This is a genomic window from Hymenobacter sp. H14-R3, from assembly GCF_030063445.1.
GTDB lineage: Bacteria > Bacteroidota > Bacteroidia > Cytophagales > Hymenobacteraceae > Hymenobacter.
On the sequence record NZ_JASITD010000016.1, the window covers coordinates 56,303 to 112,115 of the forward strand.

The 55,813-nt window shown below is 64.1% G+C and carries 52 protein-coding genes and 2 pseudogenes (2 of these 54 cut by a window edge); 29 read left to right on the forward strand and 25 right to left on the reverse strand.

Annotation, left to right across the window (positions count from 1 at the left end; all coding sequences use genetic code 11):
• From QMK33_RS15185 to QMK33_RS15240, 12 genes are all read left to right on the forward strand, one after another.
• Positions 1-25: the 3' portion of a hypothetical protein gene (locus QMK33_RS15185; protein ID WP_283565456.1), read on the forward strand. Its footprint begins 119 nt before the window's first position; 25 of the gene's 144 nt are visible here — the last part of the coding sequence; its start codon lies off the left edge, out of view; its stop codon occupies positions 23-25.
• On the forward strand, positions 22-327 hold the full coding sequence (locus QMK33_RS15190; RefSeq protein WP_283565457.1) for a cation transporting ATPase C-terminal domain-containing protein: 306 nt from the start codon (positions 22-24) through the stop codon (positions 325-327). Before QMK33_RS15185 ends, QMK33_RS15190 begins: the two co-directional genes overlap by 4 nt.
• Before the next feature lie 103 nt (positions 328-430).
• Complete coding sequence (nhaA, locus tag QMK33_RS15195) at positions 431-1,801, forward strand: Na+/H+ antiporter NhaA (protein ID WP_283565458.1); 1,371 nt, start codon at positions 431-433, stop codon at positions 1,799-1,801.
• 652 nt (positions 1,802-2,453) lie between these two features.
• On the forward strand, positions 2,454-3,857 hold the full coding sequence (locus QMK33_RS15200; protein ID WP_283565459.1) for an MBL fold metallo-hydrolase RNA specificity domain-containing protein: 1,404 nt from the start codon (positions 2,454-2,456) through the stop codon (positions 3,855-3,857).
• 859 nt (positions 3,858-4,716) lie between these two features.
• Positions 4,717-5,031, forward strand: a complete 315-nt coding sequence (locus QMK33_RS15205) for a thioredoxin (protein WP_283565460.1) — start codon at positions 4,717-4,719, stop codon at positions 5,029-5,031.
• 189 nt (positions 5,032-5,220) lie between these two features.
• Positions 5,221-5,670, forward strand: a complete 450-nt coding sequence (locus QMK33_RS15210) for a BLUF domain-containing protein (protein ID WP_283565461.1) — start codon at positions 5,221-5,223, stop codon at positions 5,668-5,670.
• A 171-nt stretch (positions 5,671-5,841) separates the two neighbouring features.
• Positions 5,842-7,308, forward strand: coding sequence for a L,D-transpeptidase family protein (locus QMK33_RS15215; protein WP_283565462.1), 1,467 nt, complete (start codon positions 5,842-5,844; stop codon positions 7,306-7,308).
• Positions 7,309-7,585: 277 nt separating this feature from the next.
• Positions 7,586-7,888, forward strand: a complete 303-nt coding sequence (locus tag QMK33_RS15220; RefSeq protein ID WP_283565463.1) for a four-helix bundle copper-binding protein — start codon at positions 7,586-7,588, stop codon at positions 7,886-7,888.
• Between the two features lie 56 nt (positions 7,889-7,944).
• Entirely contained in the window at positions 7,945-8,721 is a 777-nt protein-coding gene (locus QMK33_RS15225) for a BON domain-containing protein (protein WP_283565464.1), read from the forward strand.
• Complete coding sequence (locus QMK33_RS15230) at positions 8,708-8,911, forward strand: hypothetical protein (protein WP_283565465.1); 204 nt, start codon at positions 8,708-8,710, stop codon at positions 8,909-8,911. The genes QMK33_RS15225 and QMK33_RS15230 overlap by 14 nt, the downstream gene beginning before the upstream one ends.
• 97 nt (positions 8,912-9,008) lie before the next feature.
• Positions 9,009-9,827: a universal stress protein gene (locus QMK33_RS15235; protein WP_283565466.1), complete on the forward strand. Its 819-nt coding sequence runs from the start codon at positions 9,009-9,011 to the stop codon at positions 9,825-9,827.
• 42 nt (positions 9,828-9,869) lie between these two features.
• Complete coding sequence (locus tag QMK33_RS15240; RefSeq protein ID WP_283565467.1) at positions 9,870-10,733, forward strand: universal stress protein; 864 nt, start codon at positions 9,870-9,872, stop codon at positions 10,731-10,733.
• 140 nt (positions 10,734-10,873) lie between these two features.
• Here the strand turns inward: QMK33_RS15240 and QMK33_RS15245 are convergent, their stop codons facing one another.
• Positions 10,874-11,059, reverse strand: coding sequence for a hypothetical protein (locus QMK33_RS15245; protein ID WP_283565468.1), 186 nt, complete (start codon positions 11,057-11,059; stop codon positions 10,874-10,876).
• A 16-nt stretch (positions 11,060-11,075) separates the two neighbouring features.
• Here QMK33_RS15245 and QMK33_RS15250 point away from each other — a divergent pair, with 16 nt between their 5' ends.
• From QMK33_RS15250 to QMK33_RS15270, 5 genes are all read left to right on the forward strand, one after another.
• On the forward strand, positions 11,076-11,918 hold the full coding sequence (locus QMK33_RS15250) for a universal stress protein (protein ID WP_283565469.1): 843 nt from the start codon (positions 11,076-11,078) through the stop codon (positions 11,916-11,918).
• A gap of 66 nt (positions 11,919-11,984) precedes the next feature.
• On the forward strand, positions 11,985-12,908 hold the full coding sequence (locus QMK33_RS15255) for a universal stress protein (protein ID WP_283565470.1): 924 nt from the start codon (positions 11,985-11,987) through the stop codon (positions 12,906-12,908).
• A 349-nt stretch (positions 12,909-13,257) separates the two neighbouring features.
• Positions 13,258-14,394: an efflux RND transporter periplasmic adaptor subunit gene (locus QMK33_RS15260; protein WP_283565471.1), complete on the forward strand. Its 1,137-nt coding sequence runs from the start codon at positions 13,258-13,260 to the stop codon at positions 14,392-14,394.
• On the forward strand, positions 14,391-15,662 hold the full coding sequence (locus QMK33_RS15265) for an ABC transporter permease (protein WP_283565472.1): 1,272 nt from the start codon (positions 14,391-14,393) through the stop codon (positions 15,660-15,662). The genes QMK33_RS15260 and QMK33_RS15265 overlap by 4 nt, the downstream gene beginning before the upstream one ends.
• Before the next feature lies 1 nt (position 15,663).
• Positions 15,664-16,350 (forward strand): ABC transporter ATP-binding protein, encoded by a 687-nt coding sequence (locus QMK33_RS15270; protein WP_283565473.1) that lies wholly within the window; start codon positions 15,664-15,666, stop codon positions 16,348-16,350.
• Between the two features lie 92 nt (positions 16,351-16,442).
• On the opposite strand, the gene QMK33_RS15275 is transcribed toward QMK33_RS15270, so the two are convergent.
• The 5 genes and pseudogenes from QMK33_RS15275 to QMK33_RS15295 form a co-directional block, all read right to left on the reverse strand.
• The gene (locus tag QMK33_RS15275) at positions 16,443-16,787 is read right to left on the reverse strand and encodes a hypothetical protein (RefSeq protein ID WP_283565474.1); all 345 of its coding nucleotides are present in this window, start codon (positions 16,785-16,787) and stop codon (positions 16,443-16,445) included.
• 174 nt (positions 16,788-16,961) lie between these two features.
• Complete coding sequence (locus QMK33_RS15280) at positions 16,962-17,405, reverse strand: F0F1 ATP synthase subunit gamma (RefSeq protein ID WP_349361758.1); 444 nt, start codon at positions 17,403-17,405, stop codon at positions 16,962-16,964.
• Between the two features lie 91 nt (positions 17,406-17,496).
• Positions 17,497-17,910: pseudogene (locus tag QMK33_RS15285) on the reverse strand (F0F1 ATP synthase subunit gamma); the annotation flags it as partial.
• Positions 17,911-18,060: 150 nt separating this feature from the next.
• Entirely contained in the window at positions 18,061-18,444 is a 384-nt protein-coding gene (locus tag QMK33_RS15290; protein ID WP_283565475.1) for a hypothetical protein, read from the reverse strand.
• Complete coding sequence (locus tag QMK33_RS15295; RefSeq protein ID WP_283565476.1) at positions 18,392-19,180, reverse strand: hypothetical protein; 789 nt, start codon at positions 19,178-19,180, stop codon at positions 18,392-18,394. The genes QMK33_RS15290 and QMK33_RS15295 overlap by 53 nt, the downstream gene beginning before the upstream one ends.
• A 360-nt stretch (positions 19,181-19,540) precedes the next feature.
• On the opposite strand from QMK33_RS15295, the gene QMK33_RS15300 reads away from it, so the two are divergent.
• The 3 genes from QMK33_RS15300 (at position 19,541) to QMK33_RS15310 (ending at position 24,246) form a co-directional block, all read left to right on the forward strand.
• The gene (locus QMK33_RS15300) at positions 19,541-21,820 is read left to right on the forward strand and encodes a glycosyltransferase family 4 protein (RefSeq protein ID WP_283565477.1); all 2,280 of its coding nucleotides are present in this window, start codon (positions 19,541-19,543) and stop codon (positions 21,818-21,820) included.
• The gene (locus tag QMK33_RS15305) at positions 21,817-22,818 is read left to right on the forward strand and encodes a glycosyltransferase family 4 protein (protein ID WP_283565478.1); all 1,002 of its coding nucleotides are present in this window, start codon (positions 21,817-21,819) and stop codon (positions 22,816-22,818) included. Before QMK33_RS15300 ends, QMK33_RS15305 begins: the two co-directional genes overlap by 4 nt.
• Before the next feature lie 249 nt (positions 22,819-23,067).
• Complete coding sequence (locus tag QMK33_RS15310) at positions 23,068-24,246, forward strand: PAS domain-containing sensor histidine kinase (RefSeq protein WP_283565479.1); 1,179 nt, start codon at positions 23,068-23,070, stop codon at positions 24,244-24,246.
• Between the two features lie 46 nt (positions 24,247-24,292).
• On the opposite strand, the gene QMK33_RS15315 is transcribed toward QMK33_RS15310, so the two are convergent.
• From QMK33_RS15315 to QMK33_RS15325, 3 genes are all read right to left on the reverse strand, one after another.
• On the reverse strand, positions 24,293-25,765 hold the full coding sequence (locus QMK33_RS15315) for a glycoside hydrolase family 130 protein (protein WP_283565480.1): 1,473 nt from the start codon (positions 25,763-25,765) through the stop codon (positions 24,293-24,295).
• 85 nt (positions 25,766-25,850) lie between these two features.
• On the reverse strand, positions 25,851-26,201 hold the full coding sequence (locus QMK33_RS15320) for a YbbN family protein (RefSeq protein ID WP_283565481.1): 351 nt from the start codon (positions 26,199-26,201) through the stop codon (positions 25,851-25,853).
• Between the two features lie 875 nt (positions 26,202-27,076).
• Entirely contained in the window at positions 27,077-28,270 is a 1,194-nt protein-coding gene (locus tag QMK33_RS15325) for a replication initiation protein (RefSeq protein WP_283565482.1), read from the reverse strand.
• Positions 28,271-29,843: 1,573 nt separating this feature from the next.
• On the opposite strand from QMK33_RS15325, the gene QMK33_RS15330 reads away from it, so the two are divergent.
• From QMK33_RS15330 to QMK33_RS15345, 4 genes are all read left to right on the forward strand, one after another.
• Positions 29,844-30,608: a ParA family protein gene (locus QMK33_RS15330; protein WP_283565483.1), complete on the forward strand. Its 765-nt coding sequence runs from the start codon at positions 29,844-29,846 to the stop codon at positions 30,606-30,608.
• Positions 30,605-30,994, forward strand: coding sequence for a hypothetical protein (locus QMK33_RS15335; RefSeq protein WP_283565484.1), 390 nt, complete (start codon positions 30,605-30,607; stop codon positions 30,992-30,994). The genes QMK33_RS15330 and QMK33_RS15335 overlap by 4 nt, the downstream gene beginning before the upstream one ends.
• Positions 30,995-31,079: 85 nt before the next feature.
• Positions 31,080-31,403 carry a hypothetical protein gene (locus tag QMK33_RS15340; RefSeq protein ID WP_283565485.1) on the forward strand — a complete coding sequence of 108 codons (324 nt, stop codon included), beginning with the start codon at positions 31,080-31,082 and terminating at the stop codon, positions 31,401-31,403.
• A 663-nt stretch (positions 31,404-32,066) separates the two neighbouring features.
• Positions 32,067-32,912 carry a S41 family peptidase gene (locus QMK33_RS15345; RefSeq protein ID WP_283565486.1) on the forward strand — a complete coding sequence of 282 codons (846 nt, stop codon included), beginning with the start codon at positions 32,067-32,069 and terminating at the stop codon, positions 32,910-32,912.
• Here QMK33_RS15345 and QMK33_RS15350 read toward each other — a convergent pair.
• The 5 genes from QMK33_RS15350 to QMK33_RS15370 all read right to left on the reverse strand — a co-directional run bounded on the left by QMK33_RS15350 (position 32,831) and on the right by QMK33_RS15370 (position 39,725).
• Positions 32,831-35,353 carry a TonB-dependent receptor domain-containing protein gene (locus tag QMK33_RS15350; protein ID WP_283565487.1) on the reverse strand — a complete coding sequence of 841 codons (2,523 nt, stop codon included), beginning with the start codon at positions 35,351-35,353 and terminating at the stop codon, positions 32,831-32,833. The two genes, QMK33_RS15345 and QMK33_RS15350, sit on opposite strands and share 82 nt — an antisense overlap.
• A 121-nt stretch (positions 35,354-35,474) precedes the next feature.
• The gene (locus QMK33_RS15355) at positions 35,475-37,094 is read right to left on the reverse strand and encodes a M56 family metallopeptidase (RefSeq protein WP_283565488.1); all 1,620 of its coding nucleotides are present in this window, start codon (positions 37,092-37,094) and stop codon (positions 35,475-35,477) included.
• Positions 37,081-37,491 (reverse strand): BlaI/MecI/CopY family transcriptional regulator, encoded by a 411-nt coding sequence (locus QMK33_RS15360; RefSeq protein ID WP_283565489.1) that lies wholly within the window; start codon positions 37,489-37,491, stop codon positions 37,081-37,083. Before QMK33_RS15360 ends, QMK33_RS15355 begins: the two co-directional genes overlap by 14 nt.
• Before the next feature lie 494 nt (positions 37,492-37,985).
• Complete coding sequence (locus QMK33_RS15365) at positions 37,986-38,210, reverse strand: hypothetical protein (RefSeq protein WP_283565490.1); 225 nt, start codon at positions 38,208-38,210, stop codon at positions 37,986-37,988.
• Between the two features lie 273 nt (positions 38,211-38,483).
• Complete coding sequence (locus QMK33_RS15370) at positions 38,484-39,725, reverse strand: hypothetical protein (protein ID WP_283565491.1); 1,242 nt, start codon at positions 39,723-39,725, stop codon at positions 38,484-38,486.
• Positions 39,726-39,880: 155 nt separating this feature from the next.
• Between QMK33_RS15370 and QMK33_RS15375 the strand changes: the two genes are divergently transcribed.
• On the forward strand, positions 39,881-41,344 hold the full coding sequence (locus QMK33_RS15375) for a S41 family peptidase (RefSeq protein ID WP_283565492.1): 1,464 nt from the start codon (positions 39,881-39,883) through the stop codon (positions 41,342-41,344).
• 25 nt (positions 41,345-41,369) lie between these two features.
• On the opposite strand, the gene QMK33_RS15380 is transcribed toward QMK33_RS15375, so the two are convergent.
• The 6 genes and pseudogenes from QMK33_RS15380 to QMK33_RS15405 all read right to left on the reverse strand — a co-directional run bounded on the left by QMK33_RS15380 (position 41,370) and on the right by QMK33_RS15405 (position 47,933).
• Positions 41,370-42,482 carry a serine hydrolase domain-containing protein gene (locus tag QMK33_RS15380; RefSeq protein WP_283565493.1) on the reverse strand — a complete coding sequence of 371 codons (1,113 nt, stop codon included), beginning with the start codon at positions 42,480-42,482 and terminating at the stop codon, positions 41,370-41,372.
• 99 nt (positions 42,483-42,581) lie between these two features.
• Complete coding sequence (locus QMK33_RS15385) at positions 42,582-43,382, reverse strand: GIN domain-containing protein (protein ID WP_283565494.1); 801 nt, start codon at positions 43,380-43,382, stop codon at positions 42,582-42,584.
• Positions 43,383-43,589: 207 nt separating this feature from the next.
• Entirely contained in the window at positions 43,590-44,285 is a 696-nt protein-coding gene (locus tag QMK33_RS15390) for an outer membrane beta-barrel protein (protein WP_283565495.1), read from the reverse strand.
• 31 nt (positions 44,286-44,316) lie between these two features.
• Positions 44,317-45,077, reverse strand: a pseudogene (locus QMK33_RS15395) (TonB-dependent receptor domain-containing protein); the annotation flags it as partial.
• A gap of 325 nt (positions 45,078-45,402) precedes the next feature.
• Entirely contained in the window at positions 45,403-46,170 is a 768-nt protein-coding gene (locus QMK33_RS15400; protein ID WP_283565497.1) for an SDR family NAD(P)-dependent oxidoreductase, read from the reverse strand.
• A 278-nt stretch (positions 46,171-46,448) separates the two neighbouring features.
• Entirely contained in the window at positions 46,449-47,933 is a 1,485-nt protein-coding gene (locus tag QMK33_RS15405; protein ID WP_283565498.1) for an aldehyde dehydrogenase family protein, read from the reverse strand.
• A gap of 289 nt (positions 47,934-48,222) precedes the next feature.
• On the opposite strand from QMK33_RS15405, the gene QMK33_RS15410 reads away from it, so the two are divergent.
• The gene (locus QMK33_RS15410; protein ID WP_283565499.1) at positions 48,223-49,155 is read left to right on the forward strand and encodes a helix-turn-helix domain-containing protein; all 933 of its coding nucleotides are present in this window, start codon (positions 48,223-48,225) and stop codon (positions 49,153-49,155) included.
• 20 nt (positions 49,156-49,175) lie between these two features.
• Here the strand turns inward: QMK33_RS15410 and QMK33_RS15415 are convergent, their stop codons facing one another.
• From QMK33_RS15415 to QMK33_RS15435, 5 genes are all read right to left on the reverse strand, one after another.
• Complete coding sequence (locus tag QMK33_RS15415) at positions 49,176-49,568, reverse strand: RidA family protein (protein WP_283565500.1); 393 nt, start codon at positions 49,566-49,568, stop codon at positions 49,176-49,178.
• A 123-nt stretch (positions 49,569-49,691) separates the two neighbouring features.
• The gene (locus tag QMK33_RS15420) at positions 49,692-50,630 is read right to left on the reverse strand and encodes a quinone oxidoreductase family protein (protein WP_283565501.1); all 939 of its coding nucleotides are present in this window, start codon (positions 50,628-50,630) and stop codon (positions 49,692-49,694) included.
• 143 nt (positions 50,631-50,773) lie between these two features.
• Positions 50,774-51,739, reverse strand: a complete 966-nt coding sequence (locus tag QMK33_RS15425; protein WP_283565502.1) for an alpha/beta hydrolase family protein — start codon at positions 51,737-51,739, stop codon at positions 50,774-50,776.
• A 24-nt stretch (positions 51,740-51,763) separates the two neighbouring features.
• Positions 51,764-52,501, reverse strand: a complete 738-nt coding sequence (locus QMK33_RS15430) for an SDR family NAD(P)-dependent oxidoreductase (RefSeq protein ID WP_283565503.1) — start codon at positions 52,499-52,501, stop codon at positions 51,764-51,766.
• A gap of 51 nt (positions 52,502-52,552) precedes the next feature.
• Positions 52,553-53,446 (reverse strand): helix-turn-helix domain-containing protein, encoded by an 894-nt coding sequence (locus QMK33_RS15435; RefSeq protein ID WP_283565504.1) that lies wholly within the window; start codon positions 53,444-53,446, stop codon positions 52,553-52,555.
• A gap of 200 nt (positions 53,447-53,646) precedes the next feature.
• On the opposite strand from QMK33_RS15435, the gene QMK33_RS15440 reads away from it, so the two are divergent.
• The 3 genes from QMK33_RS15440 to QMK33_RS15450 form a co-directional block, all read left to right on the forward strand.
• The gene (locus tag QMK33_RS15440) at positions 53,647-54,594 is read left to right on the forward strand and encodes a helix-turn-helix domain-containing protein (RefSeq protein ID WP_283565505.1); all 948 of its coding nucleotides are present in this window, start codon (positions 53,647-53,649) and stop codon (positions 54,592-54,594) included.
• Between the two features lie 178 nt (positions 54,595-54,772).
• Positions 54,773-55,225: a VOC family protein gene (locus tag QMK33_RS15445; RefSeq protein WP_283565506.1), complete on the forward strand. Its 453-nt coding sequence runs from the start codon at positions 54,773-54,775 to the stop codon at positions 55,223-55,225.
• Positions 55,226-55,450: 225 nt separating this feature from the next.
• A protein-coding gene (locus tag QMK33_RS15450) for a cupin domain-containing protein (RefSeq protein WP_283565507.1) crosses the window boundary here: on the forward strand, positions 55,451-55,813 show its beginning. It continues 594 nt past the right edge of the window; 363 of the gene's 957 nt are visible here — the first part of the coding sequence; the start codon lies at positions 55,451-55,453; its stop codon lies off the right edge, out of view.

Here is a 55,813-nt window from a genome sequence, read left to right on the forward strand (position 1 = left end):
GCAGAAAACCAGCTGGCCGAGGTGATAAATCTGGTGCTGCTGGCCATCCGCCCGGGCCGCGAGTCCATTTTCTGCTCCGGCCTGCTTTCCAACAAGCCGATGCTGGGGGCCGTGGCCCTGACGCTGCACCTGCTCATTCCCTACGTGCCCTTCTGCAACGAGCTGTTCAGCACCCAGCCGCTCACCGCGGTCGAGCTGGGCGGGGCCGTGGCCAGCGTGGTGTTCTGGGTAGTCGAAATCCAGAAGCTCCTTGCCTGGCGGCGCGGGGTGGCCGTGGGGCATTGCCGCTGGCACCAACGCAGTTCGCAAATCAGCAGACTGCTTTAGCATTAATTAAGAATTAAAAACGATAAATTAAAGACTTAATTGTAAATATTTTAATTTATCATTCTTAATCCCTAATCCCAACGCTGTATTTTACCCCAATCCCATGGCCGCTACCCGACTCTTACGCCCGCTGGTGCGGCCTCTCACGCAGTTCTTTCGCCACGAGGCGGCGGGCGGCCTGTTGCTGCTGGCCAGCACGATGCTGGCCCTGGTGCTGGCCAACATCAGCTGGGGCCCGGCCCGCCACTTCCCGGCCATCTGGAACGACTATGTCGTTATTAGTGTGCACCACTTCGTGCTCAAGCTCACGCTGCTGCACTGGATAAACGATGGGCTGATGACCCTGTTTTTTCTGATGGTGGGCCTGGAAATCAAGCGCGAGGTGCTGGGGGGCGAGCTGACTTCGCTGCGCCAGGCGGCGCTGCCCATTGTCGGGGCTTTGGGCGGCATGCTGGTACCGGCGCTGCTCTTCGCCCTCTTCAACCGCGGCACGCCCACGGCCGGCGGCTGGGGCATTCCGATGGCCACCGACATTGCTTTTGCGCTGGCCGTGCTGCAGCTGCTGGGGCCGCGCGTGCCGCTGGGCCTCAAGGTCTTTCTCACGGCCCTGGCCATTATTGATGACCTGGGGGCCGTGGTCGTGATTGCCGGCTTCTACACCAAAGCCCTGCACCTGAGCTATGTATACCTGGCCCTGGGCACCTGGGCCGTGCTGCTGGCCTTCAACTACCTGCACCTGCGCAGCCTGTGGGCCTACCTGCCGCTGGGCCTGCTGCTGACGTACTTCATGCTCCGGTCGGGCATTCATACCACGGTGGCGGGGGTGCTGCTGGCGGTGGCCATTCCCTTCGGGTCGGCCGCCCCGCGCCCCGCCATGCTGCGCTGGCTGCACCAGCAGCTGGGCCGGCTGCGCCGCGAAACGCGGCGGGAGGCCGCCGATTCGCACGCCATCAGCGCGGCAATGGAGGCCGTCGGCCGCCGCGGCAGCTCCCCGGCCCAGCGCCTGGAAAGCCAGCTGCACACGGTGGTGGCCTTCGGGGTCATTCCCCTGTTTGCCTTCGCCAACAGCAGCCTGGTAATTGCCCCGGCGGCCGTGCGGGGGCTGCTTTCGCCGCTGGGCCTGGGCATTCTGGCGGGGCTGGTGGTGGGCAAGCCCCTGGGCATCGGGGCCCTGAGCTGGCTCACGGTGCGCCTGGGCTGGGCCACGCTGCCGCCCGGCGTGAGCTGGCGGCAGGTGTGGGGCGCGGGTATCCTGGCCGGCATCGGGTTCACCATGTCCATCTTCGTCACGCTGCTGGCCCTGGGCACCGACTCGCCCGCCACGGCCACGGCCAAGCTGGCGGTGCTGGTGGCCTCGGCCTGCGCCAGCGGGCTGGGCTACGCGCTGCTGCGGAGCACGCTGGCCGCGCCAGCGCAGGATAGCGTAAAGCTCGCCGCCGCCCAGCCCGCCCCGGCTATCGGGGAGGCGAGGTAGCTTCCGGCCGGCGCCCGTCGGCGCAATGGAGCAGCCGAAGCTGATTACGCGGGTGGCTGGCTCACTGGATAAGCATATAACTAATTGATAATCAGTTATTTATGATATAGAGTTTGATTAGTCTATAAATCGTCGGCGCAGCTTGTGGCTCGCGTTGCGTGGGCGAGCCGCCCACGAGGAACCGGTTCCTTCCGCGAACAAGTTCTTACCGGGAATGCCCAGCCGCCAGCCAACCGTTTTCAGGTTGGCTGGGTTGCCGCCCTCCCTGCGCAGGTAGATGTCGGCGGCGATATCGCCCCGAGAGCGCACTACGCGGCGTAGTGCGCTTGCTACTTGGCTTGGTAGCGCAGGCGTTTCGGCAAACCCCACTGTTTGCAGGTCTGTCCTGATTGAATCGACGGTATAGTTTATGGGTAGCGGCTGGGCCGGCATTCACTCCGGGCAGTAGTGACGGGGGTGGCGCGGGCCGTCTTTTAGCTTTCGCTGCGAAGAGGGCTGAGGGCGCGCGGCGGATTGGCCCGCGCTCAGGCATAGATGCCGGCCCTGGTACTGGTGAGCAGGTGGGCAGGGCCAGGAGAAAACCGCGCCGGGTGGCTGGCATTGGTATACCCTTGCAGTGGGCTTTACCTGGGCCAGCTCTTCGGCTAATTCTATGGATGTTACCCTGCAATTTTTAGGGGCCGCGCATTGCGTCACCGGCTCCAAATACCTGCTTACCCTCGATGACCACACCCCGCCACCCCGCCGGGTGCTGGTGGACTGCGGCCTGTTTCAGGGGCTGAAGGAGCTGCGCCTGCGCAACCGCGAGCCGCTGCCGCTGCCCGCCGCCGACGTGGAGCTGGTCATCCTCACCCACGCCCACATCGACCACAGCGGCTACCTGCCCAAGCTGGTGCGCGACGGCTTCCGGGGCCGCGTCCTGTGCACCGAGGCCACGGCCGACCTGCTCAGCATCATGCTCCTCGACTCGGCCAAGCTCCAGGAAGAAGAAGCCGCCTACGCCAACCAAAAAGGCTACTCCCGGCACCACCCGGCCGAGCCGCTCTACACCCAGGCCGACGTGGAGCACCTGCTGCCGCTGGTAGAAACCGTGGCCTACGATGCCCCCGTTACCCTGCTCGACGGCCTGCTCACGCTCACCTTCCGCGATGCCGGCCACATCCTGGGCTCGGCCATTGTGGAACTGGCCGTGCAGGGCGCGCAGCAGCGCAAGCAGCTGGTGTTTTCCGGCGACCTGGGCCGCTACGACAACCCGGTGCTGTTCGACCCCACGCCCATTGCCACGGCCGACGTGCTGCTGGTCGAGTCTACCTACGGCGACCGGGATGCCCGCATCGAGGACCCCGAAGCCGAGCTGGTTAAGGTGGTGACCGGGGCATTGGCCCGGGGCGGCGTGCTGCTCATCGCCGCCTTTTCGGTGGGCCGCACCCAAACCCTGCTCTACTACCTCAAGAAGCTCATGGCCGCCGGCCGCGTGCCCAGGGTGCCGGTGTATGTGGACAGCCCAATGGGCATCCGCGTGTCGGACCTGTACCCGCGCCACCCGGCCGCCCACCGCCTCGGCGACGGCAATATGTTTGACTTTCCGGGTATGCGCTTCGTCACCGAAGCGCGGGAATCGAAGGGGCTGAACGCGAAAACCGGGCCGGCCATCATCATCTCCTCCAGCGGCATGTGCACCGGTGGGCGCATCGTGCACCACCTCTTCAACCGCCTGCCCCGGCCCCAGGACACGCTGCTGCTCGTGGGCTACCAGGCGGAGGGCACCCGGGGCCGCAGCTTACAAAACGGCGAAAAGGAAATCAAAATATTTGGCGAGCTGGTGCCCGTGCGCTGCCAGGTGAAGCAGCTCGACGGCTTCTCGGCCCACGCCGACCGCTCGGAGCTGCTACGCTGGCTCGGCCAGTTTCAGGCCCCGCCCAAACGCACCTTTATCGTGCATGGCGAGCCCGCGCCCGCCGAGGCCCTGGCCAAAACCCTGCGCGAAGGCCAGGGCTGGCCCAACGTGGAAGTGCCCGACTACCTGGAAAGGAAAGTGCTGTTTACCGGCATTTAGCGTAGTTTTCGGGCCGCTGCACCTGAATGGAGGCGGGGTAGGGCTGGTAGTCGCACCTGGTAGGGCTTGCCCCAACCAAGTCATTAACTAATTGCTGTTAAAGTAATTGCGCTAGCAAGCAACCAGGCTGCTATCGGCGGCCGAAGGAAATGCGAAGTTTCTGAACCGTAGCCACCCCCCTAAAATACGACTGATTTTCCCCTCTTCGGGTAGCCTCTAAGCACGGCCAGCGCTCCTGCCGCCGCGCCATCGGTGAGCACAACGAAGTTGGGGGCTGTGGCAAGGCTGCGCAAGGGGGGCGCAGCCCAGTGAACAGCAACTCATTTTTGCGGCAGCCATAGACTAGTAACACCGCCGCCCAGCCAGCAGGCGTGGGCAGCGGCACTACCAGCGGTTTGTGTATTCATAGCAGCCAGCTTGTTCAGCTGGCTACCGGCAAGTGGGGGACTCCTGCCGGCTTTAGTTATGGAGTGGTGCTGCAAGGTGGGCAGGCAACTCAACCAGCCACATGACAAACGTCAGCTAATTACTTGACAATCTTCCTGGTACCGACCCGGGCGGCCCGATAGTTTTGCGACACCTGGTAGTCAAAATTCAACTCTTCTTTCGCCTCGCTACCACCTTACCTGGTGGGGCCAGCGCCACGTGGCACAAGGCCTGGCAACCCGCCTCTCGCGTAGGCTAGCGGCTAGTGCGGCTGGCCCGGCGGCTGGCCTGGCCTTTTGCCTAAACTACTATGATACCTAGCCATTACTTACGCGCGCGCGCTGCTTTTGGTGGGCGCGCAAAGGCACTGCATTCGCCTGCATTCGCCTTTTCTGCTGCCCGCCAGCTGCTTGCCACGGCCAATGCTGCCCCTTTGCCAACCGCTGCCCTGGCCGCCAATGCGGCGGTGCTGCTGGTGCTGCTGCCGCAGGCAGGCACGGCCCGGCCGGTGCGGGCGGCCACGCTGGCGGCCCTGCAGGCCTTGCAGCAGCGGCTGGGGAGCCTTATCCGGGTGCTTGCGGTGGGCGATGACAGCCACCCGGCGGTGGTGTGCAGCTTTCAGCCGGCCGACTTGCCGGCTTTTGTGCTGGTGCACCAGGGGGTGGAGCTGTGGCGGCAGCAGGGCCTACCCGAGGGCGAGTTTATTGTGCCCCAGCTGCTGGCCCGGCTTGCCGAGGCCAGCAATTAGGCCCTCGCCCTGGCTAGGGCGGCGGGCTTCGCTACGGGTTGCCTCCCAGTAGCTTCGCTGGGGCCTATTGGCTGGAATAGCAGCGCGTTATGACTTGCTTGCCCGTGCTTGTGCGCGGCTTCCCTGCCCGTAAGCGCTGCTTTTGGCCGGGGAGGGCGACTGGTGCGTCCTTATTTACTTGCTGCTGCTATGGGCTTGTATCACCTCCTTTACCAAAGCCAGGCGCGAGCGCCCTTCGACACGCCGGCGCTGACGGCCCTGCTGCACCAGGCCCGCGCCTTCAACCGCACGCACCACCTCTCGGGCCTGCTGCTGCACACGCCCGACGGGCGGTTTTTGCAGATTCTGGAGGGTGAGGAAGCCGTAGTGCGGGCGCTCTACTACGACCATATTGTGCCCGACCCGCGCCACCACCGCTGCCGGGTGCTGGGGGCCGGGGCCTGCGCCAGGCGCAACTTTGCCGACTGGAATATGGGCTTTCGGATAGCGACTGCCGAGGAATTGCACGCGCTGCTGGGGGCCGCCACGCCCTACGCGCAGGTGCTGTTTGCGCCACTGCCCCGCGTGCGCCCCGAGCTCACGCAGCTGCTCCTGGATTTTGTGGCGAATCAGGCGCCTGAGTCCGGCAGCTATTTGTAAGCCAATGGGTTACCGCTCGTGGCGGAAGGCTGAAATTTGTCACCGGAGGGGCTGATTTTCATCATGAGGCCGGCCTTGCGGGCAGCTAACCTTTGCCGTTGCCGCGCTTTTGAGCCGGTCGGGCTGCGTGCGTGGGCCTGTTTGCCCTCACTTCTTGCCAGCCAGCCCCCATTGCTCCGATTTCCGGCCGTTTGCTTTCTTCTCTGTGCCGGCAGTCTGCTGCTGGCGGTGCCGCAGTGCGGTTGCGTGCCCGCGCACGAGGCCCCGGCTGTGCCCGCCGTGGTGCAGGAGCCGGGGCCCGTGGCACCTTTCATCCGGCAGCTGCTGGCTTCGGCCCTTCCGGCTGGTGAGGCAGCGGGCGCACCCCCCGACGGGGAGCTGCGCGCTTTTTATGGGCCTGCGTGTGCCCCGGCCTGGGCCGACTCGGCCGGGCACCTGCGGGCCGATGCCCTAACCACCCTGGCGCTGCTGGCCCGCGCCGCCGAGCACGGCCTGCGCCCGGCCAACTACGGCGTGGCCTACTTGCAGGCGCTGCGCGATTCGCTGGCCCAGCCGGCGCTTCCACTCCGGCGGGGCTGGCAGCTGGCCCGGCTAGACGTGGCCCTGAGCCGGGCGGCGCTTCGCTTCGGCAGCGACCTGGGGCGCGGCCGGCTGCATCCGTACACCCCAACGGCGAAGGAAACGGCGGCCGGTGCCGCCGGGCAGCCGGCCGCCGGGCTGCGCGCGGCCCTGCACCGCCACGCGGTGCCGGCCGCGCTGCTGGCCAATGCCCCCGCCAACCGCGAATACCGCCAGCTGCAACGGGCCCTGGCCCAGTGGCTGGCCCGCCCGGTGGCCCCGGACTCGGCAGTGCTGCGGCAGCACCAGTACGAAAAGGTGGCCGTGAACCTGGAGCGCTGGCGCTGGGAGCCGCTGGCCGATTCGGGCTACGTGCTGATAAACGTGCCGGCCTACGAGCTGGTGGTGGTGGCCCCCGACTCGGTGGTGCGCCGCCACCGGGTAGTGGTGGGCGCGCCGCGCACCCCCACCCCCACGCTCAGCAGCCGCCTCACGCACTTTACGCTGGCCCCCGACTGGCACGTGCCCCGCTCCATTGCCACGCAGGAAATGCTGCCCCGCATCAAGCAAAACGTGGGCTACCTGGCGAGCCACAACTACGCCCTTTACGATGGCCGGGGGCGGCTGGTGAACCCGGCCCGCGTGAGCTGGGCCACCGTCACGGCCCGAAACTTTGCCTACACCATCCGGCAGTCGGCGGGCTGCGATAACTCGCTGGGCAACATTGTGTTTCGTTTTGCCAACCCGTATGCGGTGTATGTGCACGACACGCCGCAGCGCCAGTATTTTGCCCGCCCGGCGCGCGCCCTCAGCCACGGCTGCGTGCGGCTGCAAAACCCCATGCAGCTGGCCGAGTACCTGCTGCGCCGGGAGGGCAATACCGCGCCGCTGCCCTCCGACGAAGCGTGCGCCCGGCAGCCCCGCCCGCACGAGGTGCACCTGCGCCAGCCCATCGCCCTCTACATCCGCTACGCCACCTGCACCGCCGAAAACGGCCGCTTGCGCTTCCTGCCCGATATATATGGCCGCGATGCGGCCATCCGCCGTGGGCTGTTTGGGCCAGTCGCGGTAGCAAAATGAGCGGAAGCACGCTCCCCTTTCCGCTTAGTGCGCCACCTCCCTGCGCACTCCTTGCTCGCCCGGCCATCCGCTCTGCGGCTGGGGCCGTGTTGCTTCCCGAGGGCGGGCGGCCCGCGCTGCCGATGGCCGGGCCGCTGGTGCGGGATGAGCCGGAGAAATTTCTTCATTATTTCTTCACTTGACGAATGTCATGCGATGCGGCAATTCTTGTCATGGGGCCGGCCGCCGCCCTGGCAGACTTTTGTATCAATTTAATTTCTACCTGATTCTCAGCGCTATGCAAGCCCACACCCAAAGCCAGCTCGATGCCCTCCATGCCGCCGTGACGGCTTGCGAGCACTGCGCTACTGCCTGCCTGCAAGAAGCCGACGTGCGGACCCTGACCCGTTGCATCGCCCTCACCCGCGACTGCGCCGACGTGTGCGCCCTGGCCCTGCGCCTCGTGGCCCGCGACTCGGCGCACGCCGCGCCCCTGCTCGCGGCGGGTGCCGCCATCTGCGCCGCCTGCGCCGATGCGTGCAGCCAGCACGCGCACCTGCACTGCCAGCAGTGCGCGGAGGCCTGCCGCCGCTGTGCCTAGGGACCGCATCATATTAGTTAAAACGCTGATTTATAATTACTTATATTCAATTTGCCATGGCTACGCCCTACCTCCTCATTGCCCGCGCCAGCACCCTGGTGGAGGTGCACACCCACGAGCAGGTGGTGCGCCTGAGTGGCACCCTGGGCACGGCCACGGAAAAGAGCCCCGTTGTGGCCCTGGCCTACCAGACCGGGGCCTCCCACGGGGCTGCCCATGACTTGCAAGTGGCTCACTGGGCGCTGGGCGGCGCCTTGCGGCGCGAGAAGTTTGCGCCCCGCGCCGACGCGGCCATCGTCGGGGCCGTGCGCGCAGCCCTGCACCACAACCCGCGCGTGCGCTGCGCCGAAGCGCTGGTGCAGGCCCGGCAGGGCGTCGTGACGCTGGCCGGCACGGTGAGCAGCCTGCGCGCGCGCCAGGAAGCCGAGCGCGACGCCCGCCTCGTGGTGGGCGTGCACGATGTGCATAACCTGCTGAAAATAAGGTTTAAGCGCCCGGTGGCGGATACCGATATTCGCCAGGCCATTCTGGCCGCGCTGGTCCGCGACCCCTACCTGGGGCCCTTCTATTTTACCGTGCGCGTGCGCCACGGCCAGGCTACCTTGCACGGGCAGGTGGGCAGCGCCTTTGCGCGCGAGCGGGCCGGCGAGGTGGCCGCCGAAACCAGCGGCGTGCTGGCCGTGGCCAATCTGGTGCAGCAACCGGAGGCCACCCGCACCGACGAGTTTCCGGCCAGCCGGCCGGGAGCGGCGGAGCCCCGGCCGGCTGGCCCCGCCCCCCACGAGCCGCCGGCCGCCGCACGCGTTAAGCTCCTCGCCGATGCGTACCGCTAGCCGCCCCGCCGGGCGCGGCCAGCTGGGGGGCCGCCCAAATTCTTTCCCGCCCCCGGACCCGGCCAGCCGGCAGCTGGCGCGCGACGCCGACGCGACCATGATGGTAGCGGAAGGACACGAGTGCACCGGGTTGGTGGCGGACTCAGCCCGCTGGGCCGCGCGCCGCGAAGAAAACCGCCTACCCCAGTAGCGCACCAGCCTACGCATAACCCCGGCTGAGCAGGGCCAGCTGCTGGGCTGGCAGCCCGCTGGCTTTGCCATTCACCCACCCTTTTTTCTTTACCCCTATGGCTTCCCCCCTTGTCGTGCTGACCGATTTTTACGCCGTTACCAACCGGGCGCTGTCCTACGCGGCCGGGCTGGCGGTGCCCCTGCAGGCCGAGCTGGTGCTGCTGCACGCCCGCCACGACGTGCTGCTGGCCCCAGTTGGCCACAACTCCCACTCGCCCCTCAGCGACCACACTACCGACAAGGCCCTGCAAACGCTGGCCGCCGAGCAGCCCGTACCCACCCAGGTGGAGGTGTCGGACCGGGAGCTGCCCGAGGCCGTGCGCGCCGCCGTGCGCCACCACCACCCCCTGCTGCTGGTGCTGGGCCGGCCCGGCGGGGCCGATACGCCCGTGGAAATCATGACCGGCACGGCCATGGACCTGCTCACCACCGTGCCCTACCCGCTGCTGGTGGTGCCGGCCCCGGGCTGGGATGACTTCCCACCCCGCCGCCTGCTGCTGGCCGTTGACGGCGAGCCGTTTACGCTGCTTCAGCACCAGGACGTGCTGCGGCAATTGCTGCACGTGGCGGCCGGTACGCTGGCCGTGGTGCGGGTGGCCGATGACAGCCACGCCCGCCTGGGGGCCGAAGCCATCCTGCGCACCGTGGCCGCCAACAACCTGACCGATGAGCTGCCCCCCAGCCAGCTGCACGAAGTGCACAACCACTCGGTAGTGGGCGGCGTGCTGGCCGAAGCCGCCCGGCAGGATGCCGACCTGCTGGTGGTGGTGGCCCGCCGCCACAGCCTGCTGGGCAGCCTGTTCCACCGCAGCGTTACGGCCCAGCTGCTGGAGCGCAGCGCTATTCCGGTGCTGGTGCTGCCCGCCGAAGATTAGCCCAGCTATTCTACACAACTTCTTGTTTGTCAAATACTTATTATGGCTCCTTCCTTTGTTGTCTTGGTCAACCTCTCGGTGGCGGCCGGGCAGGCGGCCCGCTACGCCGCCGTGCTGGGGGCACCGCTGCGCGTGCGCCTGGAGCTGCTTACGATAGACCAGTACGCCGTGCTTCCCCCCGAGCTGTCGTATGCCCCGGGGGCGGCCCGCCCCCGGTCGCAGACCACCACGGAAGCCGCTTTGCGGACGCTGGCCCACCGCCTGCCCGCGCCTGCCGAAGCAACCGTGCTCACGGCCCCGCTGCCCGATGCGCTGCAACAAGCCATTGCCCGCCACCACCCGCTGCTGCTGGCCCTGGGCCTGAGCCCCGAGCAGGGCTTGGTCGACTACCTGCTGCGCAACCACGTGCTGCCCGTGCTGCGCGCTACCCACCAGCCGCTGCTGCTGGTGCCCGAAGCCAGCCCGCCCCCCAGCCTGCCGCGCCGCGTGCTGGTAGCCATTGATGACGACTACTTCGCCCTCAGTGCCACCGCCCTGGCCCTGGCCCCGCTGCTGGCGAGCTGGCCGGCGGCTTTTTCGGTGATGCACGTGCGGCCCGTTGCGGCCGGGGCCGAGCGGCCCGGCCGCTATGAGCTGCTGGGCGAACCGCTGCGCGCGCTGCTGCCGGTGGCCGCACCGGTGGCGCTGTGCGCCAGTGCCGGCCACGGCGCGGCCGCCGGCATCCTGCACGCCGTGGCCGTGGCGCAGGCCGATTTGCTGGTGCTCATTGCCCGGCCCCGCAGCTTTCTGGGCCGGTTGTTTCACCGCAGCGTCACGGCGCAGGTGCTGCGCGGCTGCCCCGTGCCGGTGCTGCTGCTGCCCGCCGAGGCCCCAGACCAGCCCGACTACATGCCCCGCATGAGCTGACCAGCGGCACCGCCTCCACTGGTCGTTTTTCCTCCCTTCTGGCTGTTACAAGCCCCTTATTTTCAGTTGTATGCTGCTGCCCGCTTTTCTGTTTTCGGCCCTGCTCATTGGCACGCTGGTCGCGGTGCGCCTGCACTACCTCACCACGCAGTAGCAGCCTGGCCCAGGTGCTCGCCCGCGCCCAGCGCCAGCCCACTGCCTTTTGCCCCGCGCTGGAAAACCACCGGCTGCGCGGCGTTATCGGCCAGGGCAGCCTCACCGGGTTTCGGGCCATCCGGGCCGCCCTCCGCCACCAGCTGCCCCGGCGGTCGGCCTTCTCTTTCCATTCCATTTCACTTCGCTATGAAACCTACCCTGCTCGTTCTCACCGATTCTTCGCCCGCCGCCGCGCGGGCCCGGGCCTACGCCGCCGTGCTGGCCGCCCCGCTGGGGGCCGAGGTGCACCTGCTGCACGTGTACCCCACGCCGCCCATGACCACGCGAGTAGGTGTGCTGATGGAGGCCACCAACGCCCGCTACGTGCAGCGCGAGCGCCGCGCCCTGGAAGCCGTGGCCGCCGCTATGCCCGTGCCCACCACCGCCACCACCGTGGCCAGCCTCTGGGAAGAGGCCGTGCAGCAAGCCCTGGCGCGGCATCAGCCGCTGCTGCTCATCGCCGGCCTCACAGCCACCGACAGCCGGCTGGACGAGTGGCTCAGCAACCGCGCCCTGCCGCTGGCCCACGAAACGGGCTACCCCCTGCTGCTGGTGCCCGAGCACTTGCCCACCGCCGCCCTGCGCCCACCCGGCTGCCTGGCCCTGGCCGTGCGCGACCAGTTCTTCACCCTCACGCCCCAGGCCCTGGCCCTGCGCCCGCTGCTGGCGGCCCTGGCTGCGGCCGTAGTGCCCGTAACCGTAGCCCGGCCCGATGAGCCTACCGCGGGCCAGCAAGGCCTCGCCGCAGCCCAGGAATGCGGCCTGACCCCAGCGCTGGCCGGCAGCACCCTGTACCGGGTGGTAGCCGAAGCGCCGGCCGCTGGCCTGCGGCAAGCCGTGACAGAGCTGGCGGCCGATGTGCTGGTGCTGCTCGACCCCGGCCACGGCTGGGTGGCCAAGCTATTCGGCACCAACGTCATTGGGGAGGTGCTGCGGCACACGCCGGTGCCGGTGCTGCTGCTGGCTACCCAGGAAAACGGGGTGGCGTAAGCGACCCGTTTGCGCCGTCCGGGCGATACCCTCACCTACTAGTTCACTTCCACCCCCCAGCTGCTCATGGCTCTTTCCCTCCTTGTCTTCGCGGGTTTTTACCCGCCCGCCCGCCGCGCCATTCAGTATGCCGACATTCTGGCCCAGGCCGTGGAGGGCCGGCTGGTGCTGCTGCACGTCAACCGCGCCTCCATGCTGGACCCCAACAACTTGGTGGCCCAGGGCTACCGTCAGCAGGAGCTGGCGCGCCAGACCGATACGGCCGCCATTCTCTACCAGCAGGCTGAAGGCCTGCAAACCACGGCCACCGTGGAAGTGGCCACCGACCTGCTGCCGGCCGTGGCCCAGGACCTGGCCCACCGCTACCAGCCGGCGCTGTTTGTGCTCAGCCAGGCCGATGAGGACCGCCCCGCCGCCGCCGACCTGCTCACCTCGTGCGTGGACATTCTGCGGGCCGGCAGCTACCCGCTGCTGGTAGTGTCGCCCACCGCCCCGGCCGAGCACCCACCCCGCCGCATCCTCATCGCCGCCGACCGCGAACCGTTTGCGCTGGCGGCGGAAGCCGACGCCATGCGCCAGCTGCTGGCCCTGCCCGGCGTCGAGGTCATGGTGGCCCACGTGTCGAGCGGCGTGGAGGACGACGAAGGCTGTGCCCTGGCCCTGCGGGCAGTAGAGGCCAGTGGCCTGGTAGAGGGGCTGCCTACGCCAGAGCTGCGGGGCTACCAGTACAAGGAGTATGCGCAAGGGGTGCTGGCCGCCGCCCGCGATTGCCACGCCGACCTCGTAGTGGTGCTGGCCCGCCAGCGCAGCTACCTCGGCGACTTGTTTCACCGCAGCGTCACGGCCCAGCTGCTGGAAACCTGCCCGGTACCCGTGCTGGTGCTGCCCACCGCGGCGGCAGTCCCCACCACCGAAGCGCCCAGCTACGCCACCGCCACCGCCGCCGGCTACGCCAACACCGTACTCACGGGCCTGCTGCCGGCCGCCTGACGCAAGCCCCCTGCCGGGGCCAGTGCTGCTGCCCGGCGCTCAGCCAGCTGGCTGGCCCCGGCTGGTTTGCGGCAGGCCAGCGCTGCCGCTTCGAGGGCCCCAGTGACCCGGCCGATGAAGCCGATTACCTTGTCCGCGCCACTCGGGGGCAAACCACCCCGCCGGCTCGCCGCCCGCGCCGACTTCGGCCTTGCGGGCTTGTTGCCGGCCACGGGTAGCCAGGCTCGGGCGAGTGGGCCGCCGCTTGACAAACGTCAGCTGCCAAGCTAATTATCGTCAGGAATTTACCTGCGGGCGTGGTCGAATTTTGCCTCCGCATTCCTGCCGTTCATTTTCCCTTATTTTGTGCATGCCCCTGATTGCCAGCCGGTACCGAACTATCCTCCTGCTCGTTGGGCCGCCTGGGCGCTGGCTGCTGCCCATGCTGGCAACGCTGGGATTGCTGGCCGGCTGCCGGGACAAGGCCGAGCGGGTGAGACCGGTCTGGTCGGCTATCTCGGAGTCGGTGTACGCGGCCGGCACCGTCAAGAGCGGGCGGCAGTACCAGGCATTTGCCAGCGCCGGCGGCGTTATCCAGGCGGTGCTGGTGCGCGAGGGCGACTCGGTGCGGGTGGGCACCCCGCTGCTCTCCATTACCAGCGACGTGCAGCAGCTGAACCAGGAAAACGCCGCCCTGGCCGCCCGCTACGGGGCCGTGGCCGCCAACCAAAGCCAGCTGGAGGCTGCCCGCCAGCGCATCGCGCTGCAACGCCGCACCATGCAGAACGACCTGTTGCAGCGCACCCGGCAGCGGCAGCTCTGGCAGCAAACCATCGGCACGCAGCTGGCGCTGGAGCAAAAGGAGCTGGCCTACGCCGGCTCTCGCACCGCCTACGAGTCGGCCGTGCTCAGCTACCAGACGCTCCAAAAGCAGCTCGATTTCGCCGCCGCGCAGGCCCGCAAAAACCTTCAGATTGCCCAAAAGCAGGCCAGCGATTTTGTGCTGCGCAGCAAAGTCAACGGCATCGTGTACCAGCTCTACCGCGAAAAGGGCGAGGCCGTGACGCCCCAAACGCCGCTGGCCCTGCTGGGCGACGCCCGCCACTTTGTGCTCGAAATGCAGGTGGACGAGTCCGACATCGTAAAAATCCGCCCCGGCCAGCTGGTTTTAGTAACCCTGGACAGCTACAAGGGGCAGGTATTCACGGCCCGCGTCAGCACCATTTCGCCGATGATGAATTCCACCAGCCGCACGTTTGAGGTAGCTGCGGCCTTCGTGCGCCAGCCGCCGGTGCTGTACCCGTTCGTGAGCTTCGAGGCCAACATCGTGCTGCAAACCAAGGCTAAAGCCCTGCTCATTCCGCGCCGTTTGCTGGTGAACGACTCCACCGTTTTGAAGAGCAACGGGCAGCTGGCGCGGGTGAAAACCGGCCTGCGCGACTACCAGATGGTGGAAATTCTGGCGGGCCTCACGCCCGCCGACGAACTCACGGCCCCCGCGCAATGAAGCTGCCCCTACTCTACGACGTGGCCCTGGCGCTGCTGCTGGCCCGCGGGCGGCAGTCGCTGGTGGCGGCCATCGGGGTCACGTTCAGCATCACCATGTTTATTGCGCTGCTCGGCTTCATGTCGGGCCTCAACCAGCTGCTCGACGGGCTGGTGCTCAACCGCACGCCCCACATCCGCCTCTACAACGAGGTGCAGCCGGCCCCGCAGCAGCCCATCGACCGCTACACCGGCCTTGACGTTGGCCCCGCGCGGCCGCACAATTTCATCCGCTCCATCAAGCCCAGCAACGAGCTGCCGCGCATTCACAACGCCGGGGCCATCATTGCGGCCCTGCGCCACGACCCGCGCGTGCGCGGCGTGGCCCCCAAAACCCAGGCCCAGGTGTTCTACAACGTGGGCACCATCAACCTCACCGGCACCATCAGCGGCATTGAGGTGGCGCAGGAAGACCAGCTCTTTGCCTTCGGCGACTACGTGACGGCCGGCAACCCGCTCAGCCTCAACACCGTGGCCAACAGTATTATCCTCGGCAAAGGGGCCGCCGATATCATGCTGGTGGGCGTGGGCGACATGGTACAAATCACCACCGTGAAGGGCAGCCGCGTGCAGCTCAAGGTGGTCGGCCTGTTCCAGTCGGGCCTGCTCGAAGTGGATAAAGTGCAGAGCTACACCTCCCTCACCACCGCCCAGAAGCTGCTCGGCGAAGCCAACAACTACGTCACCGACATTCAGGTGAAGCTCTGCGATTTCACCCTGGCCCCGCCCCTGGCCCAGGAATACGCGCAGCACTACGAGGTGCAGGCCCTGGACATTCAAACCGCCAATTCGCAGTTCGAAACCGGCACCTTCATCCGCAACCTCATTTCGTACGCCGTGGGCATCACGCTGCTCATTGTGGCGGGCTTCGGGATTTATAACATCCTGAACATGATGATTTACGAGAAGATGGACACCATTGCCATCCTCAAGGCCATGGGGTTTGCGGGGGCCGATGTGCAGCGGCTGTTCGTGGTGGTGGCGCTGGCCATCGGGCTGTCGGGCGGGGCGGCGGGGCTGCTGTTCGGGTTCGGGCTTACGGTCGCGATTTCCCACGTGCCGTTTCATCCGGCCTCGCTGCCCACGGTGCATTTTTACCCGGTCAGTTTCAACCCGGTTTTCTACGGCATCGCGGCGGTGTTCGCGCTCATTACCACCTATTTGGCGGGCTATTTTCCGGCCCGCAAGGCCAGCCGGGTCGACCCGGTCGACATCATCCGAGGCAAGTAACATGGAAACGCCCGCGCTCGAAGCCCGCCAGGTTATCAAGTATTTCGACGACCCCGTGCGGGTGCAGGTGCTGCACGACGTGTCGTTTGCGCTGGGCCGGGGCGAGTTTGCGGCCGTGGTGGGCAAGTCGGGCTGCGGCAAATCGACGCTGCTCTACATCCTCTCCACCATGGACACGGCCTACGAGGGCGAGCTGCTGATTGATGGCGTGCCCATGCGGGGCAAAAAAGAAGCCGCCCTGGCCCGCGTGCGCAACGCGCAAATCGGCTTCGTATTCCAGTTTCACTACCTGCTCAACGAGTTTTCGGTGCTGCGCAACGTGATGCTGCCCGCCGAAAAGCTGGGCAAATTATCGGGCCCGGAAATCGAGCACCGGGCCTACGAAAAGCTGCGCATCCTGGGCATTGAAAGCGAGGCGCGCAAGAAGCCCAACCAGCTTTCGGGCGGCCAGAAGCAGCGCGTCGCCATTGCGAGGGCCCTGATAAACGACCCGCTCATTATCCTCGGCGACGAGCCCACCGGTAACCTCGACCAGAAAAACGCCGAAATCGTGTTCGATATTTTCAAGGAGCTGGCCGAAACCTACCACCAGGCCCTGCTCATTGTGACGCACGACAACGACTTTGCCGCCAAAACCCATCGCATTATTGAGATGGAAGATGGGCGCATCATCCCGCAGCGGCCGTAGTTCGGGAGCGGGCGGGCCCGCCGCCAATAACGCCTGGCGCACTTCATAAGCCAGCAATCGAAGCGCGCTCCGGGTCATGGCCAGGGATTGGATTAGCGGCCCAGCACCAGCCGGCAGGCCAGTAGCAAGAGCGCAAACCCATAAATCGAGGTGAAAATCAATTGATTGTACCGCGCCAGCCAGTTAGGCAGGAAGATGTCGAAGTTGTCCTGGGTGGAGGCCGAATAGCGCCGGGCCAGCAGCGTGAGCGGGCAGTGGCGCTGGCCGAGCAGCAGCACCACACCCTCCCCCACCACCAGCGCGCTGGCCACCCACGTGCGCCAGGTTATCCGGTTGGCCAGGCCGCAATACAGCACGTAGCCGATAACGACCACGAAGAACCCCCACACTACCGTATGTATTATTTTGATTATCAATAGTTTAACTTCGTTTTTCATGCGCTGCGTGTCCCCGGTAGTTTACTCCTAAAGCACTTGCCAGGGCCGGGCGAGCGGTGCCTGCGCCTACCCGCTGGCCTGCGGTTGTGAGCCCCCACCTGCGAGGCCCCGGCCGCCGTCTTGCTCACGCCTGCTTTTCTTTGGCATGGTCGGCATTAAGGGCTTCGAAGCCGGCTACGACGTCGAACAGCTCTTCGTCGATGGCGCTTTGGCGCCTGCGGTGGTACTGGTGGCCCAGCTCGTCGAGTAGCTCGTCGATGCTTTTTCGGCCCGTTGCATGGCCCTGAGGCGGCTGGCGTTTTCGCTGGCCAGCGACTCGGCGCAGGCCCGCAACAGGGACACAAACAGAAACTTCCCGATGAGGGCCAGCAGCGCGGGGCGCCGCGCGCCGGCCACCTCGGGCCGCGTGCTGGTGGGCCAGTGAAAGGCTACCAGCGCCTGCTTCCATTGCGCATCCGGCGGCAGCAGGCGCTGGCACACCGGCGCGTATCCCGTGGCCGCCTGGGGCCGGTTGTGGAAGATGTGGCACCCGGTGAGGGTACCGTTGGCGAGGGCTTCCTGGGCTTTGAGCAGCAGCTGCGCCACCAGCGGGGTAATGGCCGTGATGGCCGTGGGCACCAGAAACTGCGTGGTTACGGGCAGGCCCGTGGGCCAGCAGGTGCTGCACCCGCTCGCCCACGGGCCAGAGCTGCTTGCGGCCCGGCAGGGGGCCCAGGGTGTGGGCCACAAACTCGGCCAGGGTGCTGTTGAACGAGCCAACCAGCCCCTGGTCAGACCCAAAAACCACGGCCCCTATCACGGGCTCAGTGCCTTTGTGCGGCGCTCTTGCCGCGGGCGGGCGGGGGGCAGGTGGCTCCGACTGAAAGTAGGCCACGAGGCCCAGCGCCACGGTTTCGTAGTAGTCGCCGAGCGAGCCAACCGCCAGCTCGTACTGCCCGATGGTGGCCGCCGCCATGGCTTTCATGGTCCGCACCACGGACTTGATGGCCTTGGCACCCTCCATTTTTCGGCTCAGGCTTTCTAGCGTATCCATGTGTTTGGGGGGGGGGGGCTGAATTTGCGCAGGGTTGAGGGCGCGGGATGCCGGTAAGCGGCAGGCCGAGCGTGCCGTGGTAGTCGGCATCGGCTACTTTCCTTCCGTAGTGGGCTGTGGCTGCTCCTGAAAGGGCGCCAGCACTACCTGGGCGCAGGGCGGCCTGGTCGGCCGGGGTTAGGGGGTGCTGCGCGCCCAGGCGTTGCAGCAGGTCGGCGGGCAGGGCGAGGCTGCTTTGGGTTAGCAGGGCTGCGGCTGCGGGCATTTTTTCGACGGGCACGCTATCGAAATAGCCGCTGGTGAGGGCCAGATAAGCTCGGGCGCGGTGGTGAAGGTGCAGGCGACTTCGGTGCCAACGAGCGCCGGTAGCGCGGCGGCCGGGTCGGTGAGGTCGTTGGCCGGCACGTACACGGCCTGAATGGAGGTGATGGCCCCGGCCTCGGTGTTGGCAATGCGCTCTTCGAGCTTGGAGAGCTCGGTGGCCAGCGTGGGCTGGTAGCCCAGGCGCGAGGGCATTTGCCCCAGCAGGCCCGACACCTCCATGCCGGCCTGAATGAAGCGGAAGATGTTGTCAATCAGCAGCAATACGTTGCGCTGCTCGTCGTCGCGGAAGTATTCGGCCATGGTGAGGGCGGCGTGGCCCACCCGAAAGCGCGCGCCGGGCGGCTCGTTGCATCTGGCCAAAGAGCATGACCATGTTGGGCAGCACCCCGGCCGCCTGCATTTCGTGGTACAGCTCGTGGCCCTCGCGGCAGCGCTCGCCAATGCCGCAAAACAGGCTCACCCCGTTGGTGTGGCCCACCAGGTTGTGAATCATCTCGGTCAGCAGCACGGTTTTGCCCACGCCCGCGCCGCCAAACAGCCCGGCCTTGCCGCCCCGCTCCAGCGGAATCAGCACATCGGTGGCCTTGATGCCGGTGCGGAAGATTTCGGACTTGGTGGAGCGTTGCAGCAGGGGCGGGGGCAGCGGGTGAATGCTGCGCTGCGCGAGCCCGACCAGCGGCGGCCCGTGGTCGATGGTGTGGCCAAACACATCGAACATGCGGCCCACAATGCCGTGGGCCACGGGCACCGTAAGCTGTTTTCCGGCGGTTTCAATCCGCATGCCGCGGGTGAGGCCCTGGGTGGGGTTGAGGGCAATGCCGCGCACGCGGTGGTCGTCGAGCTGGGTTAGCACCTCGATAATCACCGCTGGCGCGGCCCCGGCATACAACACGGAGTAGATGGCGGGCAGGCCGTGGTCGAACCACACGTCTACCACGCTGCCCCGCACCGAGATGATGCGCCCGGCGCCGGCTGGCGCCGGGGTAGTAGAGCAGGGGCGCGCGCCTGGTTCCGGCACGTGCGCTTCAGGGTTCATAGGCATTCACGGTTGGCGGTGGGGCAAAGGTGGCCGCTGGCCCCCGCCCCCGCCGTGACAATAATCTGCGCCGGCCATGACGTTTGTCAAGCCGGCCAGAGGCCTTGCGCGCCGCGCGGGCCGGCGGCGGCGCGCGCGGCGCGCAAGGCCCACTACCAGGGAGCAACCGGCCGCTGCCCGCCCCACCCGCGGGCACCTGACAAACGTCATGGCCGGCGCATGACATTGGGCAGGCGCGCTGCCGGCGGCACGCCGGTTCTTTGCACGAAGCCCGACTGCACATTTTAGCAACTACTTATTGCGTAGTAAGTTGCCCCGGCAGCCAGGCAAGCGCCCCCACGCCCCTCCTCCTCCCAGCCCATGAAAATCGCGTACATCTCCACCTACCTGCCCCGCGAGTGCGGCCTGGCCACCTTCAACCAGAACGTGGTGCGCGCCATTGCCCTCAACCTCGCCCGGCAGGGCCAGAGCGGACCGGAAAGCGGCTTCGGCGTGGCCATGAACGACTCCGACGATGCGGACGAGTACGCCTATGGCGACGAGGTAAAAGTCGTTATCCGGCAGGATGACCAGAAGGACTACATCGAGGCCGCCACCTACCTCAACACCAGCGACGCCGACGTGTGCCTGCTGGAGCACGAGTTCGGCATTTTTGGCGGCGAGAGCGGTATTTACCTGCTGCCGCTGCTGCACCGGCTCGAAAAGCCGCTCGTGACGGTGCTGCACACCATTCTGCGCGAGCCCTCGCACACCCAGAAAATCATCATCCAGGAAATTGCCCGGCGCTCGGCCCGGCTGGTGGTAATGAGCCGCCGGGGCATCGATTTTCTGACCGCCATCTACGACATCGCGCCGGAGAAAATCCAGCTCATCGAGCACGGCGTGCCCGATTTGGAGGCGCTCAAGCTTAACCCGCTGCGCACCCAGGCGCCGTTCCGCAACCGCCGGGTGCTGTTCAGCTTCGGGCTGCTGAGCCGCAACAAGGGCCTGGAAACCGTAATTCGGGCCCTGCCGGCCATCGTGGCCCGCCACCCCGACGTGGTGTACGTGGTGCTCGGCAACACCCACCCCGGCGTGGTGCGGCGCTCGGGCGAGGAGTACCGCGAGCAGCTCAAGCGGCTGGCCATTGAGCTGCAAGTAGCTAACCATCTAGTGTTTATCAACAAGTTTGTGGAGGAGGCGGAGCTGATGAACTACCTCACGGCCGCCACCCTCTACCTCACGCCCTACACCAACGAGGCCCAGATTACCAGTGGCACGCTCTCGTATGCCGTGGGCGCGGGCGCGGCCGTGGTGTCTACCCCCTACTGGCACGCCCAGGAGCTGCTGGCCGAAGACCGGGGCCGCCTGTTTCCCTTCAAGGATGCCGACGCGCTGGCCGCCACCGTGAACGAGCTGCTCACCAACCCCGGGCAGCTGGCCGCCCTCCAGCACAACGCCTACCAGTACGGCCTGCGCCTGCGCTGGCCCCAAATCGGGGCCCAGTACCTGGCCGTGCTGGCAGCGGCCTGCGCCCAGCCCGAAACGGGGGCTGCGCCGCCGCTGCGCCCCCTGGTAGACCCCGAAATCATGCCCGAGTTCAGCCTGGCCCACGTGCGCCGCCTCACCGACGACACGGGCATTGTGCAGCACGCCAAGTACGGCATCCCCAACCTCAAGGAAGGCTACTGCCTCGACGACAATTCCCGGGCCCTCATCATGGCCCTGATGGCCTACCAGCAGCACAACAGCCCCGAGGCGCTGGAGCTGCTGCCCATCTACCTGAGCTACCTGCACTACGTGCAGCGCGACGACGGTAATTTTCGCAACTTCCTGAGCTTCAGAAGGGAATACCTGGACGAAATCGGCTCCGAAGACTCGTTTGGGCGCACGGTGTGGGCCCTGGGCTACCTCATTCACCGGGCCCCCAATAACTCGTACCGCGAGTTTGCCGGCGAGCTGCTGGCGCGCTCGGTGCCCCACTTTCAGCAGCTGCACCACCTGCGCGGCATGGCCAATACCCTGATTGGCGTGGCCTACTACCTCAAAGCCCACCCCGACGACGAGGCCCTGGTGGAAGAGCTCACCCGGCTCATGGCGCGGCTGCTGGCCGCCTACGCCCACCACCGCACCGCCAACTGGCACTGGTTTGAGGAAAAGCTGACCTACGACAACGCCATTCTGCCGCTGGCCCTGCTGCACGCCCACGAAATAACGGGCCACGCGCCGGCCCGCGACGTGGCGCTGGAGGCGCTGGCCTTCCTGGATGAGGTGAGCTTTCGCAACGGCTTCCTAAACCCCGTGGGCAACCAGGGCTGGTACCACCAGGGCGGCGAAGTACCGCTGTTTGACCAGCAGGCCATCGAAACGATGGCGATGGTACTGGTGTATTTGCAGGCCTACCGCACCACCCACGAGCCCGATTTTATCCGGCGCATGTTTGCTAGCTACCAGTGGTTTTTGGGCGAAAACCTGCTGCGCGTGCCCCTCTACGACCAGGAAACCAAGGGCTGCTGCGACGGCTTGCAGCAAGCCGGCCTCAACCGCAACCAGGGCGCGGAAAGCACCCTGGCCTACCTCATTTCCCACCTCACGGTGCTCAAGGCCCTGGAGCTGGAGCACGAGTACGACCAGTCGGCGCAAGTGGCCGCCGCCGTATGAAAGTAGCCGTGCTTGCCCCCGTGGCCTGGCGCACGCCGCCCCGCCACTATGGCCCCTGGGAGCAGGTGGCGTCCAACGTGGCCGAGGGCCTGGTGGCGCTGGGCGTAGACGTGACCCTGTTTGCCACCGCCGACTCGGCCACGGCGGGCACGCTGGCGGCCGTGGTGCCGCAGGGCTATGAGGAAAACCGCACCCAGGACGCCAAGGTGGCCGAGGGCCTGCACATCAGCCACCTGATGGAGCGGGCCGGGGAGTTTGACCTGATTCACAACCACTTCGACTTCCTGCCCCTCACCTACTCGCGGCTCATCGGCACGCCGCTGGTAACCACCATTCACGGCTTTTCGTCGGCAAAGATTCTGGCCGTGTACGAGAAATACGCCGCCACCACGGCCTACGTATCCATCAGCCATGCCGACCGCAGCCCGCGCCTGCCCTACACCGCCACCGTTTACAACGGCCTGCGGGTGAGCGACTTCACCTTCACGGCGCAGCAGGAAGGCTACCTGCTGTTTTTCGGCCGCATTCACCCCGATAAGGGCACGGCCGAGGCCATTGAGATAGCCCGGCGCAGCGGCAAGCGCCTGCTGCTGGCGGGCATTGTGCAAGACGCGGCCTACTTCCGCGAGCGCGTAGAGCCGCTCCTCAGCGACACCATCGTGTTTCTGGGGGCCGCCGGCCCTGCGCAGCGCAACAAGCTACTAGGCAATGCGTTAGGCTTGTTGCACCCTATCAATTTCGACGAGCCGTTTGGCCTGAGCGTGGCCGAAGCCATGCTGTGCGGCACCCCGGTTATCGCCTTCAACCGAGGGGCCATGCCCGAGCTGATTCAGCACGGGCAAACTGGCTTTCTGGTGCGCAGCGTGGGCGAGGCCGTGGAGGCCGTGCAGCAGCTGGGTGCCCTCAGCCGCGCTGCCTGCCGGGCCTGGGCCAGTGCCAATTTTTCGCAGGAGAAAATGGCCGCCGATTACCTGGCGGTGTATAAAAAGCTGGTGTAGAGGCGCAAACGCCGCTGGCAAAACCCTACCCCGGTCCGCGGGCTGCGCCGGCCAACCGGTTGTCGTGGGCGCCGCCTGGCCCGCCGCGCCTTCCCCGCTCTCACCACACCAGCCGAACGGCGCAGCCCGCGAACCAACGCACGCCAAGTAGCTGAAAACAAGCATCGTGCGCAGCCACGCCTATGGCGGCAGTCGCAACCATCAATAGCTAATATCTTGTAAATCAATTACTTATTTTAGCAAGCTACCATGTCCTCTCCCACCATATCCCGTTCGCTAAAGGCTGAAAACCAGCTCCTGCGCGCGCAAATTCAGCAGCTGCAGACCGACCGGGCGGCCGGGGCGGAAGCGAAGGAGCGCGCCGATGCGGATGCGCAAAGCCAGGTGCGCTTTCGCACCCTGTTCGAACATTCGCCCCTGGGCCAGAAAATCATTAATCCCGACCTGACCATCCGGCAGGCCAACGCGGCGCTGGTGGCCATGCTGGGCTGCACCCGCCGCGAGCAGGTGGAGGGCCGGCGCATCCTCGACTTTGCCCACCCGCACTACCGCGCCGACTGGCACGACTTGCAGGAGCGCCTTTGGAAGCACCACATCCCGGTCTTTTCCTTCGACACCTGCCTCGTGCGCACCGACGGCACTTCGTTCTGGTGCCAGGTTCATTCCATGCTGTTTTGCGACGAGGGCGAAGAGCTGGGCTACACCACCCTCATCGACACCACCGAGCACCGGGAGCTGGAAGCGTCCCTCAAGCGCCTCTACGACGCCCAGGAAACCATTTTGCACCTGGTGGCCCACGACCTGAAAACCCCGATTGCCCATATCCAGATGCTGACCGAGCTGCTGCGGCGCGACGTGGGCAACCCCGAACCCGAAACCCCCAAGCTGCTGGCCCTGATTGAGCAGGCCTGCGCCGAGGCCAATGCGCTCGTGAAGGACGTGCTCTACCTCGGCGCCCTGGACGCGACCCAGCTAAAAAAGGAGTCCACCAACCTCAACGCTTTTCTGGAGGCGCAGCTAACCGTGCATCACCTCACTGCGCAGGCCAAAGGGCTTGCCCTGGCGCTGGAGCTGCCGCCGCAGATGATAACTGCCCACCTAGACCCTAACAAATTCAGCCGGGTGGTGGCCAATCTGCTCAGCAACGCCCTGAAATTTACCCCCCGCGGGGGCCGGGTGGTGGTGCGGCTGGAAGCCCACGCCGGCCGGGCGCGCCTCACGGTGCAGGATACGGGCGTGGGCATCGCGGCCGAGTTGCAGACGCACATTTTCGACAAGTTCAGCGCCGCCGCCCGCGCGGGCCTCCACGGGGAAGCCACCACGGGCCTGGGCCTGTTTATCACCCAGCAAATAGTGCGGCTGCACGGCGGCACCATCGGGCTCACAAGCCGCGAGCACGAGGGCACCACCTTTGTTATCAACCTCTAACCAAGGGCTATTTTACGGCAAGGCGCGCCTTCACCCCTTCTTCTGCCTACACCGCCGAGCACTTATCCAGCAGCTTTTCCAGGAGCGAAGCCAGGTCCACCGTCACAAACGAGGAGCAGTAGTCGGACAGGCCGTAGGGGATAACCAGCTTGCCCTGGTGGATGATGGAGCCGCACGAATACAGCACGTTGGGCACGTAGCCCTCGCGCTCCTCCTTGTTGGGAATGAGCAGCGGCTCGCTGAGCCGCCCAATTTCGATGGCCGGGTCGTCGAGGTCCAACAAGCTCACGCCCAGGCAGTAGCGCCGCATGGGGCCCACGCCGTGGGTAATGAGGAGCCAGCCGTGCGCGGTTTCGATGGGCGAGCCGCAGTTGCCAATCTGGATGAATTCCCAGGGGCTCAGGGGCTCCTGCATCTGCACGGGGGCCTGCCAGATGTTGAGGTTGTCGGAGTACATGAGGTAGTTGCTCCAGCCGTCGATGCGCGACATCATGGCGAAGCGCCCCCCAATTTTGCGCGGAAACAGCGCCAGGTTCTTGTTGTGGGCCCCGGCCCCGTGCAGCGGCATCACCCGGAAGCTGATAAAGTCCTCGGTGCGCAGCAGCTTGGGCGCGATGGTCACCCCGTCGTAGGCCGTGTAAGTGGCGTAGTACACCACCTGGCCGTCGTCGGCCACGAAGCGCACAAACCGGGCATCCTCGATGCCCCGGCGCTCAAAATCGGACACCGGAAATATCACCCGGTCCGAAATATCGGTGTCGAGCGAAAACGTGAGGTCATAGTAAGCTTCGGCCAGCCAGAGCAGCTGGTCGTAGGCCGGTTTGAGGGCGGCGTCGGGCTGGGCGGCCTGGGCTTCGAGCACGGTCTGTTGCAGCAGGTTGAACTCGAAGCGGTCGGCCAGCCGGGCCGCTATTTCGGCTACCACCTGCGGGTTGAGGCCCGCGGCGAAGGGCTGGGCGAAAAAGTCGGCCTTGTAGTATTCGGCGCTGCGCACGGTTTCGGCCTCATCAATGTAATTACCAGCCGGCAGCACGTGAATGTTGGCATCGGCGTCCAGCAGTGCCCGGCGAAACACGATGGAGGAAATGTGCCCCTCGCCCACCGCCCGAAAGCTGATGATGACGCGCTTTTCGCCCTCCTGCAGTTCCGACTGGTCGGGGTCTTCCACAATGGAGGGGTTGAAAAAGGCCGCCGACTCGATGGAGTACTCGTGAGTGAAATAACTACCTATCAGTAGCTTACGATAATTTGTCAGTTTCTCAAAATCGAGGCCCAGCCCGGCAAACAAGGGTTGCAGCCGGGCGCAGTTGCGGCTGAGCACCCGCGTAATGTTGCGGTGGCGCTTGGAGTATTCCTGCAAAATGGGCGAAATGGTACCAAACACCTCCTCCTCACTCAGGGCCATCACGCGGCCAATAACCTGCTGGGCGCGCTCCTCCCCATAAAAAAAATAGCGGGCAATGACCCGCTTCATATCCGGATATACTTTCTCGGCTTCTCGTTCGATGGTGAGGCGCATGGCGATGGGGTTACGCGCAGGGCGATTAACGCTAAAACCTAACGCATTGTATCACTGTAAGTTATTTGCTAACGAATGGCTTTTGCTAGGCGGCGGGCAGGGCGGCATCTTCCAGCTTGCTCAGCAACAAGGCCACCAGAGGCTCGCCTTCGGGCAGGCCTTGCTGGCGGTAGAGCTCCCTGCCATCGCGCAGGAGCACAAAGGCGGGCACGCCCTGGCCACCAAAGGCGTGCACCACGGCCTGGTGGCTGTCTTCGTCCACTCGCAGCACGTGAATAGCGGAGCCGAGCCGGTGCTGCAAGGCATTGAGCAGCAAGTTGGTAGTCGTGCGGCCAAGTTGGCTTTCCTGCTGGGTGCCGGGGCCCACGGTGGGCAGCAGCACGAGCAGCGTGGCCGGATGGGCGGGCAACAGCGGGCGAAGGACGTTTGGAAACATGGGCCGGGGAAAAGTAAGCTACACCGTATCTAGCCGTAAGAGGGCCATAAAATGTAGCCGCAAAACTACCGCAAGGCCCTGCCAGCCCGTATGATGCATATCAGGAAGCCGGGGTGACGTTTGTCAAGTCCGGTTGCGCGCGTCCGTGCGTGCCTGGCCTGGCGCGAGGGCCTCCGCGTCGTTCACGCCGCTGCCAGTTATGGCCACAACACGCTGATAAAGCCATCGCCAGTTACTGAGAGGCCCGCTGTTCAGCTAGCAGTAGCGGCGGCAAGAGTGTCGGGCGGCGGCAGTTAAGAAGGGGACGAAAATCAAGCCCACAAAGTGCAACTAGCACGTCAAATCAGGCACGCAAATAACTATCTATCAATTATTTATGGTAAATACCTCAACCGTTCCCACCATTTGCTCATCCACCATCTCGTCTGGCTAAACGTTAACAGCAATAGGGCAAGGGCCCCGCTCGGGTTTTCCGGCGGGGCTTTTGGCTTGCTGCTGGCTTGCTTAGAAGTTAAATTCAGGCGGGCCGCTCCTCGTTGCAGAGGCAGAAAGCCTGCTTGCCTAACAGCCGGGTCTAGGACGGGTCGGCGGGCAGCATGCCGCACCCCTATGACGCCGGCTTTGTCGTGGTTTTTGTAATAGCACCCACCGCGTAGCTTGGGCAGATTTTTCTTTACATCGCGCTGCAAATTTTCGTCGCCCTGCAAAAAAATAATGCTGACAATGAGGCTTTTATCCCCAGCGTAAGGTTCCCGCGCGGTCTCACCCAAGTCAGCCCGGCACCTATTACCAAAACCACGACAAACCCCTCCCCTACCTACGGGCTGGCCTATCAATAGTAAGTTGTGCCCCCGCAATTACCCTGGCAGCGCGCTTCAGGCGGGTAGCTGCAGCAGCTGCGTTTCCAGGCCCGCGATAACCGCCCGCACCTGGTCAAGGGCGGCCGGGCGCGTGCCCTCTGAATAGGCAGTGGAAGCCAGCACAAATTTGAGGCTGTTGCGCGCGTCCTCCAGCTCGGCCAGCAGCTTGCTGCGCTGCTTACTCCGGCGGTTGGCAGGCGGCGGTGGGTTCTTTTTGCACTGGGCCTCGTGCTCGGCCAGCAGGTGCTGCTTGGTGATGGCCGTAAATACTGACCCTGGCAAACTCTTGACTTTGCCTTCCTGAAACTTCGCCTGCTGCGTGCGCACCACAAACTGCACGTAATCGGGCGTGATGCTGCCCTGGTCCACCAGCTCCTGCACGGCGGCCAGGCTGGGCGGGGCCAGGCCCAACTCCTTTAGCACCTGCTGCCAGCCCGGTGGGGCCGGCTCCAGGGCTTCGGGCAGGGTTAGCAGCGGCTTAAAGGTGAATTTAATCTGTGCCACGCTCTTGCCCTCGCGCAGCAGCTCGTACTCAAACGGCAGGTCCGTCTGGCTCAGCTCCTGCCGGGCCCGGTCCAGCACCCGCAGGCGAAACAGCGGAAACTGCTTGTACTGCCCATCCAGGTTCAAAATACTCTTCAACTCACTCACGCCCAGCACCCGGGTGCCGAAGGCGGCATACTCTTTCAACAGCCAGTAAATGCGGTAGGAATGCGGGCTTTTCAGCTTAAGCAGCTGCACCACCTGGGCCTTGGTAAAGTTTTGGTGCAACTGCAGCAGGTAGGGCATTACCTCGTCGTTGAAGCGCACCCGCAACGCCCCTTCCTCGCCCCGGTACTTGGCGTAGGCCATGAGCGGAAGCTTGTCAAAGTCTGGGGTGGCGCTGGCCCGGCGCTCGCGCCGGCGGCCCACTGGCGGGCGCTCAATATGCAGAATGCGGCTTACGAGCAGGTCGCACATGGCGGCAACCTGCTGGTAGTCCTTGGCGCTGGGCCGCCGCCCCGACAAGGCCACAATCTCGGTCAGCGGAATGCGCATCTCCCGAAACTCGTTGTCATCCCGCCTGATGCGGGAGAGCATGGCCATGAACAGGCGCATCTCCACCGTGCTCAAATCAAACCGCGCATTCACCAGCGCATTGTGCTGCACCACTACTTTGCCCCCAACATTGGTGGGCTCCGGCACGTGGTCAAACAGGGTGGGTTGCATAAGGTCAGGTAGCAGTGATACCTCAAAGGTGCGGCTGCCTTTTTAGTATTACAAATAAAGTTTCCTGTAATAGGTAAACCGAGGCTTTTTCCCAGCGAGTGGGGCAAATCTCAGGCAGCTCAACTTGTCTTTCTGTGAGTTATCCACATTTTTTTGCGAGTTATCCACACTCTCCTTCGTGGTTTTTGTAATAGGCTTCGTGCTTTTGTAATAGATGTTCGTGGTTTTTGTAATAGGTATTCGTGGTTTTTGTAATAGCACCTTCGTGGTTTTTGTAATAGATGTTCGTGCTTTTGTAATAGATGTTCGTGGTTTTTGTAATAGATGTTCGTGGTTTTTGTAATAGATGGGCCTTGTATCGTTCTATCATACAAGGGGTTATGAGTGCCGTAAACCTTATAAAAGGATAAACATTATAAACCACCAGGTTAAAGGGGGGGGGGGCTTTTTTTGAAAATTCAGGGTCAGGTCAGGTTTTCGCTACCGCTGCCAACGCCCCCAACCGAAGGCTAGGTGACTGGGCGCGCGCGGCCCTTCGTGGTTTTTGTAATAGATGGAGCTAAGGCCAGAGCTTACTTGTGCTGTAACACGCTGTTTATTAGTATTTTGTCTTCTATGGTATAAGAAAAATGTCCCTGTGGGGGCTCGCTTGCTGCCAGGTATTGGGCTCCAAACCAGGGGTTGGGGGCCAGCACAGGGCCGCCAACTATTACAAAAACCACGAGCGAAAGCCTTTTTGGCCATTCCAGGGGCAGTTTTCGGCCCCCAGCTATTACAAAAACCACGAAAGCGTTTTGCTCAACCGGCGCAGCTTCGTGGTTTTTGTAATAGCTGCAACGGAAGCTGCCAGTGGTAGCCGATGGGTCAGGATAAATTGGCCAGTACCCACAATGCGCTACCACCCTTACTACCCAACCGGTCTAATTAAGGCTTTTAGGGCCTCCTGTCAGCCTGCAAGCATGTGTTTGCTACACCGGTACGCCTAGAGTGTTTTGGTGCGCTCTGGTGGCAGCTATGCCGGCCAAGAAACGTCCTCGGTTCCTACGGTGCGAGTTCCGTAGCCACCAGGTGCCGCTGCCGGAAACTTGTAGCTGGCAGGGCTAGCCAAGCTTCTTGGCTTGAGCTGACTCGAAAAATCCTGCTTAAGTAAAACTATATAAAATTTCCCAAATAAATTGATTAAGTATAATTTATAACGCCATTCTGTAGGCAGTATAAATGGCTGTTCCCTACTGGTGAGCATGGAGGAATAAATAAAGATAAAAAGATGATAAACACAAAAAGACAGAATTTATAAAAAGCTTAAAATTTGGTAAAGACCGTATTTTCTATAAAGAAAACAAGATTCATATCATGCGCTTCGGTACTTTCGTAAAAACCAGTCAGACTGAGCTTTGCGTTGAAAAAAATGGGCTACCCAATGACGAATATTTCTCATCTTTACGAAAATATACTGCCTCTACTAAAGATGTCTTTACCATCTTTAGTGAAAGATTGTCTTTACAAAGCGAATTTTCTTTACCATCTTTACGGTAAGAAAACCAGGTGATATTTTTTGTTTTCTCAGTTTCTCATGAAAGTTATTGCTATTGCCCAGCATAAGGGTGGGGTTGGTAAGACTACCTCCGCGCTCGGCATTGGGCACTCGCTGGTGCTGCTTGGGCACCGGGTGCTTCTTATTGACTGCGACCCGCAGAGCAACCTGAGCTCCAGCTTTCCGGACCTGCAGCCCGCTAACCTGTGCATGGTGCTACGGGGGGAGGCCACGCTGGCTGAGGTGGTGCAGCCGGTGAGCGAACGCCTGAGCCTAATTGCCTCGCGGCCCGAGTTGAGCCCATTGGAACGCATGATTGGGGCCGATGCTACCCATCCCAACCTGCTGCGCCGTCAGTTGGCCGCCCTGCGCCCTCACTACGACTACTTGGTACTGGACACGCCCCCGTCGATGGGACCCATGACGGTGATGAGCCTGGTAGCCGCCGACTGCGTGGTAGCCCCCATGCGGCCCGACCCCTTTGCCTTTGCAGGTTTCTACAAGCTGCTGGATATGCTCGATGCGGTGCGCGATAACTTCAACCCCAGCCTGGAGTTGAAAGGCGTATTTCTGACGCAGTACCACCCCAGCTACCGCGGGCAGGTGTACCACGACTTCGCGGCTGAGTTGGCCCGGCAACCCCGCGTGCAGGGACTACTGACCGGAACATCCATTCGCATTAATGCGAAGCTGGTGGAAGCCGTAGCTCTGAAAATAAGCATCCATGCCCACGCCCCTGACTCGAACAGCGCCCAGGACTACTTGGCCCTTACCCGCGAACTCCTCACCCGAATTGCTGTATGAATAAGCCCGTCCGCCCAAGCTTCGCTACCGCCGCCGTGGCCGAGATAACCAGCACCAGCCAGGCCTCGAAGCCCGTGAACCCCGACGAAGCGCTGTGGCCCAATGCCGGTATTATTCGCAGTAGCCCGGACGCGGCGCTGGGTAATAAAGATGCAAAAGATAATAAAGATGAGAAAGAAATAAAGCCGGAAAAGATAACTTTTTCCAATAAACTTGAAGCAGCCACCTACCTCAAGCTGCAACAGCTGGCTACCTACGGAGGGGAGAATATTCAGGAAATACTGGAAGCGGCGCTCACTGCTTACTTCGCCGATAAGGAAGAGGCCTCCCGCCCACTGCCCCCCAAGGTGCTGGTTACACTGCGCCGTAAGTACCCGTTTCTATAAAGGCGGTGGGGGGGGGGCGGGCAGTCCATACTGCAAAGGCGCGGTGAGCAACAGCCGGGGGAATACCCATTGCAATAGCACCACAATGGCCTTCGGCTACCTCGAACACGGAGTAGTTGACCCAGCGCTGCCGCTGGCCGAGTTTGTGAGAAACTTCTGGATGCTGGCCAATCCGTCGGCAGTGGAGCAGCCTGTTGTCCTCGTGCCTGATGGGCGCATTGACAGGTTCTTTGGCTATTCCGCGGCCGAACCTTACCATGTGACCCTGCTAGGGCTGCAAGACCGGCCCGAGGCTCAGGTAATTGCGTCTCATTCCACTCTGTTCGCACCCATTGGCATCCGGGCCGGAGCCGTGTTCGTCAAGTGTGAGCCACCAGGCAAAGGCCGTGGGGCTGAGTTGCTGAAGTAGGTGCTCGTGCAAGTAGCAGCCCCGGACTTCGAGCAGGAACCGTTTAAATGACAGATTTTGCCGCGCCGCGCCGCGCCGCGCCGCGCCAAAGCCGGTGGCTCTGTTCAGCCCATTGAGCGGCGGGGGCAGGCTCGCTGGCCAGTCGGAAAAATTGGGTTCGGTTGGCATCATGGCGTCTCGGTCTGCGATAGCCTGCGTCTAAAGCAGGCAACTGGCGATGGTTTTTTTTAAAACGTCCAGCTCCTGTGCCAACCGTTTGTTGGCCGTGCGCAGGGCCCGCACTTCGGCGGCCTCGTCCGGGTCGGCGGGTAAGGGCGGCTGGGCGGCTTTCTACCACTGGTAAATCAATAGTCAGGGCGCGGGCGGCCGCCCGCGCGGAGCGGCTTTCGCTGGCCAGCCGCAGGGCTTCGGCGCGGAAGGCCGCATCATAACGCAGCCGTTTCGGAGGAGCTTTTTCCATGAGTTGGGGAAGTTAACACCCAATTCTCTCCTGCTTAACTAGACCACCCCAACCTACGCCAACCGGGCCGGGCGCCCCTACCAAAGCGGCTCGACTATCCAAAACGTGGACGTGCAGACCCATATCCATAACCTGCTGCGCGGCCCCAAAAACCGGTCCGGGCGCCTGACGCTGCGCGATGCGCGGGACCGGCAGTTACCCGCGTGCTGCCCCGCCGCGGCTACGGCCAGCCCACGCCCACCGTGCCGGTGCGCCTGCGCTTTCTGCCCGGCAACATGGCCTATCTGCAAGTCAATGAGCTTGCAACCGACGCGGGCTTCAAGCGCTTCGTGGCGGCCTTCGACTCGATAAAAACCACCCGCGCCCTTATTATCGACCTGCACCAGAACGGCGGCGGCAGCTTCGAAAACGGTTTCAACATCCTGAGCTACCTCACCAGCCAGCCTTACCGGGCAGGCAGCTACCAGTCGCGCATTTACAGCGCCGTGGGCCGGGCGCGGGGCGCGGGCGTGCGCTTCCGGGGCGCGGGGCGCGGGCGTGCGCTTCCGGGGCGCGGGCCCGCGCTTCGAGGACCTGTACAAAACCAGTACCTGGGACCTGGCGGCCCCAACAAGCGCTATACCAAGCTGGTCGCCGTGCGCATGAGCGGCGAAACGTTTTCAGCGGCCGAGGACTTTTGCGCGGCCTACGTGGGCCTGAAGCGCGGGGCACTGGTAGGCGAGGCCACCGGTGGCATCAGGGCGCGGGTTTGCACCAAGCGCTACGCCTACCCCGACGGCACCGAGTGGAACGGCATCGGCAGCGTGCCCACCGTGGCCGCCCTGCAAGCCGGCCGCGCCCCCGTGCTCGAAGCCGCCCTGCGCACGCTGGGAGCCCTGGCTGAGCCTGCGGCGCGCAAATCGGCCCAGCGTAAATTTATGCACAATCAAGTGATTTTCAATTATATGCAGCTAAATGTTCAGGCCGTTCAATTGGCCCGGTTGCGCTCCTCCTGGCCGGCCCCTTCGCGCTGGCTTTTGCGGGCCAAGCCAGTGTTGCCGAGCTTGTAGGTGAAGGAGAAGCGTAGCAGCCAGGTATCGTTGCGGCGGTAGAAGCCGAAGTCCTGGCTGGCGTAGTGCACGTCGGCCGCGCCGCGCTCGGTGTAGAGCAAGTCGGCCAGGCTGAGACTGAGGATAGCCTTGTTATCCAGCATTTTAAGCGTGGCCCCGGTGTTGAGGGCGTAGTACGACAGGGAGCGGTAGAAGCCCTGAATGGTGGGCGAATTGTAGTAGCCGCCCAGCTGCGCCGTGAGGTGGGGCGTGATGGTGAAAGAATTGGTAATGTTGAGGTTAACCACAAAAACGTGGCTGCGCTGCGGCTCGGCGGCGAGGGCCGAGCGGAAAGCTTGCTCGTACACGGTCAGGTTGTTATCCACCTTCCAGCGCTTGCCGAGGGTGAAGGGGGCAATGACCGTGACGCCGTAATTGTAGGAGGAGCCCAGGTTGCCGTAGGTGTAGGTGGTTTCGCGGGTGGCCAGGTTTTGCAGCGGGTATTCGGAGGCCAGCTGCCGGGTGTAGTTGAAAAACGGGGCTATGCTCAGGTCGTGCGCAAACACGTTGGTCCACTCCACGGCATCGGTGAAGGAGGGCTGCAAAAACGGGTTGCCCTGGTTGGAAAAGTACTGGCTCTGGTAGCTCAGAAATGGGTTGAGCGAGCTGTAGGCGGGCCGCTCGACGCGGCGCGAGTAGCTGAGGTTGAGCTGGTAAGCCGGCGAAAACTTGTACTGCGCGTACACCGTGGGGAAGAGCTGGAAGTAGTTGTTGCGGTTGCTGACCTGGGTAGTGCGCGAGGTGCCCAGCGTGCGCGTATACTCAGTTCGCAAGCCCAGCTGGGCCGAGAATTTCGCCCAGTCGCGGCTGGCCGAGGCGTAGGCGGCGTAGATATGTTCTTGGTACTCAAACTGGTTGGTGCGCCGGGCATCGTCTACAAAATCGCCGCCCTGCGCGCGCTGAAACCGGAAGTCGTTGTGGGCTTCCACTTGGCTGTACTTAGCCCCGGTTTCCAGCTTGAATTTGGGGAAGGGCAGCGTCACGTCGGCCTTGAGCGAGTGGATGAACGTGCCGCCCGCCAGCTGGCTGCGCAGCTGCTGCGGCCCGCCCACCGGCTGGGCGCGGGCCTCGTCCACGGTCTGGTTAGCGAAGTCCTGCTGCTGGTCGGTGCCAAAGCGGGCGTAGTTAGCATCCACCGACACCGTTTTGCCCACCGAATCGAGCCGCACGGTGTAATAGCCATCCACCGAATAATTAAAAGAAGAGTTAGCTAAGTGGCTCTGAATCTGAACAGTAGTATCGGTGGGTTGCCCGCTGCTGACCGTGCGGGCGCTACCAGTGCCCTCGGCGGGATTGTTAAGTAGGTAGAGGTTAGCCACCAGGCCCGCACTGGATTTCGGGCCGGTTTTCACGTCGAGCTGGGCCTTGGCATCGTGGTAGCGGGCCAGGCGCAACTGGTGGCTCTGGGACCTCAGCTCGCTGGGTGCCTGGCCCGGTGCGCGCTGGGTGGCGTACTGGGTAATGTCCTCAAATGAGCGGGTGTGGCCCAGGAAGTAGCTGCCGTTCAAGTCAATAGCTTTGCGCTTGATGCCCACCACCGCCCCGCCGCTGTAGCGCGAGTAGTGGCCCTGCGCCCCGCGCAGCGTCAGGTCGGTGTTCCAGCCCGGCTGCTGCCGCTGCCGGGTGCGAATGTTGAGGATGCCCGCGTTGCCCTCGGCATCGTACTTGGCCGGGGGCGTGGTGATAACTTCCAGCGTCTGAATGCTTTCGGCGGGCATATTGCGCAGCATGTTGGCCAGCGCATCGGGGCTGAGGCGCACCGGCCGGTCGTCGATTAGCACCAGCACCCCGCTTTTGCCCTGCATCCCGATGGCATCGGTGGCCGAAACCGTTACGCCCGGCGTGCTCTTGATAACGTCGTAGGCGCTGCCCCCGGCCACGGCTGGCAACTGGTCCACGTTCACTATCAGGCGGTCTATCTGCCTCTCAATCACGGGCTTGCGGCCCGTTACCTGCACTTCACCCAGCGCCTGCGCGGCGGGGGCCAGCACCAGCGGCGGCAGCGCCAGGGGCGGGCCGCCCACCACCCGCACCACGGCCGAGCGCCCGTCGCGGTAGCCCAGCTGCCGCGCCCGCACCCGGTAGCGGCCCGGCGGCACGTCGGCCAGCGCAAACCGGCCCTGCGCATCGCTCAGCGTCGCCTTCACCAGCACCGAGTCGGCGGCCCGCAGCAGCAGCACGTTGGCAAATTCGAGGGGTTTACCGTCAAGGCTTTGCAGGCGGCCGGTGAGGCCGCCGGTGCGCACCGTGTCGGTGGGACTGGCTTTGCGAAGCGAATCAATGGCCCCTGTTAGCGAGCTGGGTTTGGCCAAAGCCGAGGTAGCCAGGCCTGGCAGCAATCCCAAAAAAGCGGGCACAACGAGGTGCATCACGCCCAGGCGGCGGGAGGAGGGCAGGTCCATAAATCAGGTGAAAGGGAAGCGAAAAGAAGCAGTGGGGCCGGGCTGCTCAGGGCACGCCAGGGCCAGCCAGCGCGCCAATAGCCGCTGGGCGAGAGGAAAGCAGGAAAAGAAACTGGTGCGGCTAGCGCACGTCGAGGTTGAGGAGCACGCTCGTGGTGCGGCCTGCCGAGTCGGGGGGCAGGGGCAGGAGCGGGCGGTACACTGCCAGGCGAGCGGCTGACTGCGCCTGGCCATCCAGCAGCAGCCCACCCGCTTTGGTGACGGCCACCTGCAATTGCCGGGCGTGGGCGGGCACCAGGCCATCGCGGCGGAGCTGCCGGAGCAGGGCGGCGCGCATGGGGTCGGCGGGGGGCGGGGTGGGCGCTACCCGGTAGGTTACCTCATTCTGCGTCTGGTAGGCAGTGGTGGGGGTCATTAGGCGGCCGGTAGCTGCCTCGTAGAGCCGCTGGTAGCGGGGGAGCAGGGCGGCCGGCTGGGACTTGCCATTCACCAGCAACTTTCTAGTTGTCAAGTAGATAGTGTATTGGTCAGTGTTGGTGAGCAGGCCGTCGGCCTCAAGCTGCTGCTGCATAAGCAGTTGCAACGCATCATCCGACGCGGCCAGGGCCGGGTGGGCGGTGCGGGGGGCATCGTGAGGAGTTTCCTTCGTGGTGGCGGAGTTCCGGGTGCGCGTCAGCACGGGGCCGGCACGGTGGGTTGCCTGCGCACTGTGTAGCAGTCCGCCCAGCCCCAGACTTAGCAACAGCAGGGCCAGCGTGGCCGGCCACAGGCCCGTGGTAGGGGCGGGCTGCCCGTAGGCCAGGCGGCGCACCCGGCCCAGCAGCGAGCCACGCGGCCCGCCGGCTGCCAGCGTGAGGCGGGGCAGGGGAGCCGCTCCAGCCGTTAGCGCGGCCAGGGCCGCCAGGGCGCGGGCCAGCTGGCGCGGGTTGCCGCCGAGCTGCGCGGCCAGGTCGTCGCAGCAGTTTTCGCGCTCGGCGTGCAGCACGGCGGCCAGGTACCAGACCGCCGGGTGGTAGAAAAACACCGTTTCGGCCAGCGTTTGCAGGAAATTGAACAGGTAGTCGCGGCGCAGAATATGGGCCAGCTCGTGGGCCAGTACCATCTCCAACTCGGCCGGGCGCAGGCCGCTCGCCACGCTCAGCGGCAGCAGAATAACGGGCGTGAAGTAGCCAATAACCAACGGCGAGGGTACCAGTGCCGAGGCCCGCAGGGCGACGGGCCGGGCTAGCCCGGCGCGGGCCACCAGCCGCGCCAGGGCCTGCTGCCAGGCCTCGGGCACCGGGCTCACCCGGTGGCGCAGCCGTTGCACGTAGCTGAGGGCCAGCCCCAAGCGCCCCAGCATTAGTGTGAAACCCAGCAGCCACAGGGCCACTCCCACCGCCAGGTGCTGCTCTAGGTAGGCCAGTGCGGCTGGCCAGGCGGCCAGCGCGTGGCCGGCCGCCTGTTTTTGTAGCTTCAGGGCCGCGTAGGTCGGCTGCGACACGAAGTGCGCGGCCGTCGATGCGGCCGGGGCCGGTGCCTGCTGGTAATAGTGGGCAAACGTGACGGCCGCCAGCCCCACCAGCGTAGCCAGCGCCATAGCGGCGAGGCGGTAGCGCACTACGGCCGCCTGCCCCCGCAGCAGCCACAGCAGCAGCCCCACGCCCAGGCCCAGGCCGGTGCCCTGCCACAGCGAATGCAGCAGCGTAAAGCCCAGGGCCCGCAACAGGGCCGGGGCCAGCAGGTGGTCAAGCGTGGGCATCGGCGTCGGCGGCTAAGTCTTCCTCGTCCATCTGCCGCAGCACCTCCCGAATCTGGTCCATCTCCTCGCGCGAGGTGCGGGGGCGGCCCAGCGCCCGCAGCACCAGCTTCAGGGCCGAGCCGCCGAAGGCGGCTTCCACGAAGCGGTCGAGCAGCTGGCCCTGGGTTTCCTCCTCGCGCACGGCCGGCCGGTAGATGTGGGGCTTGCTGCCCGCCCGCAGCACCAGCCCTTTTTCCAGCATCAGCTGCAGCCACTTGAGGGTGGTGGTGTAGCCCACCTCGCGCCGGCGGTTCAGCTCGTCGTTCACGAAGCGCACGGTTTGGGGGCCGTGCTGCCAGAGTAGTTGCAAAATCTCCAGTTCCGCCTCGGTGGGCTTGGTAAGGGGGGTGTCAGCCATAGCGCGGGGTCATTACGAAAAAATTCGTAATGCAAATGTAGTGGCAGATTCTGAACCTGCAAGCAGCATTACGAATGTTTTCGTAATGCTGCTTTTCAATCTTCTGTACTTAAATGTAAGTAGTTATAAATGAGCAAGTTAAAATAAGCTAAAAAACGCCAGTTGCCCACCCGCTCGGCGCTTTTCTTCCTCGGCACCATCCGCCCGGCCACTGGCAGCTGGCGCGCAGGTCAATCCTCCAGCCCTGGCCCAGCGTGAGGGTGCACGTGCTGCTCAAACTAACCGGCGGCTGGCCGCCGGGCCGGCTGATTCTCCCGCAAACCGCCTATAGCAAAAAACAGCGTTTTGGTATATCGACCGGGCTTTGCAGGGTGTCAGGGGCATTGTCAGCTTGAGGGCAGCCAGCCCAAATGCGCGCTGAATTTCAGCACCTGCGCGGTAGCGCGGCCCGCCGCCCGCGTACCCGAGTAGGTGAGGCTGAGCTGCCAGGCCCGCTACCCCGGCCAGGGGTAGCGCACCGTCGGCTGTGGCAGCGCGTCTTGAAAATTTGAATAATACCCCCGCCCGCGCCGGGCCACCCCGCCGGGACTACGCAGGTTTTGCACCCGAAAACGCTTGTCCAGGTTAAGCTGAATAACCGGGGCCGTATCAGTCGCGGGCAGCGTGAAAACGTGGCGGCAGGTGAAGGCGCGGGTGGCGGGCACTACTTGCAGCTGCACCCGCACGATGGGCGTGGCCTGGGCGCAGGGCCAGCTGAGCGCCAGGCCAAACAGTAGTAAGAGAAACTTCCTGGGCCATACGGCGGCTAAAAAGGGCGGCTGGCGGCTGCCGAAGACCGAGCCATCCTGGATTTCGTTACGCCGGGGTTGTCGCGCGGACGTTGCAGTCCGCGTTTCCGCGCTAAAAATCGGCTTTATTGACGCAGCAACCCGGATTACAAAGTCCGCGCAATAACTCCGGCGTAACAATAGATTGCAAATCAGTAACTTAGCTCATCGTACCCGAATGGCCTGCTGCCGGGTGTGGCCTTGTGCATCCTCCAGCACCAGCGCGTAGCGGCCGGGGCCGAGTACCAGGGCTAAGTCCTGGCGGGCATCCTGCCATTCGACCACGTCGGCCGGGATGGCCTGGGCCACGTCTTCGCCCGCGTGGTAGGCCCGCACCAGGCAGGGGAAGCCCAGGGGTAAGTTTTTGGTAGTGAGCGGGTAATAGCGCCGGCGGCCGCCCATGAGCAGCCAGGTGGGCCGGCCGTGGGCGTAGGTGGTGGCCGGAAAATAGACCGACACATCCCACTTGGCCGAGTCGCGGGGGCTGTTGAACAAGGCCCCCTGCGCATTGACAAACACGCTGGGCTGGTCGGCGTGGAGCAGGGCGCGATAGGGGTTATCAAGTTGTGGGTCAGCGTGTTCTAGTAAGTCTACCTGGTGAATGGTGAAGGGGTCGAGGCCGGTGTACTTTTTCAGATAACCCCCCATCGACCCGTTCCCATTCGAGTTAAGCTGCTCTACCAGGTGGCCGTAGCCAACGTGGACCACAATTTTGGCCCGCGGGTCGCGCGTTAAAATCTGCTGGATGTTACGGGCCTGGCCCATTTCGCGGGCTAGCAGGCCGGCCATTGGGTCGGCGGCTTTTTCGGTGGGCACGTACTCGTAGGGCACCAGCGTAAAGCCGAGTGCCAGCGCGGTGCGCAGCAGCTCGCCGTACTGCGGCTCGGGCTGGTAGAAGCCGGTGGCCCGCGTGGGGTATTTGCGCTGGTTGAGCTGGGTGTCGGCCAGGGGGCCGTTGGCCAGGTCCTCAACGCAGAGGTAGCGAAAGCCCTGGCCGTAGAGCCCGGCCAGCATACTGCGCGTGAACACCCGGTTGAGCGGCTGGTAGTGCGCCTCATTAAATAGGACCAGCTGCCGGGTAGCGGTGCGCCTGAGCAGCTCGGGCTGCGCCGCCACGGCGTGAAACTGCGCCGCGTAGGCGGGGTCGAACCGCACGTTTCTATCGGAGTCGCCCCGGCCCTTCTCAAAGGCCGACTGGGCGGCGAGGGTGTGCGGGTAGTCCCCGATGCGCGAAAACTGCACCGCGTAGTTCTGGTAGTTCGCCCACAGCGAGTCGTGCTGCCACTGCGCCAGAATAGCCCGCGAAAACCGGTAGTCGGGAGCTCGCGAGCCGGCCTGTTGGGCCTGGGCCGGCCCGGCAAGGCCGGCAACTAAGCTCAGCAACAAGCTCCAGCGAAAAGCAGTCATACACTTAAAAATGAGGAGAAACGGGGAAGTAGAGGGGTAAAGTTAAGGGCCCAACCCGCGCGGCTGGTAAGTACTGCCTGGCAGTTATACGAAGTCTTTCGTATGTTTACCGAACACCGCTCAGGCTTGGTCCAAAAGCCGCGTATGCTGACCACATGAAACTGCTACTTACCCTCATTAGCTGCCTCATTAGCAGCTGGGGAGCTGCGGCCCAACCCGCGCCAGTTGCCGCCGCCTACGACTCGGCCCAACGCTACTCCGTGGCGCAGTTGCGCGCCGATTTTGCGTACCTGCGCCGGGCGTTGGAAGAAGCCCACCCGGCCCTGTACTGGTACACGCCCAAGGACTCGCTCGACCAGGCGTTTGCCCGCACCGCCGCCGCCCTCACGCACCCAATGGGCGAGCCCGAATACTGGCGCTTGCTGCAAGCGCTGGCGGTGCGGGTGCATTGCGGCCACACGCGGGTGCAGCACTCGGCGGCCTACCGCGCCTGGTTTCGGCGGCAGCCGCAGCCGTATCTGCCGTTTATTGTGGCCGTGCGCCAAAGCCGGCTGTTCATCACCGAAAACCAGAGCACTGCCACCGCGCTGCGGCCGGGCACCGAACTACTGGCCATCGACGGGCACCCCACGGCCGAGGTGCTGTCGCGCCTGCGCTCACTTATTTCGGGCGATGGTTACGGCACCGCCTTTCAGGACCGGGAGCTGGAAGCAGGCTTTTTTGATGCCTATTACTGGAATTTTTACCCAGCTAAATCGCTGTACCCCTTGCTGGTGCGCGACAGCACCGGCCGGCCGCAGCTACTTACGCCGCAGCCCCGGCCCGCGGCCCCGCGCCCGGCCCCCGCACCCCGCACGGCCGCCCAGGAGCGGGCGCGGCAGCTGGCCCGCCTGCGGGAAGTGGGCTACCCCGCCGGCCAGCCCGGCACGGCCGTGCTGCGCATTCGCGAATTCAGCTACGACGAGCTGGAAGACTATAAACAGTTTCATAGTCAGCTATTTGCTGAGCTGAAGCAGCGCCGCATCCGGCGCCTGGTGCTGGATTTGCGCAGTAATGGCGGCGGCAACCTGGAAATTGCCGCCGACCTGCTGAAGTACCTGGTGCGCCACGATTTCTACCTCACCACCAGCGCCCTGGCCCCAGTCGGGCTACCTTCCTTCATGCAGCCCGACTCTACCCGGCCGGCGTATTTCGACACGACCCGCGTGCGGCGGCTGCCGGGCGGGCGCTGGGCCAAGGTAAGCAGCAGCATAGGGCGGCTGCGCCCGTACCGGGGCCGGTACTTCCGGGGCCAGGTGGTAGTGCTGGTGGATGGCGGCACGTTTTCGGCCGCCTCCAACCTGGCGGCCAGCCTGCGGGCGCAGCGGCGCATCACGGTTATCGGGCAGGAAACGGGCGGCGGTGAGGCCGGTTGCAGCGGCAGCACCATCTCGGAGCTGGAGCTACCCGCCACCCACCTGGTGCTGCAACTACCACATTTTCAAATACTTAGTGCCTGCCGCCACCCCCAGCCCGGCCGGGGCGTGCGCCCCGATATCGAGGTAGTGCCCACGCCCCGGCAGGTAGCCACCCACACCGACGCCATCGTGCCGCAGCTGCCAGTGCTGCTAGCCCGGTAGGGCAGGAATAGAGAGAAAATCGCGGTCATAATTGCTTGATTAGCAGTATTTTTCTCAGCTGCCGCCGCAAGGCGTAGCACGCCTGCTCGGCAGCCGCGCCGCCTGCATTGGTGATAACTACAAATGCCACTTGCTCGCTGGGGTAGATAATGGTATGGCAAAAAAACGTGCCCGCCGAGCCATCATGCAGGCTGATGGGGGCGCTCGTAGCCACCAATTTACTCACGGCCCAGCCATAGGCGTAGGCAGGCTGCCCAAAGTGCAGCAGTTGGTAGGTGCTGGCTTTTAGGTAATTGCCCTGGCCCAGCAGCCCTTGCAGGTGCAACTGTACGAAGCGGGCGTAGTCGGGCAGCGGCATGGCTACGTCGCCGGCCGGGGCCAGCACCGGCTGAATGCGGTAGGTGAGGGCCGGCCCCAGTGCCGTGAGGGTGCTGTCGGCGGGGCTAGCCAGCCAGTGGCCCCAGGGCTGGCTGGGGTCAGCGCGGTTGGGAAATCCCAGGCGCTCACGTAGGTGCAGGCGGCGGCAGGTGCGGGCTACCTGCGCCTCCCAGGAGCAGTGGGCGCTACGTTCCAGCATGAGTGCCGCCAAGGCGTAGCCCGCATTGGAGTAGGCGTAGGCTGCGGGGCCGGGCGGCACGGGGCTTTGCTGCAACACGAACTGCGCAAATTGCAGGCGCTGCTGCGAAACAGTGCCTGTAAAAGCCGGTAACTCCGTTAGTTCGGCTCCCGAATTATAAGGCCGGATGCCGGCCCGGTGCGTGAGCAGTGCCCCCAGCGTAACGCCCACGTACTCGGGCCGGACGTGGCCCCGCAGTCCGGGTACTACGTCCAGCAAGCGACTGTCCCAGCGTAGCTTGCCGCGCGCTACCAATCGGGCGGCTACGAAGCTGGTGATAGCTTTGGTATTAGAACCCAGGTGCCAGAAATCGGTGAGCTGCACGGGGCTGGGCTGGTCGATGCGCCGCGTCCCGCCCAACACGTAGCGAATGCGACCCGGCTCAATAATGGCCGCTGCCAGCGCTGGCAAGTGCTGGGCCCGCAGCAGGCTGTCGAGTACCCGTTGCGCTGCGGCCGGCAGCTGCTGCGCCCGACCGGTAAACACGCTCAGCAGCAGGATTATCCAAACCAGAATTTTCATAAGTAGTCCCGCCCCGGTGCTTTGTTATTGACGCGGGGCAACCCAACTACCCGGCCGGGCCGCCCCGCGTTACGGCCGCCGGCCAAAATAAAGCCGCATCTACTGCGCCAGTCGCACCCGGCCGCTGCCGCTCACGTGGCTGGTAACCTGCGGGTGGCCGCTCACCACCACCGAGCCGCTGCCACTGAGGTGGACATCGACCGTGCGGGCCGCGTTTACCTGGCAGCTGCCCGAGCCGCTGAGGCGGGCCTGGCAATCCTGCACGGCCAGCGCCTTCGTATTGATGCTGCCCGAGCTGCTGATGCCCAGCGACGAATACGCGCACACCCCCGCCGCCACAATGCTGCCCGAGCTGCTGAGCGCCGCCCGCAGCGTATCGGCCCGCAACTGGCTGATGGCCAGCTTACCCGAGCTACTGAGGCTGGCCCGCACGCTACCCGCCTGCACCTGCCCCAGCAGCAGCTGGCCCGAGCTGCTGACTCTCAGCGCCAGGCGTTGGGCCTGCACGGCATCGGCCCGCAAGCTGCCCGAGCTGCTCACGGCCAGCCCACGCACGGTGGGCATTGTTACGTACACCGTAACCGGGCCGCTCAGGGTTGCGGTGCGGATGTTGAATTTAACGGGCCCGACTTGCGTACTGGTCTGCTTGGTAGAAATCAATAACTGACTATCAGCAACTTCGGTTTGCACGTTGAGCAGGTCATCGGGCGCGGCCTCCACCACCACACTTTGCGGGCTGCCCTGGCGCACAATCACGGAAACCCGCGTGCCCAGCTGCACGGCCGTGAAGGCCGCTAGCTCGCGGGTTTCGCGGCCGCCGGAAGCGGTTCGGAAGGCAAACAGACTGGCCAGCAAGCCAGTAGCCGCTAGAAGACGAGCGGCATTTTCAGGAAAAAGCATGGTGAAGAAGGGAAAAGTGTTGGGGATGGTTGGAAGCCAAAGCTAGCCCAGCGCCCCGGTCGCCGGGCCATTTAGTATGTCAAAGCCCCTGTTTGGCGGGCCAGCTTCTGGCGGGCTTCTAGCTCCGGCGGCGTGCAGCGGCAGCGATGCGCGGTGCTACTGCTGATTCAAAACCAGGCTTGCGCTCCCGCATTGAGGAGGTTATCGCTACTGCCCCGCCCGGCCTTCTTCATCGGCACTGCTGGTTGAATGGGCGTTGTGGGTCTTGCCACCGGCCAGCTTATAGGTGAAGCTCAGCGCGAGGCGGCGGCTGCCGTAGCGGTTCACCCAGTCAGTGTGGAGGTTCTGGTAGTGCAGCGAGCTGAACCAGCCGTCGGTATAAAATAAATCCCTGCCTTTCAGACGAAGCGTGGCCTTGTTCTGCCACAGCTGCTGGCGCAGGCCCAGGCTGAACGCCCCGCTGGCCCGCAGGGTAAACAGGCCGTTGACGCTGGGGCCGTTGTACTCCCCGCCCACCAGCAGCTGGTAGTGCCGGGGCAAGGTAAAGGTGTAATTGGAAGTGGCCAGCGCGCCCACTTGGCGCAGGTGCACGGCCTGGCCCGCCACCAGCGTCTGCACCTCGCCGTAGGTGGCGCCCACCTGGTTGTCCATGCCCCACCACTTGGCCAGGTCAGTGTGGCCACCCGAGCTGAGGATGAGGGTGAGCGCCCGGTCCAGGTTCAGGGGGCGGATGGTGGTTACCTTGGTTTGGTCGTTCTGGGAGGCCACGTTGTTCACCACGTCGGTTTCGAGCAGGTAGCTCAGGCTCAGCACCTGAAAGCCCCGGTGCAGGTAGTTGAGTACGAACGAGCGCGCCAGCGCGGGGGCCAGGATAGGAATTGCCCTGCAGGGCGGTATAGGCATCGGTGTAGGTGGTAAACGGGTTGAGGCTCTGGTGAGCGGGCCGGCTGATGCGCCGCCCGGCCGACAGGCTCACCTGGTCGAACTCGCTAAATTGGTAGCTGGCAAAAAATGCCGGAAAGAGCTGAAAGTAGTCGCGCGCGACGCGCTGCCCGGTGGTGGGCGACTCGCCCCCGAGTGGGTATGCTCGCCGCGCAAGCCGGCTTTCAGCTCCAGCTTTTTCAGGGTGGTGCTGAGGGTGAAGTACCCGGCCGCGATGCGCTCTTCGTACCGGAACTGGTTGGTACGGGTGGAATCCGGCCGCCACTCGTTGGCCGCCGCACCCAACTTCTCGAAGGCAAGGCGGCGGCGGCTGGTGACCCAGCTGGCCCCGACCGCCCCGGTTGGGGGCGTATTAAGGGGTAGAAAATCCTGGTGGCCGGCCGTAGTCCCCTGCATCAGGTCGGCACCGGCGGTTAGCTCGCGGCCCAGCGTGTCGAGGGCCCAGCGGTAGTTCAGGTTCAGGGCCACGTGGCGCCAGGGTTGTGCATGGCCAGGTAGCCGGCGGGGCTGCCGTCGGCGCCGTGCCCCCCGCCGTGCCCCCACATCGAGTGAAGCGGGCGGATTGGGCAGTAGCTCCACCCGGCTGATGGCCGAAGCGGGTAGGCTCTTGAGGTACTGGCTGAGGGCCTCACCCGTGAGGCAGGTCTGCTTGCCATTGTGCTGGGTGAAGCTTTTGAGGGAGGCAAAAGGCTGACTTTCGAAGAAAAACTGCGTAGTAATGGCCTGCCTTTCCCCCTCAAACCAGGACCGCATGCGGTCCTGCTCCAGGTAGTAGAACTGGCTGGCGGCCACGCCCTCGCGCAGTAGCACCGTTTTGGCAGGCACTTCCAGGTGTTGCAGCCGCGGCTCGTAGCGTTGCCAGGCGGCCTCATCGGGCCAGCTATAAGCCAGGCGCGGGGGGGGGCACAAGGGAAACCGTTAGGAGCAATATCGCGTCAGGAATAGCTGACGCTGAACGAAGAACGGCATTCCCGACTTGCCGGGAATGCCGTTCTTCGTTCAGCGCATGAGGATAACTAACCAAAAGCCCTGGGCCAGCTTACTTACGCAAGGCCACTCCAAAAGGCCCGCGCCGCTGCTACGCCACCGTCATGGGCATGATGCGGCTCAGCGCGCTAGCGTGGTCCACCAGCACTGCTTCGCCGTTGGGTAGCTCGGTGCGGCCCGCCAGCAGGTCGGCCACGGCCTGGGCGATGTCGGCCGGGGTGGCCAGCTGCCCGCTCGGGTTGATGGCGGCGGCGTAGCGGGCCATGGCGTCGGGGTCGGGGCCGCTCAGGCGGTTGGCCATGGGCGTTTCGGTCATCCAAGGGCAGACGGCGTACACGCGCAGGTGCTGGTCGGCGTAGCCGGCCGCCGCCGCGCGTGTCAGGCTGAGCACGGCCGCCTTGCTGGCTCCGTAGATGGCCGCCGACGCAATGGGCATGGTGGTACCCACGAAAGAGGCGATGTTGATAATGGCTCCCCCCTGCTGACGCAACACCAGGGGGATGGCGTGCTTCATAGTTAGAAACACCCCTTTTACGTTGACTGTCAGCACGTCATCGAGTAGCGCTGCGGGGGTATCCTCGAAGCCACCCGAGCCGCCTTCAACGCCCGCGTTGTTAATCAGGTAATCCAGGCGGCCGTAGCGTTCGAGCGTGGCAGCCACCAGGTGCTGCACGTCAGCTTCCTGGCTCACATCAGCTTGCACGAAGAAGGCCGTGTCGCCCAGCTCCTTCGCCGTGGCTTCTCCGCGCTGCTGGTTGCGGCCGGCAATCACGACGTTCATTCCCTGGTTTACCAACGCTTGCGCGATGGCCTGGCCGATACCCGTGGCTCCGCCGGTAACAATGGCTACTTGTTGCATAGGTGTAGATTTTTTACAGCAACCGAGCAAGTTTTACTTCGGTCGCTAAAGTTGATTTTAACTCATAACAGGCTTGTAGCCTGTCGTTTGAAATCACAGCTGTCAGCAAAGCCGCCGTGGTCCATTTTTCTGGTAATTGCTTTATTCAACCTTCGAAGCTACTCGAAGGCACCAACTTGGTGGCCGGTGTCGAGCACACCGATTGCGCCTAGCAAAGCGGGGGCACCAGCCCAAACATCCGGGCTCGGGGCCGTGCTCCAGGCCCGGATGACCAGCGTTTAGTAGCGCACCACAACCGATTTCACCTGTGTGTAAGCGGTAATGGCCTCCTCCCCCATCTCGCGGCCCAGGCCCGACTGCTTGTAGCCGCCGAATGGGAAAATGGCGTCCATCTCAAAAATAGTGTTTACCCAAACCGAACCCGCTTGCAACGCCCGCGCCACCCGGTGCGCCCGGCTGATGTCCTTAGTCCACACCGAAGCCGACAGCCCATACTGCACATCGTTGCTTTGGAACACGGCATCAGCCTCATCCTGGAAGGAAATCAGCACGCCAACCGGGCCAAAGATTTCTTCCTGCGTTAGGCGCATACCGTTGGTAACGTGCGTGAACACCGTGGGCTGAATGAAGTAGCCCTCGGTGCCAGCCTGGCTGCCGCCGGCCGCCAGCGTGCAGCCCTCCTCCATACCAATGGCGATGTAGTCCTTGATTTTCTGGAACTGCTTCGCGTTCGTAATCGGTCCGATTTGGGTGGCGGGGTCCAGGCCCGGTCCGAGTATCAACTTTTTGACAATCTGTACGATACGGGCGGCTACTTCCTCGTAAATGCTCTCGTGGATGAACACGCGGGTGCCGCACACGCAGCCCTGGCCCGAACCCTGGGTGAAGCCCATGGCCGCCGCCGCAATGGCTTTGTTCAGGTCCGCGTCGGGAAAAATAATGGTGGGGCTTTTACCGCCCAGCTCCAGCGTCACTTTCTTGAGCGTGGTGGCCGACGCTTGCAAAATCTGCTTCCCGATGGCCGTGGAGCCGGTGAAGGCTATCTTATTCACGTCCGGGTGCTCGACCAGCGCGTTGCCCGCGCCGCTGCCCTGGCCGGGCACTATGTTCACCACGCCGGCCGGCAGGCCCGCTTCCAGCAGCAGCTCGCCCAGGCGCAGCAGGGAAAGCGGTGTCAGCTCCGAGGGCTTGATAACGACCGTGTTGCCGCAGGCAATGGCTGGGGCAATTTTCCAGGAGGCCGCGAACAGCGGGCCGTTCCAGGGGATGATGGCCCCGCACACCCCCAGCGGCTCGCGCAGCGTGTAGGCGAAGCCCGTTGGGTCAATCGGGTTGGTGTTGCCCTGGATTTTGGTCGGCCAGCCGCTGTAGTAGCGAAATACCTTGGCGGCTTCGGCCACGAGCCAGCGGCTCACGGCCAGTGGCATCCCGTTGTTGAGCGTTTCGATGGTGGCCAGCTCCTCGGCGTGGGTCTCCATCAGGTCGGCTATCCTGCCCAGAAACCGTTCCCGCTCGTGCGGGCCAATGCCCGCCCACGAGGGATGCTCAAAGGCCCGGCGGGCCGCCTGCACCGCCAGGTCGATGTCCTCTTTATCGGCCAGCGCTACGTGGGTGAGCACTTCGGCCGTAGCGGGGTTAAGCGGGGCAAAGGTTTTGCCCGACACCGCCGGCACCCACTGCCCATCAATTAACAGGGACTTGGGGCTTTGTTTGATAAAGTCCAGCGCGGCCTGGTTTACGTCGTAATCAACGGTGGTTTCCATCATCATAGTAGTTCGTTGGTGAACCTGGATACTGGGTGAGAACCAAGCGGTCAGCAGTATGCAGCGCTGACCTAGTGGCTTGGCAATGCAAAGTTAAAATTCTGTTTTTCTGATAAATAGGATAATTCAAACCGGTTTCAGCGTAAATCAAACAGGCTCCTTTTCACCTTCGTCAGCCAGCACTAAGCGGTAGCAATAGCACCCAAGTAGCTAGGCAGTCGAACTTCCCGGCGCTGTACCTCCTTTAGTTTAGTGCGTGCCGACACCCGCGTGCTTGTTCCTGCCGCTCATGAAATCTGCTACCAATCAATCTCTCGAACAATTTCAGCGTGGCTGCCGGCCTGAGGGGGAATTGCCCGCGACGGCGGCCCTGGCCGCCAGCCCCTTTTCGGTGCTGGCCTTTGATGCGGTGAACCAGGCGACGGATGAATCGGCCATGCTCTACCAGCGGCGCGACTTTTATAAAATCAGCTTGTACACGGGCGGCGCAACGCAAATTCAGTACGCTGGCCGCACCTTCCTCGTTGACCGGCCAGCGTTGATGTTCTACAACCCGCTGCTGCCCTTTGCCTGCCAGACGCTGGCCCCGCTGACTGGGTATTGCTGCCTGTTTAGCAACGATTTTCTGTACGGGGCCGACCGCACCGCCTCCTTACAAGAGTCGCCGCTATTCCGGCTCGGGGCCGACCCCCTGTTTTACCTTACCGCCGAGCAGACCGCGCACCTGACCCAGCTGTTCCGGCAGATGCAGGCCGAAGCCGCCTCCGACTACCGGCACAAGTACGAGGTGGTCCGCACTCATATTCAACTAGTAGTGCACGAGGCCTTGCGCCTGCGCCCCGAGCCTACCCCGGCACAACTGCCCACCGCTGCCAGCCGGTTGGCCGCCGATTTTTTGCGCCTGCTGGAGGAGCAGTTTCCGGTGGCTTCGCTGGCTGCTGCCGCGCCGTTGCATACGGCCCAGGCGTTTGCCGACGCGCTGCACGTGCACGTCAACCACCTGAACCGGGCCGTGCGCGACACGACCGGTAAGACGACCAGCACGCACCTGGCCGAGCGCATTGCCCACGAGGCCCAAACCCTGCTGCGCCACACCAGCCAGTCGACCGCCGACATCGCTGATAGCCTCGGGTTCACCGAAGCCAGCTATTTCAATTCGTTCTTCCGCAAGCACGCCGGCCTCTCGCCAAAATCATTTCGCCAGCAGCAGCAGTCCGTCTAGCGTTGACAGATGGCCAACTCCTAGCGCACGGCTGTCACCTCCATTTCTACCTTCAGGGAATCGTAGGCTAATACCTTCACTTCCACCATCGTCCCCGCCGCCTGGATGCTGTGCCGGGCTACCCAAGTGGTGAGCAGGTCGAAGCAATCGAATAGCTCGGCCGTGGCGGTGGTATAAACCGTGAACCGGATGATGTCGCGGCAGTGGTAGCCCGCCGCACTAATCACCTGTTCCACGTTGCCGAGCACTTGCCGCAATTGGGCGCTCATGTCGCCGGTGCTCGGCTGCCCGTCCGCGTCGATGGCGGCCTGCCCAGCGCAATAGAGCGTGGCGGTGGGCTGGGCGACTTCTACTGCCTGCACATACCCATTTTTTGCCTGCCATTGCCACGGGTTGATGATGCGCTTTTCCATATGTACTGGAGTGGGGGATATGGCGTTGCCGCTAGTTAAAACATTGTATTTTAAGTGTTTATCATATCGAATCCGGCCACAACGCGGGGCTGAGCTGGCGAAGTAGGCGCTAACGCCGCTCTGTTAAAAAAGCAGCACCACTTTCCCCTGGGTCCGGCGCGATTCCATGTCGCGCTGGGCGGTTTGCGCCTCGGCCACCGGGTAGGTTTGCACGGGTAGCTGGAGCTTGCCGGCCCGGAAGTAGTCGAGCAGCTCGGCCGTGGCCTCCCCGATTTTTGCCGGCTCGGCGAAGAGCGAGAAGCCGCGCACAACCTGCTTCTGCCCAATCAGCTGCTGCCCCGCCAGCCGGGTTGGTTCGCCACTGGCCTCCCCATAAATCACGCCGGTGCCCCCGGCCCCAAGGGTTTGCAGGGCCTCGGTACCTACTTTGCCCCCCACGGCATCGAACGAAGCGGCCACGCCCAGGCCGTCGGTGGCATCGCGCACCTGCTGCACCCAATCGGCCTCGGCGTAGCTCACTACTGCATCGGCCCCACTGGCCTGGGCGGCCGCTTTTTTGGCCTCGCTGCCCACGGCGGCAATCACGCGCTGGCCCCGGTTTTTGGCCACCTGCACCAGCAGCGAACCCACGCCCCCGGTGGCGGCTAATATCAGCACCGACGCGTAATCGCCCGTGTTGAGCAGGCCCACGGCCGTCGGGCCCTGCGACAGCAGGGCCGTGGCCTCCGCGTTGCCCAGCTCGGCCGGCAAGGAAATCACCTGGGCGGCCCGGGCCACCACGTACTCGGCGTAGCCACCGCTGGGCAGCAGGGCCATCACGCGCTGGCCCACCTGCACATCAGTTACGCCTTCGCCCAGGGCCTCGATGGTCCCGGCCACCTCGTAGCCCGATACGAAGGGCAGCGTGATGGGCCGATGACTGAGGCCCTTGCGCTGCAATAAATCGGCGTAATTCATCCCGGCGGCGGCTACTTTAAGCAGGACCTCGCCTGCTCCTGGCCGGGGCGTGGGCAAATCGACGACCTTCAACACATCGGCCTCGCCGTATTCAGAAAACTGCACTACTCTCATGGATTCTTGGCTTTAACTCGTGATTGTTTTTTTGAAGTTTGGGCGAAGCGGGCAGTGGTCGGGTTGGCAATTGGTTTTACTCAAGAAAGGATTACTAGCCCGCCCACTGCCCGTTTCGCCCCGCCGCTGCCGGTTTACTTGGACTCAATTCGGCCTAGCGGATTGGAGTTGCTCAGCAGCGCCTGGCTCGCCAGCTGCCAGCTGGTGTTCTCGGGGTAGAGCGCAGTGCGTAGGTAGGCGCCTGTGAGCCGGGCCACCAGGGCCACCCGCTCAGGGTTTTCGTCGGTCGTTTCCGCCGCGTCGTAGCCCGAAATGCCGCCCAGGCCGTGTTCGGCCTCGAACAGTGTCAGCAAGGATTTGGGGCTGGGGCTCAGCGCGTACGGGTCCGCGTGCCAGTCCGCCCCCCGCACCGTCAGGTGCGGGGATACGTCCTTGTCGCCCACCACCACAAGGGCCGGGGTAGTCATGTGGGCGAAGCTGGGATGCCGCAAAAACGGCACCCGCTCCGCCATCGTCGGGTTCAGGTCGGCCCCGCCGTTGCCGGGCGCGGCCAGCAGCACGCCCGCTTTGATGCGGGGCTCGGCCAGGCTCACCACCGTGCCGTCGGCCTCGGTGAGCTGCGCGCCCAGCAGCACGCTGGCCGTGTGCCCGCCCATCGAATGCCCCACGACGGCCACCCGGCTGTGGTCCAGACGCCCTTTCAGGGTCGGCACGGCCGCCTCGATATCCTCCAGCTGGTCGAGAATGCACGTCATGTCCTCCACGCGGGAGCGCCAGAACCAGGGCGCGCCCGGCGCGCTGGCAACGGCTGCATCGCCGCTGAGCGACTTGGAGCTCAAGTGCGTGGGCTGAATGACGACGAAACCGTGCGCCGCCAGGTAATGGGTCAGCGGGGCGTAGCCATTCAGCGAGGAAAGATGATTCGACCCGCCCTGGCCGTGCGAAAACAGCATGATGGGCAGGTTGCTCCCGGTGGCGGGCGCGGAAATGCGCACCTGCAGGTCCACGGCGCGGCCGGGAGCCGGCAGCACCACCGGGCTGATGGAAATGACCGGCGTGGGCGCAACGCCCGCCCGAGCGGATTCAGTTTGAGTTGCCATGCTATTAGGAATTTATAGGACTGACTACCAGGGAATTTCACCCGTCACGGGCGTGTTCTCCTCGCTGATAAACCTGCCCGTTGGGCCATCATCGCCCACCAGCACGTATTTCGCTATCCGGGTCCCGGCCTCTGCCACGGTGCCGGTGCCGCGGTGGTTGTTGAAGTCGGTGGCCGTGAAGCCGGGGTCCACCACGTTAACCCTAAAGGGCGTCTCGCGCAGCTCGTAGGCCAGCACGATGGTGTACATGTGCAGCGCCGCCTTCGAGGACGCATACAAAGCCCCCTTGTGGTTATAGTATTTCCAGGTAGGGTCGCTGTTCAGCGTCAGCGACGCGCCGCTGGAGCCCACGTTGACGATGCGGGGCTGGGGCGACTTCCGCAGCAGGTCGATGAACGCCTGGGTAACCTGCACTACGCCAAATACATTGGTGGCGAACACCTCCTGAAAGGCGGCGGCCCCGGCTTCGAGCGCCGCCTGCGGCATGCCGCCGGTGATGCCGGCGTTGTTGACGAGGGCGTCGAGCACGTCGGTTTTCTGGCCGATTGCCTGCCGGGCAGCGTGTATCGAAGCGCTGTCGGCCACGTCGAGCTGGATGGGCTCGACTTGCGAGAGCCCTTCGGCGTGCAATTGGGCCACGGCATGCCGGCCTTTTTGCAGGTCGCGGCTGCCGAGGTACACGTAATAGCCGGCGCGTAAAAGCTGCCGGGCGGTTTCCAGGCCAATGCTTTTGTTGGCGCCGGTGATGAGTGCTTTTTTCATACCACAAAGCTACCGGGGCTCCCAGGCGCGCTTCCGGTACATTCGGCGGTACTACGGGTACATTTCCCGGTTGCTGGCCCGGTACCCGGCCGGGGTGAGGCCGGTGCCGCGCTTGAAGAAGCGGCTGAAGTAGGAAGCATCTGCAAACCCGAGGTCGAAGGCAATTTCCTTCACCGACTGCGGGGTATGAAACAGCAGGCGGCGGGCTTCGAGCACCAGCCGCTCCTGAATGTGGGTAATGGCCGACTTGCCGCTCTGCGCTTTCACTACCTCGCTCAGGTGCCCGGCCGAAACGTGGAGCAGCGAGGCATACGCGCCCACCTCGTGCCGCTCGCGAAAGCCTTCCTCAATTTTGGCCCGGTAGGTATTCAGCAGCAGCTTCTCGACTGATGGCTCGGTGTCGGGAAACTGCTCGGTGTAGAGCCGGCTCAGGTAGGTGAGCAACACGGCCAGGTGGGCCGTCAGCATGCGCTGCTGCCACTCGCCGGGGCGGTGGTATTCGGCTTCAAGCTTGCCCAGCAGCTCCTGCACGAAGGCCACATCGGCCACCGCTAGCAGCAGCTCGTGGTGGTTGTGCCGGTTTTGCAGCAGCGGCAGCTCCGCCAGGGACGTGTGCTGGTTCAGGGCCAGGAACTCCGGGGTAAACGCCAGGCTAGTCCCCCACATCGGCCGGGCCTCTTCCTTGACCATGAGCTGGCCCGGCACCGTGAAATACAACGTGTTGTCTTTCATCACGTAAGGCACCATGTCCACCCAGTGCCGGCAGCCACCGCGCCACACAAACGCCAGCACATAATACTCCTTGCGGTGCGGCACCAGCAGGTCCGCCTGGTGGGCCAGCCCGCCTTCCCCCCGCACCAGCTGAAACAGGTTGCTGCCGGTGGTGCCTGCCGGCGGCTTCAATGGATAAACCGGCGCGTGCTGTTCGGGGAGAAGCGTGGGCATAACCTAAATATACATGCTTGTAAAAAGGTACGGTGGCGGAGTGGTCGGGTTTGCCGGCAATATAATAGGTGCGTGTTCTTCTAGACGCTCACTAATTGAGATGAATAGCCACTAACCAATGTGTGCCGACGGCCCGTTGGCAGCCAGGGCCTGTTATTCGCTTCCTACGGGGACGCAGTTTGATTTCCTTAGCTTTGTGCATGGCTTCAACCACTTTACTTCCGGCTATTTCGCCCACTTCTGGTAGCGTGGGAGCCGCCGCCGCACCTCTGCCGGCCCTCGTCGCGTCGGGCCAGTTCAACCTGTACGCCCGCGAGCAATTCCGCACGAATAAACTTACCTTTGGCCGGCGCGACTACTACAAGATTTCCCTGGTTACGGGCAGCAGCCGCTACAACTACGCCACCAGGGGCGTGCTGATTGAGCGGCCCGCACTGGTCTTCTCCAACCCGCTGATTCCCTACTCCTGGGAGCCGGTTTCGGAGGAGCAGGGCGGCTATTTGTGCATGTTCACCGAGGAGTTTCTCATCGCCAGCGACCGCGCCGCCAGCTTGCAGGAGTCGCCGCTGTTCCGGCTCGGCAGCGACCCGGTGTACTTCGTGGATGAGACGCAATACGCCGACTTGAGCCACATCTTCGGCAAGATGAGGCAGGAGCTGAATTCGGGCTACGTGTATCAGCAAGAAGTGATACGCAACTACCTGAACCTGCTTATTCACGAGGCCCTGAAGATGCAGCCCCAGGCCACTTACTACCAGCACCCTAACGCCGCGAGTCGCATCGCGACCCTGTTTCAGGGGCTGCTGGAGCGGCAGTTTCCCATCGACTCGCCTACCCATGGGCTGCAACTGCGCACCCCGGCCGACTTCGCCCGCCAGCTTTCGGTGCACGTCAACCACCTGAACCGGGCCGTGCGCGCGCTCACCGGCAAGCCTACCTCCGCGCTGATTGCCGAGCGCATCATCGCCGAAGCCAGGGCCCTGCTCCAACACACGAGCTGGAGCACCGCCGAAATCGCCTACGGGCTGGGCTTTGCCTACCCCACCTACTTCAACAACTTCTTCAAAAAGCAGACCGGCACTTCCCCGTCGGCCCTGCGCGCCGCGCTGGGCCAGCAACAAGCGGCGCTGGGAGTACCGGCGGTTTGAATTGCTTATACTTTCGTTTGAATCCCGTTAGGGGCCCGGTTGGGGTCGGGGGACCTTTGTGCTGTTCAATAACTCCTCCAACAACCCCTTCTCACGAAGTATGGCCGCATTCCCCACCGCGCCCACCCAAAGCGGGCCGGAACAGAGCGGTCAATAGGGCTGCTCAAAACCAGAACTTATGGAAAACACTATGCTACCGATACCGGCCAAAAATGCCGCGGGCATCAACGGAACAATCCGGGCCCACCACCTGGGCCTGTGGACGTTTGACTTCGAGGGGACCATCGCCTGGTACACCGAAAAACTGGGCTTCCGCTTAATCAAGCAGGTTACCGTGGGCGGCAACTTGCAGCTCGCCTTCCTGGCCCCGGCCAACGACGACAATTTCTGGCTGGAGGTGCTAAGCTATGGTCCCGCTGACGCGCCCCAGGGGGTTCCGCAACCCATCGTGTCGGGCTTCCAGCACCTGTGCCTTTCGGTCGAAAACGTGGACGAAACCCTGGCAACCCTGCGCGAGCGTGGGGTTCGGGTAGTGCGGGAGCCGTTCGACGTGCCGCCCATTGGCAAGCGTTGCGGCTTCGTGGCCGACCTCGACGGCAACACGCTGGAGTTCATGCAGAATATCGGGTAATGGCTGGCAGCCAAGCGGTGAATAAACGCCCCTTTTTTGGTGCTGCAACGGCACCGAAGAAGGGGCGTTTGCGGTCTCGGACACGTTCCCGCCGGTGCCGGCTTGGGCGTCAGCCGTCGTGGCCCAGCGGCCGGTTATCAGCAGGATATCGGCTTGGCCGATTTATCCAATTACGTGAGTCAGCGGGCCGCCACCTTTGTGCAATCAACCAACCGGATTGCCCCCATGAACCAACCTTTGATAAAGTGGAATTCCTCGCCAGCGGCGGCCCCACTGAGCGGCGCGCCCACCCCGTACGTGCTGAACCGGCAAACCGCCCCGGCCTTTTGGCTGGTGGGCACCCTGTGGCTGGTAATGGCTAGTGGCCGGCAAACCGGCAACCGGCTGAGCCTGCTGGAGCAGTTGATGCCGGCCGGGCTGGGCCCCGCCACGCACCGCCACCCTTGGGCCGTTGAGGGGTTTTACGTGCTGGAAGGTACCTGCTCATTCAACGCCCAGGGAAAGACTGTAATGGCGGGGCCGGGCACCTTCGTGCTGCTGCCTCGGTGCTTGCCCCATAGCTTTTCCGTCGATTCGAGCCAGGCGCGG

Coding starts and splice junctions, on each gene's coding strand:
- QMK33_RS15410 (WP_283565499.1), top strand. CDS start 48,223: ATGAAATCTGCTACCAATCAATCTCTCGAACAATTTCAGCGTGGCTGC.
- QMK33_RS15340 (WP_283565485.1), top strand. CDS start 31,080: ATGGCCTTCGGCTACCTCGAACACGGAGTAGTTGACCCAGCGCTGCCG.
- QMK33_RS15430 (WP_283565503.1), bottom strand. CDS start 52,501: ATGAAAAAAGCACTCATCACCGGCGCCAACAAAAGCATTGGCCTGGAA.
- QMK33_RS15325 (WP_283565482.1), bottom strand. CDS start 28,270: ATGCAACCCACCCTGTTTGACCACGTGCCGGAGCCCACCAATGTTGGG.
- QMK33_RS15255 (WP_283565470.1), top strand. CDS start 11,985: ATGGCTCTTTCCCTCCTTGTCTTCGCGGGTTTTTACCCGCCCGCCCGC.
- QMK33_RS15250 (WP_283565469.1), top strand. CDS start 11,076: ATGAAACCTACCCTGCTCGTTCTCACCGATTCTTCGCCCGCCGCCGCG.
- QMK33_RS15275 (WP_283565474.1), bottom strand. CDS start 16,787: ATGAAAAACGAAGTTAAACTATTGATAATCAAAATAATACATACGGTA.
- QMK33_RS15380 (WP_283565493.1), bottom strand. CDS start 42,482: ATGAAAATTCTGGTTTGGATAATCCTGCTGCTGAGCGTGTTTACCGGT.
- QMK33_RS15335 (WP_283565484.1), top strand. CDS start 30,605: ATGAATAAGCCCGTCCGCCCAAGCTTCGCTACCGCCGCCGTGGCCGAG.
- QMK33_RS15400 (WP_283565497.1), bottom strand. CDS start 46,170: ATGCAACAAGTAGCCATTGTTACCGGCGGAGCCACGGGTATCGGCCAG.
- QMK33_RS15290 (WP_283565475.1), bottom strand. CDS start 18,444: ATGGCCGAATACTTCCGCGACGACGAGCAGCGCAACGTATTGCTGCTG.
- QMK33_RS15350 (WP_283565487.1), bottom strand. CDS start 35,353: ATGGACCTGCCCTCCTCCCGCCGCCTGGGCGTGATGCACCTCGTTGTG.
- QMK33_RS15405 (WP_283565498.1), bottom strand. CDS start 47,933: ATGGAAACCACCGTTGATTACGACGTAAACCAGGCCGCGCTGGACTTT.
- QMK33_RS15245 (WP_283565468.1), bottom strand. CDS start 11,059: ATGGAAAGAGAAGGCCGACCGCCGGGGCAGCTGGTGGCGGAGGGCGGC.
- QMK33_RS15305 (WP_283565478.1), top strand. CDS start 21,817: ATGAAAGTAGCCGTGCTTGCCCCCGTGGCCTGGCGCACGCCGCCCCGC.
- QMK33_RS15210 (WP_283565461.1), top strand. CDS start 5,221: ATGGGCTTGTATCACCTCCTTTACCAAAGCCAGGCGCGAGCGCCCTTC.
- nhaA (WP_283565458.1), top strand. CDS start 431: ATGGCCGCTACCCGACTCTTACGCCCGCTGGTGCGGCCTCTCACGCAG.
- QMK33_RS15310 (WP_283565479.1), top strand. CDS start 23,068: ATGTCCTCTCCCACCATATCCCGTTCGCTAAAGGCTGAAAACCAGCTC.
- QMK33_RS15390 (WP_283565495.1), bottom strand. CDS start 44,285: ATGCCTATACCGCCCTGCAGGGCAATTCCTATCCTGGCCCCCGCGCTG.
- QMK33_RS15230 (WP_283565465.1), top strand. CDS start 8,708: ATGCGTACCGCTAGCCGCCCCGCCGGGCGCGGCCAGCTGGGGGGCCGC.
- QMK33_RS15375 (WP_283565492.1), top strand. CDS start 39,881: ATGAAACTGCTACTTACCCTCATTAGCTGCCTCATTAGCAGCTGGGGA.
- QMK33_RS15445 (WP_283565506.1), top strand. CDS start 54,773: ATGGAAAACACTATGCTACCGATACCGGCCAAAAATGCCGCGGGCATC.
- QMK33_RS15300 (WP_283565477.1), top strand. CDS start 19,541: ATGAAAATCGCGTACATCTCCACCTACCTGCCCCGCGAGTGCGGCCTG.
- QMK33_RS15415 (WP_283565500.1), bottom strand. CDS start 49,568: ATGGAAAAGCGCATCATCAACCCGTGGCAATGGCAGGCAAAAAATGGG.
- QMK33_RS15440 (WP_283565505.1), top strand. CDS start 53,647: ATGGCTTCAACCACTTTACTTCCGGCTATTTCGCCCACTTCTGGTAGC.
- QMK33_RS15435 (WP_283565504.1), bottom strand. CDS start 53,446: ATGCCCACGCTTCTCCCCGAACAGCACGCGCCGGTTTATCCATTGAAG.
- QMK33_RS15360 (WP_283565489.1), bottom strand. CDS start 37,491: ATGGCTGACACCCCCCTTACCAAGCCCACCGAGGCGGAACTGGAGATT.
- QMK33_RS15260 (WP_283565471.1), top strand. CDS start 13,258: ATGCCCCTGATTGCCAGCCGGTACCGAACTATCCTCCTGCTCGTTGGG.
- QMK33_RS15370 (WP_283565491.1), bottom strand. CDS start 39,725: ATGACTGCTTTTCGCTGGAGCTTGTTGCTGAGCTTAGTTGCCGGCCTT.
- QMK33_RS15235 (WP_283565466.1), top strand. CDS start 9,009: ATGGCTTCCCCCCTTGTCGTGCTGACCGATTTTTACGCCGTTACCAAC.
- QMK33_RS15200 (WP_283565459.1), top strand. CDS start 2,454: ATGGATGTTACCCTGCAATTTTTAGGGGCCGCGCATTGCGTCACCGGC.
- QMK33_RS15220 (WP_283565463.1), top strand. CDS start 7,586: ATGCAAGCCCACACCCAAAGCCAGCTCGATGCCCTCCATGCCGCCGTG.
- QMK33_RS15225 (WP_283565464.1), top strand. CDS start 7,945: ATGGCTACGCCCTACCTCCTCATTGCCCGCGCCAGCACCCTGGTGGAG.
- QMK33_RS15315 (WP_283565480.1), bottom strand. CDS start 25,765: ATGCGCCTCACCATCGAACGAGAAGCCGAGAAAGTATATCCGGATATG.
- QMK33_RS15295 (WP_283565476.1), bottom strand. CDS start 19,180: ATGAACCCTGAAGCGCACGTGCCGGAACCAGGCGCGCGCCCCTGCTCT.
- QMK33_RS15265 (WP_283565472.1), top strand. CDS start 14,391: ATGAAGCTGCCCCTACTCTACGACGTGGCCCTGGCGCTGCTGCTGGCC.
- QMK33_RS15240 (WP_283565467.1), top strand. CDS start 9,870: ATGGCTCCTTCCTTTGTTGTCTTGGTCAACCTCTCGGTGGCGGCCGGG.
- QMK33_RS15270 (WP_283565473.1), top strand. CDS start 15,664: ATGGAAACGCCCGCGCTCGAAGCCCGCCAGGTTATCAAGTATTTCGAC.
- QMK33_RS15330 (WP_283565483.1), top strand. CDS start 29,844: ATGAAAGTTATTGCTATTGCCCAGCATAAGGGTGGGGTTGGTAAGACT.
- QMK33_RS15385 (WP_283565494.1), bottom strand. CDS start 43,382: ATGCTTTTTCCTGAAAATGCCGCTCGTCTTCTAGCGGCTACTGGCTTG.
- QMK33_RS15355 (WP_283565488.1), bottom strand. CDS start 37,094: ATGCCCACGCTTGACCACCTGCTGGCCCCGGCCCTGTTGCGGGCCCTG.
- QMK33_RS15320 (WP_283565481.1), bottom strand. CDS start 26,201: ATGTTTCCAAACGTCCTTCGCCCGCTGTTGCCCGCCCATCCGGCCACG.
- QMK33_RS15425 (WP_283565502.1), bottom strand. CDS start 51,739: ATGGCAACTCAAACTGAATCCGCTCGGGCGGGCGTTGCGCCCACGCCG.